The following is a 57,671-nucleotide window of genomic DNA, read 5'->3' on the forward strand; positions in this document are numbered from 1 at the left end:
ACCCCTTTTCGCATGCCCGAAAACAAGCGGCCATCAGGGTGGGGCGTCTCCCCGAGAGGTTCCTCGGGTCACCTCGGGCCCGTCGCCTCGCTGTCGACGGGGACGATCCAGGTAGACTCGGCGGTCGCAGGTGCGGTGCGCAGATGACATGCCGCAGCGCCCAGCGCGGCATCGCCCCGCGATGCACGAAGACTTCCGCACTGCCCGCGTCGGCCCTCAACCACGGGCCACCGACCTCCAGGAGAGCCATGGCGTCCACGCTGCCGGCCGTCCCCGACATGGACGATGATCTCGCCGCGTCCGTAGCCGATCACCTGGTGCTGGTGGAGAGCAAGCTGCGCGACTCCGTCGCCACGAGCGACGACATGGTCCGCTGGACCGGCCGCCACCTGATGGACGCCGGCGGCAAGCGAGTGCGTCCCATGCTCGTGCTGCTCGCCGCGTCCCTCGGCGACATCGATCGCGAGGGCGTCATGGAGGCCGCCGTGCTCGTCGAGCTCACGCACCTCGCGAGCCTTTACCACGATGACGTCATGGATTCCGCGCCCACCCGACGGGGGACGCGCAGCGCCCACTCCGTATGGGGCAACAACGTGGCGATCCTGACGGGCGACTTCCTCTTCGCGCGTGCCAGCGGCCTGAGCGCGGAGATCGGCGCCGAAGCGGTCCGCCTCCATTCCGAGACCTTCGAGCGCCTCTGCCTGGGGCAGCTGCACGAGACGGTCGGTCCCAAGGAGGACGACGATCCGTTCGAGCATTACATCTCGGTGCTCGCGGACAAGACGGCGTCCCTGCTCGCCCTCGCCGGGCAGCTCGGTGCCTCGCTCGGCGGCGCTCCTGCAGGGGCGGACGACATCATGCGTCGCTACGGCGAGAAGATCGGCGTCGCCTTCCAGCTCGCCGACGATGTCCTAGATCTCGGCAGCGATGCCGACACGAGCGGCAAGACCCCGGGCATCGACCTGCGTGAGCAGGTCCCGACGATGCCGACGCTCCTCGTCCGTCGCCGGGCGCAGGAGTCGCCGGATGAGCGCACTCTCGACATCGTGCGACGGCTCGACGGGGACCTGTCCTCGGACGAGGACCTCGCGACCCTGGTCGCACTGCTGCGGGAGGACGACGCGCTCGAGGAGACCCGCGCACTTGCGCAGAGGACGGCGGATGAGGCCGTCGAGATTCTCGGAGAGCTCCCCGACGGGCCGGTCCGCGACTCCTTGACCACGTTCACCCGTTCCCTCGTCGAGCGTGGCCGCTGAGCGTGGCCGCTGACCGCCGGCGCGGACTGCTGCCGGTGACGGAACGCCTCGGCTGACCGCTCCCGCGGGGCACGGCCGTCGTCCGCTGCAGCGGCGATCGTCCCGGCATGGGCGTCTTTGCCGGGTTGTGATCGCTGGCCTATGGTGGAGGGCGGTGCCGGACCAGTAGGCTGTGCGGGCTACGCGCAGCGCACGCTGTCGATGCGGTCTCCCTCGGGGGAGGGGCCGAGCATCCGGCGTCCGTGATATCCAGCGCGATGCATCAGTCGATCGGTCGGCGTCTCCTGCGCCGGCCGCCTGAGGGGAGCGTGGAGTGACGGATCGCGGGTACGCGCGCCGGACGACGCCGATGTCGTCGGCAACGTCGTCGGCGGCCTCGTCGACCTCGGCGCGGGTGCGACGGCGGCGGATGACGGTCGTCTCGGCAGCGATCCTGTCGGTCGCCTCCCTCGTGATCACCGGATTCGCCCTGCATCATCCGGGGCTGACCTCCTCGCGCGTCACCGTGTCCGACGGCGGCGTCTGGGTGACGAGTGCGCAGGACGGTCTGATGGGTCGCATCAACGTGGATGCCCAGGAGATCGACGGCAAGGTCGACATGATCGGGACGGATCTGGACATCCTCCAGTCCGGCTACGACGTCATCGAGGTCGGCCCGCACGGCTTCACGCCGATCAACACGACGAGCGAGAAGCGCAACGGGCTGGTCGAGCTCGATCCCGGGTATGAGCTCGCGCTCGGCGGGGACCGCGTCGCGATCGCCTATCCGGACGGGCGCGTCTGGGTGCTCTCGCCCGCGGAGGCGGCCGCCTTCTCGCCCGATGCCGCCGAGCCCGTCCATCAGGGCGAGGGGAAGGCGCCGTCGATCACCGTCAGCGATGCCGGGACGCTCTTCGTGCTGGAGGGGTCCACACTCACCTCCTATGCGCGGGAGGATTCCACCCGCGATACGCGCCTCTCCTCGACGGTCGAGCTGGAGGGGGTGTCGACCGATGCCGAGCAGCTGCAGCTGACGACGGTGGGGGAGGCGCCCGTCGTCCTCGACGAGGAGCATCGGACGCTCCTGCTCGGGGACGACGGCACGGCCGTCGCGCTGTCGGACTTCGGCGTCTCGGATGCGTCGGCGCTCGCTCTGCAGCAGCCGGGCGGGACCTCGGGCTCGGTCCTCCTCGCCACCTCCGATGCCCTTCTCGAGGTGCCGCTCGACGGCGGCGATCCCGTGAGCCATGCGGTCGGGGGGAGCGGTAACCCGGTGGCTCCGGCGCAGGTCGACGGCTGCCTCTACGGCGCATGGAACGACTCGGACCTGTACCTGCGCTCGTGCGCGGGCCAGGAGGATGCGGCGTCGACGGTCCCGGACGTCGACTCGGACGCGGACCTCGTGCTGCGGGTGAATGAGGGTCTCGTGGTCCTGAACGATCAGCAGCTGGGACGGTCGTGGCTGATCTCCGACGAGATGCAGATCGTCGAGAACTGGGCCGTCACCAATCCGCTGAAGTCCGAGACCGCCTCCGAGGACCGCGAGACCCTCAGCACGACCATCGAGAACGCCCAGGTCGATCGCACGCAGGAGAACCGTCCCCCGATCGCCCAGGACGATGTGTTCGGCGTGCGCCCCGGGGAGAGCGTGGTCCTGCCGATCACGCGCAACGACACGGACCTCGACGGCGACATCATCACGGCCTCGCTCCAGGGGGAGCAGCCCGCGATCGGGACCGTGACCGCGATCGAGGACGGCACCCAGCTGCAGATCGATGTCGTCGACGACGCGAGCGGGACCGCCGACTTCACCTATCTCGCGGACGACGGGCGAGGAGGGCAGGACACGGCGACGGTCACGCTGGAGGTCAAGGCCGACGACGAGAACAGCGGCCCGGTCCCCGCGGATTCGACCGCCCTCAAGCTCACCGTCCGCTCGGGCCGGTCGACCTCGATCAACGTGCTGCCCTACTGGCAGGATCCCGAGGGCGATGCCTTCTACCTCGCCAACGCCACCGTCCCGCCCGAGGACCTGGTGACCTTCCGAGCCGACGGCACCGTGACCTACAACGATGCGGGTCTCGAGACCGGGACGAAGCAGATCCAGCTCACCTTCCGCGACGAGCGCGGGACGCAGAGCGAGGGCGTCCTCGAGGTGGACGTCGTGGACGACACCGACATCCCGCCGATCACCTCGGCCGATCATGTGCGCGCGGTCGTCGGCCGCAGCGCGACGATCAAGCCGCTCGCGAACGATCTGAACCCCAACGGCGGCGACCTCGAGCTCACGCATGTCACCGCCGACGAGGACCTCGAGACCGAGGTGTCCCTCGAGACCGGGACGATCACGGTGTCGGGGGCGGCCGAGGGGATCCACTATCTCGAGTACACGGCCGCGGCGACCGGATCGGGATCCACATCCCCGGGGATCATCCGCGTCGACGTCGAGGAGCCGGATGCGCAGGACCTCGCCCCGGTCGCCGTGGACGACATGGGGGCGGTCGTCGTCGGCGACACGGCGCTCGTCGACCCGCTCGAGAACGACGTCGACCCCGCCGGCGGGATCCTCGTCCTCAACGGCATCGACGTGCCTGAGGGCAGCGGGCTGGAGGCGACCGTCGTCGAGCATCATCTCGTGCGCCTGACGGCCTCGCCGGATGCGGTCGTCGGCTCGGAGCCCGTGGAGATCGGCTACGAGGTCGCCGGGACCTCGGGGTCCGCCCGCGGGACCCTGCGGGTGATGATCGTGAGCACGGACACCCAGCTCGCGAACCCCGATGCCGTGCCCGATACGGCGACGGTCCGCGCGGGCGACATGACCACCATCGACGTGCTCGCCAACGACGACTCGCCCTCGGGGGCGGAGCTCTCGCTCGGCCAGCTCACGGACACCGGCGCCCTCGATGCGCTCGGTCATCTCGAGACCCATGCCGACCGGATCCGCTTCACCGCGGACCCGGACGCCTCCGGGGAGGCGTCGCTCACGTACCAGGTCGTCGACGACACCGGCCGCGTCGGATCGGCGCGCCTGACGATCACCGTCGTCCCCGTCGAGACCGCGAACACGTCGCCGCGCCCGGAGAACCTCACGGCGCGGACGGTCTCCGGCAGCGCCGTGCGGATCCCGGTGACCACCGACGGGATCGATCCCGAGGGCGATTCGGTCATCCTCACGGGGATCACGAGCCCCACCCCTCAGCTCGGCGAGGTCACCGCGATCGACGGGCAGTGGATCGAGTACACGCCGTTCCCCGGGGTGACCGGCACGGACCGCTTCTCGTACCAGGTCATGGATCGGCAGGGCGCGATCGGGACCGCCGAGGTGCTGGTGGGCATCGCCGAGCCGTCGGACACCAACCAGTACCCCGATGCGGTCGACGACGTGGTCGATGCGCGGCCAGGCCGCGAGGTCCAGGTGCAGGCGCTCGCGAACGACACCGATCCCGAGGGCGCGGTGCTGTCGATCGATCGCACCGCGGTCGAGGCGATCACCGCGGCCGACGGGACCGTCGTCGAGGTGCTCGACCCGGAGGAGTCCGCACCGGGCGTGGTCACCGTCGTGACGCCGGAGGCCGAGGGCACGTACACGGTCGTCTACGGGGCGAGCGACGGGCAGCTCACCGACACCGCATCCATCACCCTGCGCGTCTCCGAGGACGCCCCGCAGCGCAGCCCCGTCGCCTACGACGACTTCGTCTCGGCCGCCGACGTCCTGGACACCGAGAACGAGACGATCCCCGTCGAGGTCCTCGCCAACGACATCGACCCGGACGGCAGCACCTCCGATCTCACGGTCACGCTGCCGGATGCCGTCGAGGGCGCCGAGGTGGTCGACGGCACCCGCATCGTCGTCACGCCGCAGGACGATCTCCAGCGGATCCGCTATCGCATCGAGGACCTCGACGGCCTCGACTCCTACGGGTACATCTGGGTCCCGGGCCTCGCGAAGCAGGCCCCGACCTGGGTGGGCGGCACGCTGGAGGTCGGCAGCGGCGAGGAGCTCGCGATCGACCTCTCCGACACCGGGCTCGTGCGCGTGCGGCCCGGCGGTCAGCCGGCCGTCGTGACCGATCCGTCGGCGGCCTCCGCCGTGCACTCCGACGGCTCGGCCCTCGTGGCCGACGAGCGCACCCTCGTCTACCGCTCCGCCGAGGGCTTCTCCGGCGACGACGCGATCACCGTCGAGGTGACCGACGGGGAGTCCGGCGACGAGACCGCCGCGACCGCCGTCCTGACGATCCCCGTGCAGGTCATCGCCACGGAGCAGGAGGAGGAGAACCGGCCGCCGACGATCCAGGGCGCGCCGCTGCAGGTCGAGCAGGGCGGCGGTGCGGCGAGCATCGACCTCGCCGTCGGCACCGCCGACCCCGAGGGCGACGAGCTCGTGTACGCGATGGGGGAGTACGTGCAGGATCCGCAGGTCGCGATCGCCCTCGAGGGCTCCGTCCTGACGGCGACCGCCTCCGCCGAGGCCTCCAAGGGCACCGTCGTCGAGGTCCCGGTGACCGTCGCCGACGGCACCAACGACCCCGTCCCCGCGAGCATCCAGGTGTCGGTCACGAAGTCGACGCGGCCGCTGATCAGCGCGACCCTGGACACCGGCGACATCGACGCGGGCCAGAGCGGCCTGATCGACGTCCTCGCCAACGACTCGAACCCCTTCGAGGGCGGCGAGCGGACGATCACCTCCGCCTCGGTGACGAGCGAGGGCGCCGGGAGCGCCGAGGTCGTCGACGGCCAGGTGCGCATCACCGTCGACGATGACTTCCACGGCGTCCTGCACGCCCAGTACACGGTCCTCGACGACACCGGCGACATCGATCGCAAGGCGGTGGGCGAGATCGAGGTGGGTGTCCGCGGCGCCCCCGAGGCGCCCTCGGTCCCGCGCATCGTCGAGGCCGGCGACGGCTTCGTGACGATCGCGATCACGGCGGGCGCCGACAACGGCGCGCCGATCACCGAGTACCGCGTGACCTCGCCCGACCATCCCGAGGTCGCGGCCGTGTGCACCGCGACCTCCTGCACGATCGACGGGCTCACGAACGACGTCGAGTACACCTTCCAGGCGGTGGCGGTCAACGACGTCGGCACGTCCGACGCCTCGGGCGCCTCGGCCTCCGCCCGGCCCGACGTGCGCCCGGGGACGCCCGCCGCCCCGACGGTCGAGCGCGGCGACGGGCAGCTCACGGTGCGCTGGAGCGCGCCGGAGAACCGGGGCTCCGCCCTGCAGAAGTACGTCCTGCAGAAGCAGGACGCGGCGACCGGGGAGATCGAGAGCGTCGAGCTGGACGCGTCGTCCACGGTGCACGTCTGGTCCGGACTGACCAACGGCACCAGCTACCGCTTCAGCGTGCGCGCCTACAACCGCGCGGATGCGCCGTCGGACGCCTCCTCCTGGTCCGCCGCCGAGCATCCCGCGGGCGCCCCGAAGACGCCCTCGGGCGTCATCACCGCGACCCGGATCGACGACGTGATGGGCGGCGGCGTCAAGGTGTCCCTCCCCGCGATGGGCGCGGACGAGGCCAACGGCGAGAGCATCCGCTCGTACATCGTGACGGCGTCCGACGGCAGCACGCGGACGATCACAGCCGTCCCGGGCACGAACACGACGACCTTCCGGTCGCTGGACCCCGACACGGCGTACACCTTCACCTATGCGGCCGTGAACTCGGTCGGCACGGGACCGTCGTCGGCCGCCTCGAAGGCCGTGACGCCGTACTCCGTGCCCTCCGCGCCGGGCACCGTGACGGCGACGCTGCCCGACACCGGAAGCGGTGACGGCCCCGACGGCCGGGTCGACCTCAGCTGGAGCGCGGCCGTGGACAACGGCACGCGCATCGACGGATACGTCATCAGCTGGTCCGGGGGATCCACGACGGTCGACGCCGGCACGACCTCCACCCGGATCTCGAACCTGACCAACGGGAAGGCCTACACCTTCACCGTGGCGGCGACGAACCGCTTCGGCGAGGTCAGCGGCGGCACCAGCTCCTCCTCGGTGACGCCGTACACGCGGCCCGGGTCGGCGCAGATCTCGAGCTCCGCCGGCACCTGCACGAACTCGTCGACCTGCACGGTCACCTTCACGATCACGGCGACCGGCGACGACGGGGGCGGCGGGAGCCGGACCCTGCACTATGCGGTCGACGGCGGGGAGACCACCTCGGTCTCCAGCACCTCGCAGACGATCACGATCACCTCGACGTCGGGCGCCTCCCACAGCGTGGAGGCCTGGGTCGAGAACGGGAAGGGCCTGACGAGCGAGCACGTCACGAAGACGCAGGCCGCGCAGACCTACACGGCGCCGACGCCGCAGGGGACCGTCGTGTTCAAGGGCAAGTCGACCAACCAGGCGTGCACCAACACCGACTTCTGCCGTCTCATCGACGTGCGGTACAGCAGCCTCGAGCCGGGGAAGACGTACCAGGTCTACATGACAACGCGCGCGACCGACAGCCCCTACGGCGAGCAGCAGGACGCGGAGTGGCCGATCAACGGCACCGAGTTCACGGCCTCCTCATCGGGGACCTGGAGCAGCGTGGACGCCGGCTACAACTGGCACTACGGCTTCAAGTACAACGCGTTCACGCTGTACCTCTACGATCCCGCCACCGGGACGAAGACCGATCTGGGCACCTACTCCCTGCCCCAGTGACACCCTGATGCCAGCACCGCCCAGACCAGCACCGCCCAGACCAGCACCGTCCGGCTCCGACCGGATCGACCACGAAGGACACCGCACTCCATGAGCATGACCCCCGAGCAGGCGCGCTGGTTCGCCGAGACCTTCGACAAGCTCGCGCAGAGCATCGGCCAGGCCGTGCTCGGCAAGAACGACGTCGTCCGGCTCGTCCTGACGGCCATGCTCGCGCCCGGCCACGTCCTGCTCGAGGACGCTCCGGGCACCGGCAAGACCTCGCTCGCGCGGGCGATCGCCGCGACCGTGCAGGGGCGCAGCAGCCGCATCCAGTTCACCCCCGACCTGCTGCCCACGGACGTCACCGGCGTGCAGATCTACGACCAGCAGAGCGGGTCCTTCAGCTTCCACGAGGGGCCGATCTTCGCGAACATCGTGCTCGCCGACGAGATCAACCGCGCCTCGCCGAAGACGCAGTCGGCCCTGCTCGAGGTGATGGAGGAGGGACGGGTCAGCGTCGACGGGGAGACCCGCCAGGTCGGCACCCCGTTCATGGTGATCGCCACCCAGAACCCCATCGAGCAGGCCGGCACCTACCGTCTGCCGGAGGCGCAGCTCGACCGCTTCCTGCTGAAGACCTCGCTGGGCTACCCCGATCATGCCTCGACCGTGCAGATCCTCCAGGGCTCGTCGATCCGGGACCGGGCCGCGGCGCTGCCCCCGCGCATCTCGCTGAACGCCGTGGACGACATGGCGCAGCTGGCGTCGACCGTGCACGTCGACCCCGCGGTGCTCGAGTACGTCTCCCGGCTCATGGAGGAGACCCGCCTGGCGCCCGAGGTGCGGGTCGGCGTCTCGATCCGCGGCGCCCTCGCGCTCATGCGCGCCGTGAAGGTCCGGGCGGCCGCGGAGGGCCGCCACTACGTCATCCCCGACGACGTCAAGGCGCTCGTGGAGCCCGTCTGGCTGCACCGCTTCGTGCTCGATCCCGAGGCCGAGTTCTCCGGGACGAACGCCGGCTCCGTGCTGTCGCGGATCCTCAGCGAGGTGGCGCCTCCGCAGGCGCGTCAGCAGGGCGCATGAGCGCCCGCCTCTCCGGCCCGGCGCCCGCCCCGGCATCCGTCCGCGATCCGGGCCCGGCCTCCCGCGCCGCCGGCGGCTCGACCCCCGTCGCCGGCGGCTCGCTGGCCGACGCCGTCCCCCAGGACACGGCCGACGTCCGGGCCGCTCGGGCGCGTGCGGCCGCCGAGGAGGCGGTCCCGCTGCGCAGCCGCCTCGGCGGCGGCGCCCGGATGCTGTGGACGCGGCGGATCCGCCCCGTGCTGTCGGTGGTGTCGCCCGTCGGCTGGACGATCATGGGAGCGGCCGCCCTCAGCTGGACCGTCGGCCTCCTCCTGCACGTCACCGAGCTGACGGTGCTCGCGGCGACCCTGACGGTGCCGCTCGTCGTCGCCGCCCTGTTCGTGCTGGGACGGGCGAACTACCGCATCGACCTGGACCTCCGCGAGCATCGCGTGGTCGTCGGCACCCGGGCCGTCGGCCGGATCGAGGTCGCGAACCCGACCCGTCGGCCGATCCTGCCCTCGCGCATCGAGCTCGCCGTCGGCTCCGCGACCGCGCAGTTCCTGGTGCCGCGGCTCGCGGCGGAGGGGACCCACGAGGAGCTGTTCGCGGTGCCGACGCGTCGACGCGCGGTGCTCGTCGTGGGGCCCGTCCGCTCGGTGCGCGACGACCCGCTGTCGCTCATGCGACGCCAGGTGACCTGGGCGAAGGCGCAGGAGGTGTACGTCCACCCGCGCACGGTCCGGCTCGACGAGGCGGCCACGGGCTTCCTGCGCGATCTCGAGGGGACCCCGTCGTCGGACCTCTCGAGCTCCGACATCGCGTTCCATGCGCTGCGCGAGTACGTGCCCGGGGACGACCGGCGCCACGTGCACTGGAAGTCCGTCGCCCGCACCGGGCGGCTCATGGTCCGCCAGTTCGAGGAGACGCGCCGCTCGCACGTCGTCGTCGCCCTCGACACCGTCTCCGGGCGCTTCGCCGACGACGACGAGTTCGAGCTCGCGGTCTCCGCGGCCGCCTCGATCGCCGGCCAGACCTTCCGCGAGGAGAAGGAGCTGACCGCGCTCACCTTCGACGAGCGCCAGCGCACCGGCACCTTCCGGACCCTCATGGACGACTACACCGTCGTCGCGCCGACGAAGCCGCGGCGCTCCCTGCACGAGCTGGGTCATGCCGTCACGGACCTCGCCCCGGGGGCGTCCTCCGTCATGCTCGTCGTCGGCGCCCATGCCACGGTCCGCGAGCTCACGGCGGCGGCGAGCCAGCTGCCGCTGGGCGTCATGGCCGTCGCGATCCGCTGCGCACGCGGCGCCGAGGTGCGGCGCTCGGCGATCGGCGGCCTGCACGTGGTCACGATCGGCGAGCTCGACCAGCTCGCCCGGGCGCTGCGCGGGGTCGGACGATGAGCGCGCCCGCCCGCCCGTCGGCCGATGCGGGCGCGAGCACCTCGCGCCGCGCCGTCGACCTGACCGTCCTGGGCATCCTCCTGCTCCTCGCGGCGCTCGGCTTCCAGCCCGTCTACGGGGGCGTCCAGCATCTCGTCACGGGGACGATGGCGCTGCTGCTCGGATTCCTCATCGCCCTGATCGGTGCGCGCTGGTCCTGGGGACCGCTGCGGATGGCGCTGCTGACGATCGGCGTCCATCTCGTCCTCGGCACGGTGTTCGCCGCGCCCTCCCATGCGCTCTGGGGCGTGGTGCCGACGCCCGCGGCGCTCTGGGAGGTCATCCGGGAGCCGGTGAGCACCTGGAAGTCGGTGCTGACGGTCGCGCCTCCGGTCGGCACCGCCCAGGGCATGCTCGGCGTGGAGTGGATCAGCATGCTGCTGCTGTCCCTCGGCGCGGCCACCGTCGTGCTGCGCACGCGGCAGTTCCTCGTCGCCTGGCTGTTCCCGCTCGCGCTGCTGGGCGTGACGATCGTGTTCGGAACCACCGAGGCGTTCTGGCCCGTGCTGCGAGCCGTGCCCTTCGCGGTCCTGTCGCTGGCCTGGCTGACGTGGCGCTTCGAGAGCGACCGGCTCGCGGGCTCGCGCTCGAGCATCATCGCCGACACCGTGCGGGCGGGCTCGTGGAGCAACCCGGTGCTGCGCCGACGGGTCGTCGGCGGCACGCTCGTCCTGGTCCTCGCCGCGGGGACCGCGGTCTCCGCCCAGGCGCTGCTGGATCCGCCCGAGGGCGCCGGCCGCTACGCGCTGCGGGACACGATCACCCCGCCCTTCGACGCCGACCGCTTCGTCTCGCCCCTCGCCGACTATCGCGGATATCGCAAGAACACCCGGGACACCGAGCTGTTCCGGGTCACCGGTCTGCCGGCGGGGGAGCTGATCACCCTCGCGACCCTGGACACCTACGACGGGCACGTGTACGAGGTCGCGAGCTCCTCCGACAAGAGCTCGCCCTCGGGCGCATTCCTCCGCACCGCCACCGGCGTGGACCTGCTCGCGGCGAGCGACTCCTCGCGCACCGCGACCATCGAGGTCGAGGGCTATGCCGACGTCTGGCTGCCGACGATCGGGAAGGCCACCGACCGGATCGACCTGGCCTCCGCCGACCCCGACCGCACCGGCGCGCTCGCCGAGAACCTGTACCTCAACCGCACCTCGGGCACGGCGATCGCGGCGACGGGCCTGGCCTCGGGCGACAGCATCGACCTCACCTACGAGCCCTACATCGCGCCCACCGACGACGAGCAGCGCGATGCGGTCTTCGCCGAGGACGACCTCCCCGAGGGGGCGGAGATGGGGTCCGGGCTGGAGGCGCTCGCCGCCCGGTGGGCCGGCGACTCCGAGTCCGACTACGAGCGGATGCAGAGTCTGCTGCGCGGCATCACCACCGACGGCACCTTCTCCCACGGCATCGACGACGACGAGGCTCCGTCCCTGTCGGGGCACGGTGCGCGCCGCCTGCTCGCCATGCTCGAGGAGACGGGGTACGACGAGGAGGACAGCGACGCGATCCAGCAGGGCATGATCGGCGACGAGGAGCAGTACGCGGCGCTGACCGCGGTCATGGCCCGGTCGCTGGGGATCCCGGCGCGCGTCGTCATGGGCTTCGAGGTGCCCGCCCTCGAGGGCGGGACCGCGGTGATCACCGGGGACGACGTCACGGCATGGGTCGAGGTCGAGTTCGAGGGGATCGGCTGGGTCCGCTTCGACGTGGTCCCGCAGGACGACGACACCCCGGTGGAGCAGACGCCGAAGGACGTCGACCTGCCGATGCCGCAGGTCGCCCAGCCGCCGCCTCCGCCGGCGGAGCCGCCGACGCAGCCGCCGGGCGCGCTCAGCGAGGACGTCCCCGACGTCCCCGACGACCCGGTCGTCGGCGACGTCTGGGTGCGCTGGGCGCTGGTCGCCGCCGCGCCCATCCTGCTCATCGCGCTCCTGCTGGGCGCGATCGTCGCGGCGAAGGCGATCCGGCGTCGGCGTCGGCGCCTGCGCGGCAGCCCGCTCGAGCGCATCGACGGCGGATGGCAGGAGATCCTCGACCTGCTGGCGGATCTCGGCCGCCGCGCGGACCCGGTGCTCACCCGTCGGGAGACGGCCGCGCAGCTCGACGCCTCGGTGCCTGGGGCGGGGGCGATGGCCCTGGCGGTCGGCACCGACCGCGCGGTGTTCGGACCCGAGGATGCGCCCGAGGAGGTCGTGCAGGAGCATTGGAAGGGCGTCGCCGCGACCCGCTCGGCGATGGTCGCCGCGGAGCCGCTGCGGCGGCGGCTGCGGGGACTGTTCTCGCTGCGTTCGCTGCGGCGGCGCGCCGCGGACCGCGCGCAGCAGGGCCGACGGGAGCGGGCCCGCTCCCGCGGCCGGGCGCAGGAGGTGCGGCGGGCGGCGGCGCTCGGGCGCCGCCGTCGAGGACGCGGCGGGCGACGCCGGTGACGCTGGTGACGCTGATGACGAGCACGACGAGCACGACGCGAACGAGGGGACCACGGGGATGACCACGAGATACTGCAGCACGTGCGGCGCGCTGCTCCCGCAGGCCGCAGCGATCTGCGGGGAGTGCGGAGCCCGCTACCAGGCCTCGCCCTATGAGCGGCGCGCGACCGACGCGCCCGGTGCCTGGTCAGGGCCTCCGCGTCCGCGGGAGAGGCAGGAGGAAGCGCCCGACGCGGAGCAGGACCGGACGGGCATCGAACGCATCAGCCGCGAATCCCTCGAGCCCGCCGCCCCGGGGACGACCACTCTGCGGGCCCCGGGACAGTACGATCGGATGATGGTCACCCAGCCCGGTCCCCACCCGTCGGCCGACCCCGCCGGCCCCGCCGCCCCCGTGCAGGAGCCGGCTCCGCATGCTCCCGCCTCCGAGCCGGAGCCGACCCGCCTGGATCCGCCGCTGGACGACTGCGTCGCGGCATCGCCGCTGAAGCGCCTGCTCGCGGCGATCGTCGACGGCGTCGTCCTCGGCATCCTCGAGCTTCCTCTGACCATCGCGGTCGTCCTCCTCATCCTGAACGGCGAGGCCACCACGACGGTGCTGGTCCTGGTCGGGATCGGCGTGGCGCTCCCGCTGGCCTTCGTGATCCTCACGGTCTGCCTCCAGGGCCTGAAGGGCTTCACCCTCGGCAAGCTCGCGCTCGGTCTGCGCACGACCCGCCAGGGCGAGGGCGGCCCGATCGGCGTGCTGCGCGCCCTTGGCCGCGCCGTCCTGCTGGGGATCTGCACGCCCCTGTTCGGTCTGTCGATCTTCCTCGATCCCACGAAGCGGCTGCGCGGCCTCCACGACCGCGCCGTCGGCTCCGTCGTCGCCGACATCCGCGCCGGCCGCGATCCGATGGGGCCGCGTCCCGACGGCTTCGAGCGCGAGAGCGCCGATCACTACCTGGGGGCGCCATCGGTCGCCGTGGGAGCCCCCGAGAACCTGATGGCCTCGCCGGGTGCGGTGTGGTCCGCACCGGAGGCGCCCAGCGCGCCCTCGGCCGCCGACGGGACGGACGTGCCCGCCGCGGCACCCGCCCCCGGTGCGGCCGAGGCGCTGGGCTGGGGCGCGTCCGCGCCGTCGGCGCCCGCATCCCAGCCCGTGCCGTCGGAAGCCCCGGCTCCGATCCAGTCGACGCCCTGGTCGGCGGCACCTGCACCTGCACCTGCACCTGCGCCCATGCCCTCGCCCGCACCGTCCTCCGATCAGGCTCCGGGCCCGGTGAGCGCGTCCGCGCAGGATCCCGCGGTCTCCTGGGCACCGCCACCGCCGTCGCCCGCCGCCGCACCCGTTGCGCCGCCGGCCCCGGTCCCGCCGGCTCCGCCCGTGCAGCAGGCACCGGCCGCTCCTCCTGCGCCGCCCGTCCAGCAGGCTCCGTCCGCGCCGCCGAGCGCGCCGGTGCAATCGGCCCCGGCCCCGGCCGTCGGTGCGGCGCCCGCGGCCCCGCAGGGGGCTGCCCCGACCCCGCAGCCGTCGTGGATCGCTGATGAGATCGACGAGTCCACGCGACTGAGCGTCCCGGAGGAGGAGCCCGAGGATCTCGAGCAGACCCGTGTGTCCTCCCTCCCGCCGCGCCGCGTGCGCTCGCTGCGGATCACCGCCGACGACGGCACCACGCGCGTCCTCGACAGCGCGGCCATCATCGGACGCAACCCCTCCGGGGAGGACGGCGAGACGCTGATCGTGCTGCGGGACGGGACCCGTTCCGTGTCCAAGACGCATCTGCGCATCGACGGGACCGGCGAGGACCTGGTGGTCACCGATCTGGGCTCCACCAACGGCTCGGCGATCGTGCACGCCGACGGCAGCCGCGAGGAGCTCGAGGCGAACGCCCCGACGACGGTCCCGGGAGCGCCGGCGACGGCGACGATCGCGATCGGCGACCGCCTCCTGACCCTGGAGAGGGAGCAGTGATCGACCGCTCCCTGTCAGACCCCGACGCCCAGGGCAGCATCCGCACGACGTGGACGGCGCTCACGCATGTGGGTCATGTGCGCGCCACCAACGAGGACTCCCTCCTCGCGGATCCTCCGATCTTCATGGTCGCCGACGGCATGGGCGGGCACAACGCGGGAGAGGTCGCGAGCGCCGTCGCCGTCGAGGAGTTCGAGAAGCTCACCGTCCAGCGCAACGTGACCGTCGACCAGCTCGGCGACCGTCTGCACGCGGCGGCCGAGCGGATCGCCGCGCTCGGCGGCGGGGAGCCCCTCGGCGCCGGCACCACCGTCGCCCTGGTCGCGACCACCGTGCTGGACGGCATCGGGTACTGGGTCGTGCTGAACCTCGGGGACTCGCGGGTCTACCGCCTCTCCGGGGAGATCTTCGAGCAGGTCAGCGTCGATCATTCCGTGGTCCAGGAGCTCATGGACCGCGGTGACCTCACCGCGGAGGAGGCGAAGGTCCACCCCTACCGCCATATGGTCACGCGCGCCCTCGGCGCCGGACCCGAGTCGGACCCCGACTACTGGCTGATCCCCGCCGAGGCGGGGGACCGGATGCTGGTCTGCTCCGACGGCCTCACGGGGGAGGTCGAGGACGCCGTCATCGAGCGCCTCCTGCGCCGGAGCGACGGTCTGGGCACCATCGCGCAGGGCCTCGTGCAGCTCGCCCTCGACGGCGGGGGCCGGGACAACGTGAGCGTCGTGATCGTGGAGGCCGTGGAGATCCTCGGCCTCTCGAACCCCGCGGAGACCACGGTCCAGTCGCCGCCGTCCCCCGCGGACCTGGTCGAGATCGACGAGGACACCCTCCCGCGCGCGATCCCCGAGGACGGCTCACGATGAGCGAGGGCACGACGCTTCTCGGCACCGGCATCTGGGTCCAGAACGGTCCGGCGACGCTGGTGGCGAGGGAAAGGGGCTGGATCGTCCTGGTGCCCGGCAGCCGCAAGGAGGTCATCGAGGCCGCCTGGGAGGTGCTGGGAACCGGGGGGAGCGCCGACGGCCCGAGCGCGGAGACGCTCCTCGAGGACATCGCGCGCCGCGCCGGGATCGAGAGCCCGACGGCGATCAGCGCTCTGCTGTTCGCGCTGCTCGACGAGGGCACCACTCGCATCGGCGTCCGCGGCAGCACGCCGCTGGCCGTGCACACCGCGGATGGCGTCGAGCTCGTCGTCGGCTCCGACGAGGAACCGCTCGCGGTGCGGGAGCTGTCGGGGGTGCGGCGCATCGCCTTCGGCGATCTCCCGGCGGAGGACCCGCTCGGAGCGCTCCGCGTCGGCACCGGGATCGTCCGCGCCCGCGGCTTCGTGCATTCCCTCGTCGATCCGACCTCGCTGCCGGAGGCGGAGCGGTCCGCGCTCGCCGAGCAGATCGCCGAGCAGGGCCGGTCGATCATCACGCCGGATGCCCGTGCCCGCCGCGACGCGCGACCTGCGCCGACGAAGAACGTCGTGGCGCCCGCTGCGACGGGTGCGTCCGCAGCGCCGGCTGCCCCCGCTGCGCCGACGGCGGCGCCGGCCACCGCCCCGCCGCCGCGGCGCTCTCCGGCCGTCGCGACGCGCCGCTCGGGGGAGATGCCGGGGTCGTCTCCGCGCCGCACTCCCGCACCGGCCGCGTCCTCGGCTCCGAGCGTCTTCGACGGTCTCTTCGGCGGGCCCGCTCCGGAGGCCCGGCCCGCACCGGCGCCTCAGTCCGCTCCGGCGGCTGCACCGGCTCCAGCGGTCGCATCACCCGTCCCCGAGCCAGCTCCCGCCCCCGCTCCTGCGCCCGCCGCTGCGCCCGAACCGGTCGTCGCGCCCAGCGTCCCGGAGCCGGCGGGCCCGTCAGCACCGCCAGTGCCCGCGGCCGGTCAGGCGCCGGCTGCTGCGCCGTCCCGCGGTCGTCGGCGACTGGTGAGCACATCGCTGTTCGACAGCCCGCGGACGCCGACCCCGCAGGCACCGACCCCGCAGGCACCGACTCCGCAGGCACCGGCGCCTGCACCGGCGGCGGCCGCTGAGCCGTCGAGGACGCCGCACCCGCTGGCGCGCACCGGCCCGCCGACCTCCTCGGCGGACACTCTGATCGAACCGCTCGAGAGCTTCTTCCCGGAGACGATCATCGAGCCGATCGAGCAGGTCGAGCAGGTCGAACCGTCCGCACCGATCCCGCCGGTCGCCCCCGCAGCAGCAGCTGCGACCGGTCGGCGGCGGGCAGCGACCGATTCCTCGCCGGCCGCGCCCCGTCCGGACCGGGAGCCGGGGTCTGCTCCCGTGATCGAGGTGTCGGGCGAGCGCGGTGCCTATGACGATCTCTTCGGCAGCACGATCTACCGCAGCGTCGAGGATGCCGCGGTGCGCAAGAGCGGTGAGGAGGAGCACGTTGAGGAGGGCGCGATCGCGCCGGAGAGCGCTGCCGGGTCCGGGCCCGGGGTCGGCGGAGGCGCGGCGGTCGCGGACGACGACCCCGCGGGGGTTGCGATCACCTACGGCCGCGCGGAGGCGGCGCCTTCGAACCTGCCCGTCGCCCGACCGGCGGAGGCGACCTCCTCGGCGATCGGCGGGGACTTCATCGACTGGGTGCCCGGTGTGGGGCGGGCGGCTCCGGAGGTCGCGCGTGCGGAGGCTCGGCGTGCCGCCGCTCCGGCCCAGGCCCAGGCCCCGGCCCCCGTGCAGGCCGCGGCTGTTCCGTCGCCTGCTCCCGCTCCCGCTCCGTCGGCGCAGCCCGGTCCGCACAGCGGTGCGGTCATGCTCCCGGGGCTGCTGTGCCCGTCGGGGCACGCGGAGTCCCCGGAGCGGACGGTCTGCCGGGTCTGCCGCGGCCCGCTCCAGGGGCCGCCGCGTGCGGTGGCGCGTCCGCCGCTGGGGCGGATCGCGATCCTGTCCGGCGGCGGGTTCGTCCTGGACCGCACGGCGATCGTCGGGCGTCGACCGCGCGCATCGCGGGTCAGCGGTCATGACGTCCCCCAGCTGATCACGGTGCCCAGCCCGCAGCAGGACATCTCCCGCTCCCACGTGGAGCTGCATCTCGAGGGATGGCATGTGGTCGCGAGCGATCTCGGCACCACCAACGGGACCACGCTGCTGCGCCAGGGCGCTGAGCCGGTGCGGCTGCGTCCGCGCGAGGGCATGGTCCTCGTCGAGGGCGATCGTCTGGACCTGGGCGACGGCACGATCCTGCAGTACCGGGAGGCGCCATGAGCTCCCGGCCGCCGTCGGCGCCGCCGCGCCTGCCCGGCTACGAGTACGAGACGCTGCTGGGATCCGGCGGGTTCGCCGATGTGTTCCTCTACCGCCAGTTCCGTCCGCAGCGGCGGGTGGCGATCAAGGTGCTGCTCTCGGACGTCCTCGACGACAGCGTCCGCCGCCAGTTCGACGCCGAGGCCAACGTCATGGCGACGATGTCGACGCATCCGTCGATCGTCTCGATCCATGCCGCGGAGATCTCCGCGGACCATCGGCCGTACATCGTCATGGAGTACTGCTCGCGCCCGAACTACGGGGTCCGCTTCCGCCGTGAGCGGATCACGGTGGCGGAGGCGCTCCGGGTGGGCGTGCAGATCGCCGGCGCCGTCGAGACCGCGCATCGCGCGGGCATCCTCCACCGGGACATCAAACCAGCGAACATCCTGGTCACGGACTACAGCCGGCCTGCGCTGACGGACTTCGGCATCTCGATCGCCGCGGGCGCCGGGGATGACATCGACGATTCGCAGGGCATGTCGATCCCGTGGTCGCCGCCGGAGTTCTTCGCCGATCCGCCGCGCGCGGACGTGCGCAGCGACGTCTTCTCGCTCGCGGCGACGGTCTACTCGCTGCTCGCCTCCCGCACGCCCTTCGAGCGGCCGGGCCAGCGCAACAGCGCCGCCGATCTGATCCACCGCATCGAGACGGAGCCGCTGCGACCGCTGGAGCGGCCGGACGTCCCCGCGGAGCTGAACCGGGTCCTGTCGATCGCGATGGCGAAGGACCCGGGCGGACGGTACGACACGGCGCTGTCCTTCGGCCGCGGGCTCCAGCAGATCGAGATGGCGCTGTCGCTGCCGGTCACGCAGATGGATGTGCTCGACGACCGGGGAGGGGCCCTCGATCGCGAGGAGGACGACGCGCTCGAGCTCCACACGCGCATCCGCAAGGTCGCGACGGTGGACCCCGAGGGCCCGGGGACGTCGGACGGGGACCGGGCTGCCGCGGCCCCCGTCGGACAGGCCGACGCACCGGCGGCTCCGGCGCACGCGGCCGACGGGCGGCGCCCCGGGGTGGATCGCTTCGCCGGCATCGCGCCGGCGCTCGGGGAGGACCCGTATCGCCGCGGCGATCCGGCCCCGGGGAACGGGCCGACGGGCGCCCCGGCGAGCGGACCGGGATCGGCTCCGGGCGCGGCCTACGGGCCGCCCGTGGAGGAGAGCACGATGCTGCGGCCGGTCGCGACCGCGACCGGCGGCCCCGCGGACGCGGACGCGGTCCCCGCCGACCGGGAGCGTCGCAGCGGCACGCCCGCCTGGCCGTTCATCGCGCTCGCCGCGCTCGTGGTGATCGCCCTCGGCGCGGGGGCGACCGCGGCCGTCGGGCACTTCTTCGGCGAGCCCGAGGAGATCATCGCGACCACGGACCCCAATGCGGTGGTCACCGACCGGCCCGAGGCGCTGGAGGTCACCGATGCGGCGATCGCGATCACCGTCAGCGAGGCCGACGGCGGAGGCTTCGCCTACGCGAGGATCAGCTGGGAGCTGCCGGAGGAGGCAGGATCGGGGGCGACCTATCGGGTGCGCTGGACGGACCTGCCCGACGGCTATCAGGAGTACGAGCAGTTCGAGATGGTGCGCGGGCGCAAGAGCGTCACGCTCAAGGTGCCTCCGGGGGTCGATCCGCTCTGCGCCGAGGTGCAGACGGTGTTCGAGGATCCGAGCGCGGCCAGCGGCTGGGTGCCGGTGTGCCTGGAGGACGAGGAGAAGGTGGACTGAGGATGGCATCGACGATTTCGGTCGCGTTCTGCGGGGAGTGGTACCGCGTCGAGGAGGGGGAGGACCTCACCATCGGCCGCGACGCCGATCTCAGCGTGGACGAGGACAATCCCTTCCTGCACCGGCGGTTCCTGCAGATCGTGCAGGTGGAGTCGATGTGGTGGCTGGTGAACATCGGATCGCGGCTGTCGGCGACGATCACCGACGGCACCGGATCGATGCAGGCATGGCTCGCGCCCGGGGCCCGCATCCCGCTGGTGTTCGACGAGACCAAGGTGGTGTTCACCGCCGGTCCGACGACCTATGACCTCTCGGTGCACGCCGACTCGCCGCAGTTCGAGCGGACCGTCGGCCCGGACGATCCGGCGGGCGAGACCACCGTCGGTTCGGTGCAGATGACGATCAGCCAGAAGCTCCTGATCCTCTCGCTCGCCGAGCCGATGCTGGTGCGCGAGGGCAGCGGGATGAGCTCGGTGCCGACCTCCGCCCAGGCGGCGGCCCGGCTCGGCTGGCCGCTGACGAAGTTCAACCGGAAGCTCGACAACGTCTGCGACAAGCTCGACCGGCTGGGCGTGCGCGGACTGCGCGGGGGGCCGGGGAAGCTCGCGAGCAACCGGCGCGCGCGGCTCGTCGAGCACGCGGTCCTCTCGCGACTCGTGACCGCGCAGGACCTGCCGATGCTGGACCGCAGCTTCGACGACGACGTCGAGTAGCACCGGCCAGACCAGCCGGACCAGCACGACCAGCACGACCAGCAGGACAGGGGAGGGCGGGCGGTGATCGCCCGCCCGGGGGATACAGGGGAGGACCACGCGGATGCGGATCAGGCTCACGCTGCGCCGGCCGGAGGACCGGCTGACGGATCTCGAGGTGACGGCCGACGCCACGGCGACGGTCGCGGATGTCGCCAATGCGCTCTATCTCGCCGATCCGATGCGCGACGAGGTCGTCCCGCCGGAGGGCCTGACCCTGCAGGTGCAGGATCCCGGGGCCGGCCGGGGCGCGGCGGGCGTGCGCTCGCTGGACCGCGAGGTCGACCTCATCCAGGCGGGGCTGCGGTCCGGAGGCGTCGTCTCCCTCGCGAGGTCGTCGAGCGAGTACCGCACGCGGGCGGAGTCCCGCGGCGCCGCGGTCGCGCTGCTGCGCGTGCTCTCGGGTCCCGAGGCGGGGCGCGAGTATCCCCTGCCCAGCGGCTCCAGCACCATCGGACGGGAGGGCGACCTGGACATCCGGATCGCCGATCCGATGCTCTCCAAGCGCCATGCCCGCATCAACGTCGGCGAGACCGTGGAGATCGTCGACCTGCGCTCGTCCAACGGCGTCGTGATCGGCGGGGAACCGGTCGAGCGCGCCGTGATCGGACCGGCCGACACCGTCCTGATCGGGCAGACCGCCTTCGCGATCGTGCTGCTGCACCGCCTGGGCGGCACGGCGCCGACCTCCCCGGTGGTCGAGTTCAACCGCTCCCCGCGGGTGGTCCCGCGCTTCCCCCACCGGCCCCTGAAGGCGCCGACGCCGCCCAAGGAGCCCAGTCCGCAGTTCTTCCCGATCTTCATGCTGTTCGCCCCGCTGCTCATGGGCGGCCTCATGTTCTCGATCACCCACAGCCCGTTCTCGCTCATGTTCGTGCTGATGATGCCGCTGATGGCGACCGCCGGGTACCTCAACCGCAAGCTCCAGCAGAAGCGGATCCTGGAACGCCAGATCCAGCAGTTCGAGGAGGGGCTCGCGGCGCTCAAGCGCCGGGTCACCGCAGCCCAGGACCTCGAGCGCGCGGTCCGGCTGGTGGAGACGCCGTCGGCCGCGGACACCGTCGACGCGGCCTTCCGGCTCGGCCGCCTGCTGTGGACCCACCGCCCCGAGCACACCGCCTTCGGCACGCTCCGCCTCGGGCTCGGCGTCTCCGAGTCCCGGGTGGGCATCGAGATGCCGGGGGAGAACGACGCCATCCCCCTCTACTACGACATGCTCGACGACATGCATCAGGAGTACCGCCTGATCGCGGGCGTGCCCATCGTCGCCGATCTGCGCGAGGCGGGGAGCGTCGGCGTCGCAGGCACCGGCGGGGAGGCCGACGGCGTGGCCCGCGGCCTGGTCATGCAGCTCCTGGCCCTCCACTCGCCCGCCGAGATGACGATCGCGGCTATCACCTCCCGCTCCAGCCGGCTGATGTGGGAGTGGCTGAAGTGGCTGCCGCACACCTCGAGCCCGCACTCCCCGCTGCCCGGGGATCACCTCGCCGACACCCCCGGACGCGGCACCGCGCTGATCTCGCGGATCGAGGAGCTCATCGACCAGCGCAGCGCCGGCGCCCCCGCGCAGCTGCGCACCCGGCTGACCGTCGACCTGTCCGAGGAGCCGCCGCTGCCGCCGGACCCGGTCGTGCCGAGCCTGCTGGTGATCATCGAGGACGACGCGCCCGTGGACCGCGCGCGCCTCGTGCGGATCGCCGAGCGCGGCCCCGACGTCGGCGTCCACGTCCTGTGGTCCGCCTCCGACGTCGCCTCGCTGCCCGCCGCCTGCCGCACCTACGTCTCGGTCGACGAGTCCGTCGAGGGCGCGAGCGCAGGCCACGTGCGCCTGGGGGAGCGCTTCTACCCGGTCGCCGTCGAGACCGTCTCCGTCGAGGTCGCCTCCGGCGTCGCCCGGCACCTCTCGCCCGTGGTCGACGCCGGCGTCCCCATCGACGACGACTCCGACCTGCCGCGCTCGATCTCGTATCTCAAGCTCGGCGGCATGGCGCTCGCCGAGGACCCCGGCCACATCGTCGAGCGGTGGAAGGAGAACGGGTCGCTCACCCCGCGCGACGGCACGCCACCGCAGCGCCGCAAGCACGATGCGAACCTGCGGGCGCTGATCGGCCACAACGGCCAGGACGCCTTCCACCTGGACCTGCGCACCAACGGCCCCCACGCCCTCGTCGGCGGCACCACCGGCGCCGGCAAGTCGGAGTTCCTCCAGGCCTGGGTGATGGGGATGGCCACCGCCCACAGCCCCGACCGGGTGACCTTCCTGTTCGTGGACTACAAGGGCGGCGCCGCCTTCGCGGACTGCGTCGACCTGCCCCACACCGTCGGCCTGGTCACCGACCTCTCGCAGCACCTGGTGCGGCGCGCCCTGACCTCGCTGCGGGCGGAGCTGCACCATCGCGAGCATCTCCTGAACCGCAAGAAGGCCAAAGACCTCATCTCCCTCGAGCGGACGGGCGATCCCGAGGCACCGCCGAGCCTGATCATCATCGTCGACGAGTTCGCGGCGCTCGCGAAGGAGATCCCCGAGTTCGTCGACGGCGTCGTCGACGTCGCCGCCCGCGGACGCTCGCTCGGCCTGCACCTCATCCTCGCGACCCAGCGCCCCGCAGGCGTGATCAAGGACAACCTGCGCGCCAACACGAACCTGCGGATCGCGCTGCGGATGGCCGACGAGGCCGACTCCAAGGACATCCTGGGGGACACCATGGCCGCCCACTTCGATCCCGGCATCCCCGGTCGCGGCGCGGCGAAGACCGGCCCCGGTCGGATCACCGCCTTCCAGTCCGGCTACGCCGGGGGATGGACGACCGACGAGCCCGAGCGCGCCCGCATCGACATCGTCGAGAAGGACTTCGGCACCGGCGAGCAGTGGGACGTGCCCGCCCCTCCGGCCAAGGAGGTCGCCGATCCGGGCCCCTCGGACATCTCCCGGATGGTCGCGACGATCGTCGCCGCCGCCGACGGGGCCGGCGTCCCGGCCCCCCGCAAGCCGTGGCTGTCGGAGCTCGCCGACGCCTACGACCTCTCGCGCCTGCCCACCCGGCGCACCGACGAGGAGCTGCTCCTGGGCGTCATGGACGTCCCGGAGAAGCAGGACCAGCCGACGATCTCCTACTATCCGGACCGCGACGGCAACATGGCGATCTACGGGACGGGCGGCTCGGGGAAGTCCACCACCCTGCGGACGATCGCGATCTCCGCGGCCTCCACGGTGCGCGGCGGCCCCGTCCAGGTGTACGGGCTGGACTTCGGCGCCTCGGGCCTGAGCATGCTCGAGGAGCTCCCGCACGTCGGCTCCATCATCTCCGGCGACGACGAGGAGCGGGTGATCCGCCTGCTCCGCACCCTCCGGCAGACGATCGACGAGCGGGCCCGCGAGTTCGCCCGGGTCCGGGCGGGCTCGGTCGCCGAGTACCGCGAGCTGGCCGACGCCCCCGACACCCCGCGCATCCTGCTGCTGGTCGACGGCATGGCCGCCTTCCGCGAGGCCTACGACTACTCGGGGCTCAGCAGGTGGTTCACCGCCTTCGTGCAGATCGCGACCGACGGACGCCAGGTCGGCGTGCACGTGATCGTCACCGGCGACCGACCCAATGCGATCCCCACCTCGCTGGGCTCCTCGATCCAGCGCCGCCTCGTCCATCGCATGGCCAGCGACGAGGACTACGCGGCCTTCGGGGAGCCCCGGGACGTCCTCGACGTCTCCTCGCCCCCCGGCCGCGCGATCCTCGACGGCCACGAGGTGCAGATCGCCGTCCACGGCGGCGACTCCAACGTCGCGATCCAGTCGCGGGAGGTCTCCGAGCTCTCCCGGGCGATGCGCCGCGCCGGCGTCGCCAAGGCCCCGGCGATCCAGCGTCTGCCCGAGCGCGTCGAGCTCACGGCGCTGCGGCCGGTCGCGGACGGTCGTCCGGTCCTCGGCGTCGCCGACGAGACGCTCGAGGAGATCACCGTCGAACCCCGCGGAGCCTTCATGGTCACCGGCCCGATGGGCTCCGGGCGCACCACGGCGATGCTGACGATCGCCACCGGGCTCAAAGCCGTGCCCGAGCCGATGCGCCTGGTGCGCTTCTCCGCCCGGCGCACCCCGCTGTCGGGCCTCGGGGTGTGGGACGTCGAGGCCTCGGATCCCGATTCCGTGCAGGAGCTCGCTGCGCAGCTGCGCGCGACGATCGAGTCCGGGACGGTGGGGGAGGGGCGCCTCGCCCTGTTCGTCGACGGCGTCTCCGACTTCACCGGCACCGGGGTCGAGGCCGATCTCGACAAGCTGATCCGTGCGGCCACCCGCGCGGGCCAGTTCGTCGTCGGCGAGAACGAGTCGGGGACCTGGTCGCAGGCCTACGTGCTCGCGCAGCCCTTCAAGTCCGGCCGCCGGGGACTGCTGCTGCAGCCGAGCGACTCCGACGGCGACACGCTGCTGGGCACGAGCCTCGGCCGCATCCGACGGGCGGACTTCCCCGCGGGCCGCGGATTCCTGGTCACCGGCGGACGCGCCATGAAGCTCCAGGTCGCCCAGGTCACCACCGGCTGACGGCGGCGCATCGCGGCGCGGGCGCGGTCATCCACATGGGTACTCCTCCCCATCGCCCGCCCGGCCTCCAGCCCCTACAGTGAGCACGTCCTCGGCATCCTGGATGCCGAGCAGGTCCGAGGAGAGAGGGGAACCCATGAACATGGCGAAGGGCATGGACGTCGCGGAGGTCCGCCGGATGGCGGAGCAGTTGCGCGACGCCGCCGAGGAGATCACGCGCATCGAGCAGGAGCTCACCTCCGGGCTCGAGGAGGTCGACTGGACCGGTCCCGACGCCGATCGGTTCCGCGGGCAGTGGTCGGGCGAGATGGTCCCGGCCATCCAGCAGGTCTCCGCCGCGGTCGACGACCTCGGCGGCACCGCGGACCGCAATGCGGCCGACCAGGAGTCCATCTCCTCCTGAGGTCCGCTGCGGAGGCCGGAGGCGCCGAGGCCCGGACGGGGGATCCGTCCGGGCCTCGGCGCCTCCCTGATATCTTGAGCGGCGTCACAGCCGGGACGGACGGAGCGAACACATGGCCAGGAGCATCTCCTATCCGAGCGCGGACTTCCCCGGTCCGCCGCGCGTGGCTCTGGAGATCCCCGAGGAGTGGGAGCCGCTGACGGTGCCGGGAGTGCAGCTGGCGGTCGCGCAGCCGCGCGAGGAGGGGCGCTTCCGCGCCAACGTCGTCGTGACCGTCCAGCGCTACGGTCCGGACTTCACGCTCGAGTCCGCGCGCGCGGGGCTGGACCAGCGCAAGGCGGCGCTGCCGGAGCTCGAGGAGATCGGCACCGGCGAGGTCGAGGTCGAGGGACGCACCTGGATCGCGAGCGAGTACGGCTACACCCAGCCCGGTCGTCCCACCGTCGTGCAGGCCGCCCGCTATGCGGTGCTCGCCCGTGGCGAGATCGCGACCGACGTCGTCGAGATCGTCGGCAGCTGCGGCGCCGAGGACGCGGACGCGGAGATCGAGATCATCCGCGCCGTCCAGGGGTCCGTGCGCATCGACCTGAACTGATCCTGCACGAGTTGTCCACATCGGCCTCCGCCGTGGTTTCCCTGTCTGACCTGGAACGAAACGCCGTCCAGGGGATGGGGAGGAGCATGGGGAGTTGTCCCCATCGCCAGCATCGGGGACTTTCCCTAGGCTGATCCCATCACCTGGTGAACGGGCATCGCGAGGGGCGCCGGGAGGCGCCGGGGGCGGGATCCGCGGGTGGCACCGGAGCAGACAACGACATGGAGGAAGCACCATGAAGAAGGGTATGAACCCTGTGGCCGTCGAGCAGATGGCCACGTCGATCGATGACGCGGTCGAGACGATCCAGGAGCTGTTCACGACGCTGCAGGGGCAGGTCACCGATCTGGACTGGACCGGCGACGACCGCGACCGCTTCGTCTCCGACTTCAGCGACACGGTGGGCGGCGCCGCCCAGCGTCTCGCGCAGCAGGGCGGCGACCTCGCCGAGCGCGGCCGCACCAACGCCACCGCGCAGCGCAACGCCTCGGCCTGAGCGCCGACGCCTCCACCGTCCACCAGCAGCACCGCAGAAGATCACGAGGGGAACAACCATGTCTTTCAAGGGAATGAATTCGGATGAGGGGCGCGAGGTCGCGACGGCCCTCTCCGAGGGATCGCGCACCATCCTCGACACCATCGACGGCGTCACCGGGACCGTGAACGGGGTCGAGTGGATCGGCCCCGATTACGACACCTTCCAGGAGGACTGGAACGCCTTCGTCACCGGCGCCGTCCAGGCCCTGGTCGACGCGCTGGACACGAAGTCCACGGATCTCACCGCCAACGCCGACGAGCAGGACCGTACGTCCAACCTCGGCTGAGACCACGCCCGTCGGCGGCGCGCCGCCGCGCAGCGGACAGGCCGGCGCCCCGCGGGCACGACGCAGGAAGCCCCGATCCCTGAGGGATCGGGGCTTCCTGCGTTCTGCGCCCGGGCCGGCCCGGGCCGGCCGGCCGCGCGGCCTCAGCGGTAGTTGATGAACTGCAGCGCGACGTCGAGGTCCTTGCCCTTGAGGAGGGCGATGACCCCCTGGAGGTCGTCGCGGCTCTTGGAGGAGACCCGCAGCTCGTCGCCCTGGATCTGCGCCTTGACGCCCTTGGGGCCCTCATCGCGGATGATCTTGGAGATCTTCTTGGCCTCGTCCGTCGCGATGCCCTCCTTGAGGGCGGCGGCCAGGCGCACCTCCTTGCCCGACTGCTTGGGCTCGCCGACCTCGATCGCCTTGAGGGAGATCCCGCGGCGCAGCAGCTTGCTCTGCAGGACGTCGAGGACGGCGAGCACGCGCTCCTCGGCGTTCGCGGTCATGACGATCTCGTCCCCGCTCAGGGACAGGGAGGCGCCGGTGTTGCGGAAGTCGTAGCGCTGCCCGACCTCCTTGACGGCCTGGTTGACGGCGTTGTCGACCTCCTGACGGTCGAGCTTGCTGACGATGTCGAACGACGAATCTGCCATGGGGGTTCCTTCCTCGCGGTGTCCACTGACCTAAGCATGATGCCCCGGCCAGCACAAAAATGCCCTGTGACCTGGCCTTTCGGTCTCTGTGGCCATGGTCACGCGCCGAACGGGCCGATCTGGTTCGCGCCGCGCTCCGGAAGCACGTATGCTGTTCCAGGTCCGCTTCGGACGGCAGAAGACCGCAGGTCAGATGCCATCCAGAGCGTTCATCCCGGCAGATTACCCGAGCGGCCAAAGGGAGCTGACTGTAAATCAGCTGGCTTACGCCTACGGGGGTTCGAATCCCTCATCTGCCACCGCCGAGGGTCCTTGTGATCCGAAGCACCGGGAGCCACGCAGGATTTGCCCGCTGGGCAGGGAATGTGTAAGGTTTACCGGGTGCCCTGATAGCTCAGTCGGCAGAGCATCTCCATGGTAAGGAGAAGGTCAAGGGTTCGATTCCCTTTCAGGGCTCTGATGGATGCCGGCCCGGCCTCGCAAGAGGTCGGGCCGTTGCATCGATCGCGCCGGGGTAGCTCAGACGGTTAGAGCGCACGACTCATAATCGTGAGGTCGCGGGTTCGATCCCCGCCCTCGGTACCACGCCGGCAAGTCCGGAGTGCAGATCATATCCCCAGGTTCGGGGACCCTTCTGGTGTGCGGGTGAGCATGCCACTCGGAATGAAAGAGGCGGCGAGCCATGGCGAGCAAGAGCTCTGACGTGCGTCCCAAGATCACCATGGCCTGCACCGAGTGCAAGGCCCGCAACTACATCACGAAGAAGAACCGTCGCAACACCCCGGATCGGCTGGAGCTCTCGAAGTTCTGCCCGACCTGCGGCAAGCAGACGGCGCACCGCGAGACCCGCTGATCGGGCCGAGCGAACATACGGAAGGCCACTCGGGGTGAACCCGGGTGGCCTTTCGTGCATCCTGGAGCAGGGCGGTCGACCATCCGCCCGGCCGACCGGCGGGCGATCCGCCCGTCCGACCGAACGATCGCCCGGCCGCGCGTCGGGCACAAGGGAGAAGACATGACCTCCACCCCGGATCCCTCCTTCGCCGGCCGCACGTATCCCGCCGGGGCGACCCACATCGTCTCCGCGGCGAAGATCGTCGAGTTCGCGCGCGCGACGGGGGCCTCCTCCCCGCTTCACCAGGACGCCGAGGCGGCCCGTGAGGCCGGTCATGCAGATGTCGTGGCGCCGCCCACGTTCCTCGTCTCCCTCGCGCAGGAGACCGAGGCCCAGTACATCGAGGACCCGGCCGCGGGCATCGACTTCACCCGCGTGGTCCACGGCGAGGAGTCCTTCTCGCTGCAGCGACCCGTCGTCGCCGGCGACCGGCTCGTGCCGACGCTCACCGTCGAGTCGGTCCGTGCGGCCGGCGGGCATGCGATGGTCACCACACGCGTGGACATGACCGACCCCGACGGGGAGCCCGTCGCGAGCGTCCGCAGCATGCTCGTCGTTCGCGGCGAGTGACCTGCATCGCGTCCGAGGCATGCCGCCCGGCCCGCGCAGCGCACTCCGCCCCCTCCCGACCCGTCCCGCACCAGGAGCATCCATGAGCACCGTCACACCCCTCTCCCTTCCGCTCGAGGCCGGCCAGGAGCTGGCGCGGCGCGAGCACCGGATCACGCGCGACACCCTCGTGCGGTACGCGGGAGCGTCCGGGGACTTCAACCCCATCCACTACAACGACGCCGTCGCCGCCGAGGCCGGCCTCCCCGGCGTCATCGCCCACGGCATGCTCACCATGGGCATCGCAGTGACCGGCCTGCTCGACGAGCTGGGCGACCCCACCCTCGTGCGCGAGTACTCCACGCGCTTCACGAACCCGATCCCCGTGCCCGCCACGGGCGAGGCGATCCTCGAGGCCGTCGCCGTCGTCGGCGCCGTCGACGAGGCGGCCGGAACCGCGCGCGTGGACATCACCGCCACCGTGGACGGCACCAAGGTGCTCGGCCGGGCGCGCGCCGTGATCGCCCTGCCGACCGCCGCGGCGCAGGCGTGAGCGCCCCGATGGGAGGGCTCGCGCTGCCCGGCGGACCGCGGCTGGCGGACCTCACCACCCTGCGCATCGGCGGGCCGATCCGGCATCTCGTCGAAGCACGCACCGAGCAGGAGGTCATCGACGCCGTCTCCGCCGCGGACGCGGCGGGGGAGCAGCTGCTGGTGCTCGGCGGCGGATCCAACCTGATCGCCTCCGACGAGCCCTTCGACGGCACCGTCGTCCTGCTGAGCGACCCCGGGGAGGCGCCGCGCCTCGACGCGACCTGCGAGGTCGGCCCGTCGGGTGAGCCCGACGGCATCCCCGTCGATCCCGCGGACCTCACTCCGCTGGACCCCACCTGCGGGGGAGCGATCGTCGAGCACTTCGCCGGCGTGAGCTGGGACCGCGCGGTCCAGTACGCGATCGCGCGCGAGATGATCGGCGTGGAGGCGCTCTCCGGCATCCCCGGGACCGTCGGCGCGACGCCCATCCAGAACGTCGGCGCCTACGGCCAGGAGGTCGCCTCGACGATCTCCCGGGTCCGCACCTGGGACCGCGAGAAGGGCGCCGTGCGCACCTTCTTCGCGGCGGACTGCGACTTCTCCTACCGCGACAGCGTCTTCAAGCGCACCCGCTTCGACGGCCCCGTGCCGTCGGCGACCGGACGCTACGTCGTGCTCTCCGTGACCTTCCAGCACACCATCGGACGGCTCTCCGCGCCGATCCGCTATGCCCAGCTCGCCGAGGTCCTCGGGGTCGAGGTCGGTGCGCGCGCCCCGATGACGGAGGTCCGCGAGGCGGTGCTGCGGATCCGCGGCTCGAAGGGCATGGTCCTCGATCCCGCCGATCACGACACCTGGTCCGCGGGCTCGTTCTTCACGAACCCGATCGTCCCCGCGGCGGAGGCCGAGCGTCTGCCCGAGGACGCCCCCCGCTATCCCGCGGGCGAGGGCCTCGTGAAGACCAGCGCGGCCTGGCTCATCAGCCATGCCGGCGTCGAGCGCGGCCACGCGCTGGGACCGACGGCGTCGGTCTCCACCAAGCACTCCCTCGCGCTCACGAACCGCGGGGGAGCCACGAGCGAGGAGATCGTCGACCTCGCCCGCGACGTCCGCGATCGCGTCCGCGATGCGTTCGGCGTCACACTCGTCCCGGAACCCGTCCGACTCGGCGTCGATCTCTGATCGCCGCCTAGGATGGGGCGGCGGCCACGACCCCGCTCCACCCCGACTCCGCAGGAGGCCCTGTGAACGTCCTCGACCAGTCCATCGCTGATCTCGATCCCGATATCGCCGGCGTGCTCGACCGCGAGCTCGCGCGCCAGCAGCGCACGCTCGAGATGATCGCCAGCGAGAACTTCGTCCCCCGTGCGGTCCTGCAGGCGCAGGGCTCCGTGCTGACGAACAAGTACGCGGAGGGTTACCCCGGCCGCCGCTACTACGGAGGCTGCGAAGAGGTCGACGTCGCCGAGGAGATCGCGATCGCCCGCGCCAAGGAGCTCTTCGGCGCCGAGCACGTGAACGTCCAGCCGCACTCCGGCGCCACGGCCAACGCCGCGGTCATGCACGCGCTCGCCCGCCCCGGCGACACCCTCATGGGTCTCTCGCTCGCGCACGGCGGCCACCTCACGCACGGCATGAAGATCAACTTCTCCGGGCGCCTCTACGACATCGTCGCCTACGAGACCGAGCCCGAGACCGGCCTCATCGACATGGACAAGGTGCGCGCCCTCGCGCTCGAGTCCCAGCCGAAGGTCATCGTCGCCGGCTGGTCGGCGTACACCCGCCACCTCGACTTCGCGGCCTTCCGGGAGATCGCCGACGAGGTCGGCGCGGCCCTGTGGGTCGACATGGCGCACTTCGCGGGCCTCGTCGCCGCGGGCCTGCACCCGAGCCCCGTCCCCTACGCGGACGTCGTCTCCACCACCATCCACAAGACCATCGGCGGTCCCCGCTCCGGCATGATCCTGTGCAAGGAGAAGTGGGCGAAGAAGATCGATTCCGCGGTCTTCCCCGGTCAGCAGGGCGGCCCGCTCATGCATGTGATCGCGGCCAAGGCCGTGGCGCTCAAGGTCGCCGCGACGGACGACTTCAAGGACCGTCAGGCCCGCACTCTCGAGGGTGCGAAGATCATCGCCGAGCGCCTCCAGGCCGAGGACACGAAGGCGGCCGGCGTGAAGGTCATCTCCGGCGGCACCGAGGTGCACCTGGTGCTCGTCGACCTCGTCGACAGCCAGCTCGACGGCCAGCAGGCCGAGGACCTCCTCCACGAGGTCGGCATCACCGTGAACCGCAACGCGGTCCCCAACGACCCGCGTCCCCCGCGGGTCACCTCGGGCCTGCGCATCGGCACCCCGGCCCTCGCCACCCGCGGCTTCGGCAAGGACGAGTTCACCGAGGTCGCCGAGGTCATCGCCCTGACCCTGACCGGCGGCGCCGACGTCGAGTCCCTCCGGGCCCGCACCGCGGCCCTCGCGGAGAAGAAGCCGCTCTACGCGGATCTCGTGCAGTACTGATCGACCCCAGCGGGGCCCGGCGGACGCCGGGCCCCGCTCCGTCTCCCCACGCCCCCAGCACCCCCGGAAGGAGCGCCATGTCCGCTCAGATCCTCGACGGCAAGGCCACCGCGAAGACCATCAAGGCGGAGCTCGCCGAGCGCGTGTCCGCGCTCGTCGCCGCAGGACACCCGCAGCCCGGCCTCGCGACCGTCCTCGTGGGCGAGGACCCCGGCAGCGCCGCCTACGTGCGCGGCAAGCACCGCGACAGCGCCCTCATCGGCCTGAACTCGATCCAGCAGCACCTCCCGGCGGAGACCACCCAGGAGGAGCTCGAGGCGGTCATCGACGAGCTCAACGCGGACCCGGCATGCACCGGCTACATCGTGCAGCTCCCGCTCCCCGCGCACATCGACACCGATGCGATCCTCGAGCGCATCGATCCGGCGAAGGACGCCGACGGCCTGCACCCCACGAACCTGGGTCGGCTGGTCCTCAACGCGAACCGTCCGATCCTCACCCCGCTGCCCTGCACCCCGCGGGCCGTCGTCGAGCTGCTGCTGCGCCATGACGTCGACCTCAAGGGCAAGGACGTCGTGGTCGTCGGCCGCGGCATCACCGTGGGCCGCTCGATCGGCGCGCTGCTGACCCGCCGCGAGATCAACGCGACCGTCACGCTCACGCACACCGGCACCGTCGACCTGCCCTCCCATCTGCGCCGGGCCGATGTGATCGTCGCCGCCGCGGGCGTCGCCCATCTGGTGCGGCCGGAGGACGTGAAGCCCGGCGCCGTCGTCCTCGACGTGGGCGTCTCGCGGGTCGAGGACCCCGAGGGCGGGAAGGCGAAGCTCGTCGGCGACGTCGACCCGGCGGTCGCCGAGATCGCGTCCTGGATCTCCCCGAACCCCGGCGGCGTCGGCCCCATGACGCGCGCGCTGCTCGTGCAGAACGTCGTCGAGATGGCCGAGCACGCGGCCGGCATCGGCACGGCGGTCTGACCGCACGCGACGCCCGCCGCGCTGACGCGGGAACCGGCCGACGGGGCCGCCCGGGGGACACCCCGGGCGGCCCCGCGCCGCTGCGGGACCCCGCCGTCGGGGGCGCCTGGAATACTGGCGACCATGACTCTCACCCTCGCCACCGTCAACGTCAACGGCCTGCGCGCCGCCGCCCGCAAGGGGATGGCCGACTGGCTCGCGTCCACCTCCGCCGACGTGATCACCCTGCAGGAGGTGCGGGCGCCCGACGAGCTCCTCGCCGACCTGGTCGGGGAGGGCTGGACGATCGTCGGTGAGGCCTCCGAGCTCAAGGGACGGGCCGGCGTCGCGATCGCCGCCCGGACCTCGCTCGCGGCGATCGACCTCGAGGGCTCCCGCCGCGGCCTGCCGGGCCTGCCCGAGCCCGTCGAGCCCTCGCACACCGGGCGCTGGCTCGAAGCGGATCTCGAGGACCCGCTCGGCGACGGGAGGACGCTCACGGTCATCTCCTGCTACATGCACTCCGGCAACGTCGACAAGCCGCAGACGATGATCGACAAGTACGCCTTCCTCGACGCCGCCATGGAGCGTCTCGCGGCGCTGCGGGCCGACGGACGGCACGTGGTCCTCACCGGTGATCTCAACATCGCCCACGGCAACAACGACATCAAGAACTGGAAGGGCAACCTGAAGTCCGCCGGCTTCCTCCCCGAGGAGCGCGCCTACCTGGATCGCCTGCTCGTCGAGGGCGACTGGGTCGACGTCCAGCGGCGTCTGGCCGGGGACGTGCCCGGTCCGTACACCTGGTGGTCGCAGCGCGGGAAGGCCTTCGACAACGACTCGGGCTGGCGCATCGACTACCAGCTGACCACGCCGGAGCTGGGGGAGCGGGCCGTGTCCGCGCAGGTCGACCGCGCGCCGAGCTATGACACCCGCTGGTCCGACCACGCACCGCTGGTGGTCGCCTACTCCTGACGGGCATCGGCCGACGAGCGTCGTCGGTCGACGAGCCGTCGTCGGCCGCGGATCCCGCCGCCACGCGCATCGCCCGCCCGAGTGCACTCGGGCGGGCGATGCGCGTCTGCGGGGTCTGCGGCGTTCCCGCGGGAACGCCGCAGACCCCGGGATCAGGGCTCGGTCAGATGCGGCCGCGGATGACGGCCTGCTTGACCTCGGCGATGGCCTTGGTGACCTGGATGCCGCGGGGGCAGGCCTCGGTGCAGTTGAAGGTCGTGCGGCAGCGCCACACGCCCTCCTTGGAGTTCAGGATCTCCAGGCGCTGCTCGCCGGCGTCGTCGCGCGAGTCGAAGATGAAGCGATGCGCGTTGACGATCGCCGCCGGGCCGAAGTACTGGCCGTCGGTCCAGAACACCGGGCACGAGGACGTGCAGGCGGCGCAGAGGATGCACTTGGTGGTGTCGTCGAAGCGCGCACGCTCCTCGGCGGACTGCAGGCGCTCGCGGCTCGGCTCCTGGCCGTGGGCCACGAGGAAGGGCATGACCTCGCGGTAGGAGTCGAAGAACGGCTCCATGTCGACGATCAGGTCCTTCTCGACCGGCAGGCCCTTGATGGGCTCGACGGTGATCGGCTTGGAGATGTCCAGATCCTTCAGGAGGGTCTTGCAGGCGAGGCGGTTGCGGCCGTTGATCCGCATCGCATCGGACCCGCAGACGCCGTGCGCGCAGGAGCGGCGGAAGCTCAGCGAGCCGTCCTGATGCCACTTGACCTCGTGGAGGGCGTCGAGCACACGGTCCGTGCCGTGCATCGTGACGACGAACTCCTCCCAGTGCGCGCCCTGCTCCGACTCGGGATCGAAGCGGTTGATGCGCAGGGTGACCTGGAAGCTGGGGATCTCGCCCGCGGCGGGCTGGGACGACGGGGCCTTCTCGGCGACGGCGGTCATCAGAACGTACGCTCCTTCGGCTCGTAGCGCGTGATCACGACGGGCTTGGTGCCCAGACGGATCGAGGTGCCCTCGGCACCCTCCTCACCCTCGCGGGTGCGGTAGTACATCGTGTGGTGCAGGAAGTTGACGTCGTCGCGCTTGTCGTAGTCCTCGCGGAAGTGGCCGCCGCGGGACTCCTTGCGGTAGAGGGCGCCCAGGGCGACGGTCTCCGCGAGGTCCAGCAGGAACCCGAGCTCGACGGCCTCGAGCAGATCGAGGTTGTAGCGACGGCCCTTGTCCTGCACGGCGACGGTCTCGTAGCGCTTCTTGAGCTCCACGATGTCGGCGAGCGCCTTCCGGCAGGTCTCGTCGGTGCGGAACACCTGGACGTTGGCGTCCATGGTCTCCTGCAGGTCGCGGCGGATGTCGGCGATGCGGTCCTCGGTGGCGGGGCGGTCGCGGAGCCGCTCGAGCAGCTCGACGGTGGGCGTCTCGACGCCGGCGTCGATCTCGGCGAGGTCGACCTCGGCGGCATGCTCGGCGGCGGCGATGCCGGCGCGGCGTCCGAAGACGTTGATGTCGAGCAGCGAGTTCGTGCCCAGGCGGTTGCCGCCGTGGACGGACACGCAGGCGGTCTCGCCGGCCGCGTACAGGCCGGGGATCGTGTCGGTGGAGTTGCGGAAGACCTCGCCGATGATGTTCGTCGGGATCCCGCCCATCGCGTAGTGCGCGGTGGGGTAGACCGGGACGGGCTCGGTGTACGGCTCCACGCCCAGGTAGGTGCGGGCGAACTCGGTGATGTCCGGGAGCTTCGCGTCGATGTGCGCGGGCTCCAGGTGCGTCAGGTCGAGGTACACGTAGTCCTTGTTCGGGCCGCAGCCGCGGCCCTCGCGCACCTCGTTGGCCATGGCGCGGGCGACGACGTCACGCGGGGCGAGGTCCTTCAGCGTCGGCGCATAGCGCTCCATGAAGCGCTCCATGTTGACGTTGCGCAGGATCGCGCCCTCGCCGCGGGCCGCCTCCGAGAGCAGGATGCCGAGGCCGGCGAGGCCCGTCGGATGGAACTGGAAGAACTCCATGTCCTCGAGCGGGATCCCGCGGCGCAGCGCCATGGCGGGGCCGTCGCCCGTGAGGGTGTGGGCGTTCGAGGTGGTCTTGAAGATCTTGCCGAAGCCGCCGGAGGCGAACACGACGGACTTCGCCCGGAACACGTGGATCTCGCCGGTGGCCAGCTCGTAGGTGACCACGCCGGCGGCGCGGACGCCCTCGTCGGTGCGGGGATCGCCGGTCATGAGGACGTCGAGCACGTAGTACTCGTTGAAGAACTCCACCTGCTGCTTCACGCAGTTCTGGTAGAGCGTCTGGAGGATCATGTGGCCGGTGCGGTCCGCGGCGTAGCAGGCGCGGCGCACGGGCGCCTCGCCGTGCTCGCGGGTGTGCCCGCCGAAGCGGCGCTGGTCGATGCGCCCCTCGGGCGTGCGGTTGAAGGGCAGCCCCATCTTCTCCAGGTCGAGCACCGCGTCGATGGCCTCCTTGGCCATGACCTCGGCGGCGTCCTGGTCCACCAGGTAGTCGCCGCCCTTGACGGTGTCATAGGTGTGCCACTCCCAGTTGTCCTCCTCGACGTTGGCGAGGGCGGCGCACATGCCGCCCTGGGCCGCGCCGGTGTGGGAGCGGGTGGGGTAGAGCTTCGTGACGACGGCGGTGCGGGCGCGCTTCGAGGACTCGAGGGCGGCGCGCATCCCGGCGCCGCCGGCGCCGACGATCACCACGTCGTAGGTATGGGTCTGCATGTGAGGTCGTTGCTCCGTTTCGGGGTGGCCGGGAGGAGAGGGTCTGCGGGCGCGCCGCGGGCCGGTGGGCCCGCGGGCTCAGCCCTTGCAGATGGACGGCAGGAGGCTCGGATCAGCGCCGGGCGGGCACGGGGAGAAGGTGAAGATCACGAGGGTGCCGAGGACGATCGTGACGATCACCGCGAGGTACAGGAGGGCCTTGAGCCCGAGCCGCAGCCGCGGTCCGCGCGCATAGTCGTTGATGATCGTGCGCACGCCGTTGGCGCCGTGGATGAGGCCGAGCCACAGCATCAGCAGGTCCCAGACCTGCCAGAAGGGGCTGGCCCACTTGCCGGCGACGAAGGCGAAGTCGATGCCCTGGACGCCCTCGCCGAGCCACAGGTTCACGAACAGGTGGCCGAACACGAGGATCACGAGCAGGACGCCGGAGGCGCGCATGAACATCCACGAGAGCATCTCGACGTTGGGGCCGCGCAGGCCGGTCCGGCGATAGCGGGTCGTGGGGTCCGGGATGGCAGGGGAGGGGGTGGTCTTCGCGGTCATGATCAGGCTCCGAACATGTGCATGAGCTGGCGGGGGACGAAGCCGATCATGAGCAGGGCCCAGACGACGACGACTCCCCAGAAGAGGCCGCGCTGATGCGCGGTGCCCTTCGACCAGAAGTCCACGAGGATGATGCGCAGGCCGTTGAGCGCGTGGAAGCAGATGGCGGCGACCAGTCCGATCTCGCCGAGACCGAAGACCACCGTCTTGTAGTGGCCGATGACCTCGTTGTACGCCTCGGGGGACACGCGCACGAGCGCGGTGTCCAGGACGTGGACGAGCAGGAACAGGAAGATGAGCATTCCTGAGATGCGATGGGCCACCCAGGACCACATGCCCTCGCGGCCGCGATAGAGCGTCCCGGATTGGGCGGATGCCACGGAGTTCCTCCAGAAGCGACGGGATGGCGCCGGTGGGCAGGTGAGCAGACGCCGACGTGCTGGGGAACAGCACCGGAACCCGGCGCGGACCGTCCGGCGTCGCAGGTGGGGCACCCACGAGGAGGATCGGTTCACGACGCGGCGACATCATCATCGCCCCCGACGGGGACCCCGTCAGCGTAGCACCATGACGTGCACGTTCTGTGCACCGTCGGCGGGGGAGTCAGCCGAGGAGACCGCCGAGTAGGCGGCGGGGAGGCGGCCGGGGGGAACGTCGGAGGGGACTGCTGATGAACCGCCTGCGGATGGCCCGTCGCAGCGTCCCGTGCGTTGGATAGTGTGAGGACCATGACCCGCGCCCCCTTCGTCCCCGTCATCCCCGCCGGAGGCTCGGGCACTCGCCTGTGGCCCCTCTCCCGGCGTGAGCGCCCGAAGTTCCTGCTGGACCTCCTCGGCACCGGCTCCTCGCTGCTCGAGGGCACCGTCGAGCGCGTCGGCCCCCTCGCCGGGGCCCTCCCGATCGTCGTCACCGGGACCGCGCACGCCGACGCCGTGCGCGAGCAGGCGGGGGACCGTGCCCGCGTCGTCGTCGAGCCGTCCCCGCGCAACTCGATGCCCGCCATCGCGCTCGCCGCCGCGATCGTCGAGAGCGAGCACCCCGATGCGGTGATCGGCTCCTTCGCCGCCGACCATCTGATCGCCGACGCCGAGGGCTTCCGCGCCGCCGTGGATCGTGCCCGCGAGGCCGCCGAGCAGGGCTATCTGGTGACCATCGGCGTCGAGCCGACGCATCCGGCGACGGGCTTCGGCTACATCGAGCGCTCCGAGACGACGGCGCCGGCGGATCCAGCGGACGGCACCGCGTCCGATGCTCCGTCCGACGGGGCCCTGCCCGGCGGGGCCCTGCCCGTCGCGCGCTTCGTCGAGAAGCCCGCGCGCGAGCAGGCCGAGGAGTTCCTCGCGACCGGCCGGTTCCTGTGGAACGCCGGCATGTTCGTCGTGCGCGCCCGCACGCTGCTGGACGACCTCGCCGAGCAGATCCCCTCGCTCGCCGCGGGCGTCCGGGAGATCGCCTCCGCGCTGGCGGCCGACGCGGGCTCCGGCACCGAGGTCCTCGAGCGGGTCTGGCCGACGCTCACCGCGATCGCGATCGACCATGCGCTCGCCGAGCCGCTCGCCGCGCGCGGCCGGGTCGCCGTGGTGCCCGCGTCCTTCGACTGGGATGACGTGGGCGACTTCGCGGCGCTCGCCCGGCAGCTGCGCAGCGCGGCGGCGGGGGACCTCGTCGGGCCGGCGACGTCGGCCGCGGGCGGCGCCTCGGACGTCCGGGTGCTGGGAAGCGCCGAGGTCGATGCTGTCGACGCCCGGGCCACGGTGTACGGTTCCGGGGATCGCCGCATCGCCCTCGTGGGCGTCGAGGGGATCAGCGTGGTGGACACGCCCGAGGTCCTCCTGGTGCTCGCCGACGACGCCGCACAGGACCTCTCGTCCCTCGTGGCCTCCCTCGACGGACGGGGACTGGGCCGCCTGCGCTGACCCTCGGCCCCGGGCGCCGCGGACAGCACGGCATCGCGCCCGGCCGATCGGACGCAGGACGGAAGTGGACAGGTGGAGCAGGCCCAGCAGACGATGTCGGGAGGGGCGACGGCGCGGACGCTCGCCGATGCCCGTGACCCGGAGCAGGTCGCCGCGGCCGCGATGCTCGGCCCCGACGGCCTCATCGTGCGGACGATCCGGGAGCAGGCCCTGCCGCTGCGGGAGGTGCGCCGCCACCTCCACCGCCATCCCGAGCTCTCGCACGAGGAGTTCGCGACCACCGACTTCATCGTCGCGCAGCTCGAGGCCCTGGGCCTCGCCCCGCAGCGCATGCCGCGCACGGGCCTGATCTGCGACATCCCGGGCAGCGATCCGAGCCTGAAGCCCGTCGCGCTGCGGGCGGACATGGACGCGCTGGGCATCCCCGAGCTCTCCTCCGTCGCCTTTCGCTCGACGGTCGAGGGCGTCTCCCACTCCTGCGGGCACGACGTGCACATGAGCACGGTCGTGGGCGCGGCCATGGCCCTCGTGCGGGTGGCCGACGCCGGCGCCCTGCGGCGGGGAGTGCGTCTGGTCTTCCAGCCCTCCGAGGAGAAGCACCCCTGCGGAGCGCTCGAGATGATCGCCGAGGGCGTGGTCGACGACGTCGACTCGATCTTCGCCCTGCACTGCGACCCGGGGGTGGACGTCGGCCACGTCGGCCTCAAGGTCGGCCCCATCACCTCGGCGACCGATCCGGTGAAGATCCAGGTGCGCGGCGCGGGCGGGCACACCTCGCGGCCGCATCTCACGCAGGACCTCGTCTACGCGCTCGGGTCGATCGCCACGCAGCTGCCGGCCGCGCTGACCCGTCGCATGGACCCGCGCTCGGGCGTGAACCTGACCTGGGGCAGCATCCACGCCGGCTCCGCCTTCAACGCGATCCCCAGCTCGGGCACGCTCGAGGGGACGCTGCGCTGCCTCGACCACGACGCCTGGGACCAGGCCGAGGAGCTGCTCGAGGAGGTCCTCGCCGACCTCGTGCGCCCGTGGGGCGTCGAGGCCAGGGTCAGCCACGACCGCGGAGTGCCGCCGGTGTCCAACGCGGCGGTCTCCGTCGGCGTCCTCGATGCGGCCGCCTCGAGCGTGCTGGGGCGCGAGAACGTCGACCCCACCGCCCAGTCCCTCGGCGGCGAGGACTTCGCCTGGTACCTCGAGAAGGTCCCCGGTGCGCTCGCGCGACTGGGCACCCGCACGCCGGGCGGGCGCACCTACGACCTGCACATGGGCAACCTCATGATCGACGAGCGCGCGATCGGGCACGGGGCCGCGGTCCTCGCCTCGGCCTGCCTGCAGCGCGATCTCGTCGTCTGAACGATCTGAACGGCCCGAGCGCTCCGGGTGCTCCGATCCCGCCGTGCGGGACCGTCGATTCTTCCGAGTTCATAACGGTTCATGAACATGCCCTCCCGTGAGGCGGGGAGGATGTGAACGGACGGATACAGTCCGATGGACCGCGACTCGTCGACCCCCGCGATCCGGGGGCGCGCGGCCCCATCGATCCGGAGGAACCCATGAAGAGCATCACGCGTGCCGCCGCCCTCGCCGGCGTCGGCGTCCTCGCCCTGGCCGCCTGCGGCACCGCCCCCGAGGAGTCCACCTCCGCGGGCAGCGACGCCGGCGGCACCAGCTCGGACTTCAAGGCCTGCATGGTCTCGGACTCCGGCGGCTTCGACGACAAGTCCTTCAACCAGTCGGGCCACGAGGGCCTCGAGGCGGCGGCCTCGACCCTCGGCATCGAGACGGCGACCGCGCAGTCCACCGACAACTCGCAGTTCATCACGAACATCGACAACCTGGTCTCCCAGGACTGCAACCTGATCTTCACCGTCGGCTTCCTGCTCGCGCCGGCGACCGGCTCGCAGGCCGCGGCCAACCCCGACGTCGAGTTTGCGATCATCGACTCGACCGCGCAGGACGAGGACGGCAACGCGATCGAGGTCGACAACGTCAAGCCGCTGTCCTTCGACACCGCCCAGGCCGCGTTCCTCGCCGGCTACCTCGCGGCCGGCACCACCGAGACCGGCACGGTCGCCACCTACGGCGGTCTGCAGATCCCGACCGTCACCATCTTCATGGACGGCTTCGCCGACGGCGTCGACGCCTACAACGAGGCCCACGGCACCGACGTCGCGCTGCTGGGCTGGGACAAGGAGAACCAGCAGGGCTCCTTCACCGGCGACTTCGAGGACCAGGCCAAGGGCAAGGCCCTCTCGGACACCTTCTACTCGCAGGGCGCCGACATCGTCATGCCGGTCGCCGGCCCCGTCGGCTCCGGCACCCTCGCCTCCGCCAAGGAGGCCGACGGCCGCTACGTCATCTGGGTCGACTCCGACGGCTACGAGTCCGTCGACGACGCCGAGGCCACCCCGCTGATCCTCACCTCGGTCATGAAGGGCATCGGTCCGGCCGTCGAGGACGTCACCACGGCCGCCCATTCGGGCGACTTCGACAACGAGCCCTACATCGGCACGCTGGAGAACGGCGGCGTGGATCTCGCGCCGTACCATGACCTCGAGTCGAAGGTCTCGGACGAGCTCCAGGCCGAGCTCGACCAGCTCCGCGCGGACATCATCTCCGGGGATCTGGTCGTCGAGTCCGACGCCTCGCCGCAGAACCTCTGAGAACCCCAGAGGGCCTCTGAGATCCTCAGGGGACCTCTGAGATCCGCTCCCGGAATCCTCCGGATCCGGCCGTCGGGGTCGGGCGGCACCCAGCGCGGTGCCGCCCGACCCCGCGCCCGGTCCGGGCGGTTCCGCGGCATCCCGCTCCCTGACCCGACGTAGAGAAGAGCACGCGTGAAGCTCGAGCTCCGAGGGATCACGAAGGTGTTCGGCACCTTCGTGGCCAACGACGCGATCGACCTGGTGGTCGAGCCCGGCGAGATCCACAGCCTCCTGGGCGAGAACGGCGCCGGGAAGTCCACCCTGATGAATGTCCTGTACGGGCTGTACCGGCCCGACGGCGGAGAGATCCTGCTGGACGACCGTCCGGTCCGCTTCGGCGGCCCCGGCGACGCCATGCGCGCCGGCATCGGCATGGTCCACCAGCACTTCATGCTGGTGCCCCCGTTCACCGTCGCCGAGAACGTGATGCTCGGCCACGAGCACACCTCCTTCGGCCTCCTCGATCTCGCGACCGCCCGGCGGACGGTGCGGGAGATCTCCGAGCGCTTCGGCTTCGAGCTGGACCCCGACGCCGTCGTCGAGGACCTCCCGGTCGGCGCCCAGCAGCGCGTGGAGATCATCAAGGCGCTGTCGCGCCGCGCCGAGATCCTCGTGCTCGACGAGCCGACGGCCGTGCTGACCCCGCACGAGACCGACGAGCTCATGGCGATCATGCGCCAGCTGCGCGACGAGGGCACCTCGATCGTGTTCATCACCCACAAGCTGCGCGAGGTCAAGGCCGTCGCGGACCGCATCACGGTGATCCGCCGCGGGAAGGTCGTCGGCACGGCCGACCCGTCGGCCGACCAGACCGAGCTCGCCTCGCTGATGGTCGGGCGCGCCGTCGCCCTCGAGCTCGAGAAGGAGCCCGCCGCCCCCGGCGACGTCGCCCTGCGGATCTCCGGGCTGAGCGTCGCCGACGAGGCGGGCACCATCCTGCTCGACGACGTCGACCTCGAGGTCCGCCGCGGCGAGGTCCTCGGCATCGCCGGGGTCCAGGGCAACGGGCAGACGGAGCTCACCGAGGCCCTGCTGGGGCTCCAGCACGGTCTCAAGGGGTCCATCCTGCTCGACGGCGAGGAGCTCGTCGGCCGCAGCACCCGCCAGATCCTCGACGCGGGCGTCGGCTTCGTCCCCGAGGACCGCACCCACGACGCCCTCATCCCCGACTTCACCGTCGCCGAGAACCTCGTGCTCGACCAGCATCATCGTCGGCCCTTCGGCTCGCGCCTCTCGCTGCGCCCGGGGGCGATCCGCCAGCGGGCGCTCGAGGACGTCGCCGAGTACGACGTGCGCACCGGCTCGATCGACGACCACGTCTCGACGCTCTCCGGCGGCAACCAGCAGAAGGTCGTCATGGCGCGCGCGCTCGGCCGCGAGCTCTCGCTGCTGATCGCCTCGCAGCCCACCCGCGGCGTCGACGTCGGCTCCATCGAGTTCCTGCACCGGCGGATCATCGCCGAGCGGGACAAGGGCACCCCAGTCGTCATCGTCTCCACCGAGCTCGACGAGGTCGTGCAGCTCTCCGACCGCATCGCGGTGATGTACCGGGGCGCGATCCTCGGCATCGTCCCGGCCGACGAGGACCGCGACGTGCTGGGCCTGATGATGGCCGGGTACACGGTCGAGGCGGCGCGCGAGGCCGTCGCCGCCGGCGCCCGCACCACCGACTCCCAGCTCGCCGACGAAGGAGAGATCGCATGAGCGAGACGACCGACGGGGCGGCGCGCGCCGTCGCCCCCGGCACCGCCGTCCAGCCCGGCGACCCCGGCACCGAGGGCGTCGCGAAGCGCTCTGCCGACACCCGCTCGCTCGCCGAGCGCATCGCCCGCGGCAACGTCCTGGTCGTCGTGATGGCGTTCGTGTTCGCGTTCATCATCGGATCGATCCTGATCCTCGTCTCCGACCAGGGCGTCCGCACGGCCGCCGGCTACTTCTTCGCCCGGCCGTCGGACACCTTCTCCGCCTCCTACCACGCGATCGTCGACGCCTACACGGCGATGTTCCGCGGCGCCGTCTTCGACTACAGTGCGGCCTCGACGGTCGCCGACGGGGTCCGCGAGCGCGGAGGCAGCGGCCTCTACGTGCTCGGGCCCGCCTTCGCGCGCGGCATCAAGCCGCTGCTGGAGACCCTCACGGTCGCGACCCCGCTGATCATCGCCTCGGTCGGCATGGCGGTCTCCTTCCGCTCCGGCCTGTTCAACATCGGCGGCGCGGGCCAGCTGATCGTCGGCGCCACCGTCGCCGGCTACCTCGGCTTCACCCTCGACCTGCCCTACGGCCTGCACCTGCTCGTGTGCCTGGTCGGCGCGATCCTCGCCGGCGGCGTCTACGGCGGCATCGCCGGCTTCCTCAAGGCCCGCTTCGGCGCCAACGAGGTGATCTCCACGATCATGCTCAACTGGATCGCCACCTACGGCCTCGCGTTCGCGCTGACGACCTCCGCCTTCACCGGCGCGAACCAGGCGCAGCCGACGTCCCCGGCGGTCTCCGCCACCGCCCGCCTGCCCCTGCTGGCGGGCTCCGGCTACCGCCTGCACGCGGGCCTGATCCTCGCGCTCGCCTCCGTGGTGTTCCTGTGGTGGCTCATGAACCGTTCGACGCTGGGCTTCCGCTTCCGCGCCGTCGGCTCGAACCCGCGCGCCGCGGAGGTCGCCGGCATCGACCTCGGACGCAGCACCATCGGCGTCATGTTCGTCGCCGGCGCGCTCGTCGGCCTCGCCGGCGCCGCCCATGTGCTCGGCACCGAGCATCGCCTGACCGGCTCGATCGCCGGCTCCATCGGCTTCGACGCCATCACCGTCGCCCTCCTCGGGCGCTCCGGGCCGGTCGGCATCCTGCTCGCCGGCATCCTCTTCGCGGGGCTGTCCACGGGCGGTCGCTTCATGGAGACCTCGCAGGGCGTGCCGATCGACCTCGTCCAGGTGATCCAGGCGCTCGTGGTGCTGTTCATCGCGGCCCCGCCGCTCGTGCGCACCCTCATCGGCCTGCGACGGGTCGACACCCCCGGTGCCGTTCGCCCCCGTCGCGCCAAGGCTGCCGCCCCGACGACCGCGTCGACCGCGTCGACCCCGACGGCGACGGCCGATCCGCAGGATCCGTCCGATGACGACTCCGACGACGGGCCCGACGACGACCTCGACGGCGGCCCCCGCGCCGGCGGAGACCACGGCGCCGACGACGCCGAGAAGGGAGCGGGAGCATGAGCGCCGCGATCCAGGAGAGCCCCGTCGCCCCGGCCCCCGCGGGCGGCGCCCCGCGCACCCTCGAGCAGGCCCCCGGCTGGTGGAAGCTGCCGACCGGACTCAGCGTGCTCGCGCTGCTGGCGCTCGTCGTCTTCGGCCTGCTCGCCGAGTCCGGTCCGAGCACCACCTTCCGCATCGCCAAGGACGGGGACCTCAACCCCGGCGGGATCATGCCCGGGGACATCACGCTGGGCTCCGCAGGGACCTCGCTCGTCCTCGCCGTGCTGTGCCTGCTCATCGCCGTCGCGCTGTGGATCGTCGGCGCCTGCACGCTGCCGCTGGGGAAGCGCTGGCGCACCGCGCTGATCGCCGTCTTCGGCCTGCTGTGGATCCTCTCGTTCCTGTCCTGGGCGTTCAACGGCGCCGTCGTCGACATCGGCTCCCTGCTGCAGACGATGATGGTCCTCGCGGTCCCGCTCACCTTCGGCGCCCTCTCCGGCGTCCTCTCGGAGCGCGCCGGCGTCATCAACATCGCGATCGAGGGCCAGCTGCTGTTCGGCGCCTTCGGGGCGGTCCTCGTCGGCTCGATGGTCGGCAGCGCCTGGGCGGGGCTCGTCGCCGCGCCCGTCCTCGCCCTGCTCGTCGGGGCGCTGCTGGCGCTCTTCGCGATCACCTATCGCGTGCAGCAGATCATCGTCGGCGTCGTGCTGAACGTCTTCGTCATCGGCCTGACCAGCTTCTTCTTCGGCTCCGTGATGAAGCAGAACGCGGCGATGTTCAACCGTCCGCTGCGCCTGCCGACGATCCGCATCCCCGTCCTCGCGGATCTTCCCGTGATCGGCCAGGTGCTGTTCGAGCAGACCGTGCTGGTCTACCTCATGTGGATCATCGTGGTGGTCCTGACCGTCGCGCTCTTCCGCACCCGCTGGGGCCTGCGGGTCCGCGCCGTCGGCGAGCATCCGCGCGCGGCCGACACCGTCGGCATCGACGTCAACCGCACCCGCTGGTCCAACGTCCTGCTGGGCTCCGCGGTCGCCGGCCTCGGCGGCGCGACCCTGACGATCGGCACCGGCGTCGCCTTCGGCGAGGAGATGAGCGCCGGCAAGGGGTACATCGCCCTCGCCGCGATGATCCTCGGCCGCTACCACCCGGTCGGGGCGCTGCTGGCGGCGCTGCTGTTCGCCTTCGCCGACGCGCTCCAGCTGCGGATGGGCACGCTCCCCGCCGGCTCCGGCGCGGACGTCCCCAGCCAGTTCCTGCTGATGCTCCCGTACATCGTGACCCTGTTTGCGGTGGCCGGCGTCGTGGGCCGCGTGCGCGTCCCCGCCGCCGACGGCGTCCCCTACGTCAAGCAGTGAGCGAGGACCCCAGGTTGCTCGAGACCGCAGGCCTGTCCGGGACCGCCGACGGATTCGACGAGCTGCTCGCGATCGCCCGCGATATCGCCGAGCGCGCGTACACGCCCTACTCCCGGTACCGGGTGGGCGCGGCCGCGCTCGCCGACGACGGTCGCATCGTGCGCGGCTGCAACGTCGAGAACGCCGGGTACGGGGTCACGCTGTGCGCCGAATGCGGACTGATCAGCGACCTCATCGCCGGGGGCGGCGGACGTCTGCGCCGCTTCGTGTGCGTGGGCGGGGACGAGTCCCTCGGCCGCGAGGAGCGCGAGGTCTGCATGCCCTGCGGCCGCTGCCGCCAGCTGCTCTCCGAGCACGCCGCCGACGATCTCGTCGTCCTCACCCCCGGGGGGCCGCGCACCATGGCCGAGGTCCTCCCGCAGGCCTTCGGCCCCGCCGACCTCGGCCGCTGACACCCGCCCGTCGATTCCGCCCGTCGATCCCGCCCGTCGATCCCGTTCGCCCGTCGGCGGTCCCGTCCTCGGACCGCCCGAGCTCAGGAGGCTCCCCGATGACCGCCACGACCACCCCGGCACCCGCCCCCGCCGTCGAGCCCTTCGATGCCGTCGACGTCATCCGCACCAAGCGCGACGGCGCCCCGCTGAGCGACGACCACATCGACTGGGTCGTCGACGCGTACACCCGCGGCGTCGTCGCGGAGGAGCAGATGTCCGCGCTCGCGATGGCGATCTTCCTCAACGGCATGGAGCGCCGCGAGATCGCCCGCTGGACCGCCGCGATGATCGCCAGCGGCGAGCGGATGGACTTCGCCGCGCTCTCGAAGCCGACCACCGACAAGCACTCCACCGGCGGTGTCGGCGACAAGATCACCCTGCCGCTCGCGCCCCTGGTCGCGAGCTTCGGCGTGGCCGTGCCCCAGCTGTCGGGCCGCGGGCTCGGGCACACCGGCGGCACCCTCGACAAGCTCGAGGCGATCCCCGGCTGGCGGGCCGCCCTCAGCAACGACGAGATGATGCGCCAGCTCGAGGACGTCGGCGCGGTGATCTGCGCGGCCGGCTCCGGCCTCGCCCCGGCCGACACGAAGCTCTACGCCCTGCGCGACGTCACCGGCACCGTCGAGGCGATCCCGCTGATCGCCTCCTCGATCATGTCGAAGAAGATCGCCGAGGGCACCGCCGCGCTCACCCTCGACGTGAAGACCGGCGCCGGTGCGTTCATGACCGACGAGGCCGACGCCCGGGAGCTCGCCCGCACCATGGTCGATCTCGGCACCGACGCCGGTGTCCGCACGGTCGCCCTGCTGACGGACATGTCCGCGCCGCTGGGGCGCACCGTGGGCAATGCGCTCGAGGTCCGCGAGAGCGTCGAGGTGCTCGCCGGCGGAGGCCCCGCCGACGTCGTCGAGCTGACGATCGCCCTCGCGCGCGAGATGCTCGCCGCGGCCGGACGCCCCGACGCCGATGTGGAGGCCGCGCTCGCCGACGGCCGTGCCATGGACGCCTGGAACCGGATGATCGCGGCGCAGGGCGGCGACCCCGCGGCGCCGCTCCCGGTCGCGACGCACAGCGAGCAGCTGGTGGCGACCGAGGACGGCGTCGTCACCGGTCTCGACGCGATGAAGGTCGGCGTCGCCGGCTGGCGGCTCGGGGCGGGGCGCTCCCGTCCCGGCGAGGCCGTGCAGGCCGGGGCCGGCGTCGAGCTGCACCGCGTCGTCGGGGAGACGGTGCGTGCGGGAGACGTCCTCGCGACCCTCCACACCGACACCCCGGAGCGCTTCCCCCGCTCCCTCGCCGCCATCGAGGGCGCCTGGACCCTCGACGCCGACGTCTCCGCGCCCGCCGCTCCCCGCCGGATCGTGCTGGACCGCATCGCCTGAGTGCGCGCCGCGCGGCGCACGATGCGTGCCGCGCGGCGCCGTGCTGCGGGCCCGGCCTCAGAGCTCGCGCAGCGCCGGCATGATGTGCTCGACCATGAGCGGGGCCAGGCGCCGCCCGCCGCCCGGGGCGGCGAGCGGGATCCAGCAGTGGTCGGCGAGCTCGGCCTGCACCGCGAGGGGGTCGGGCAGCGCTCGCCGGGTGCGGAACACCGTCGAGCGGACGATAATGCCGGGCTCGTTCGCGGCGACCGCTTCGAAGTCGCCGACGGGGGAGAGGTCCGCCGGCTCCAGACGCACACCGATCTCCTCCTCGACCTCGCGGATCGCCGCCTCGAGCGGGCTCTCCCCGGGCTCCAGCTTCCCGCCGACCTGCATATAGGAGCCGGTGCCGCGCTTGCGGACCGCGAGCAGCTCGGTCCCGTCGGCCCCCTCGCGCAGGAAGCACACGGCCGTGATCCGCAGGACCTGGACGGCGGCGCCGACGGAACGGATCCGGGCGTCGGCGATCGCATGCGAGGACAGGGCCTGGAGCTCGCGCACGCCGGAGCGCAGCCCGGTGGTGCGCATCCCCGCCCGGCACCAGCGCGCGGCGTCGGCCCGCTGATCCCCGGCGAGCCCGAGCCCCCGACGCACGAGCGTCAGCGGAGGCTTGCGCCCTTCGCGCAGATCCCGGGCGAGGCGCAGGGAGAAGACCAGCGGCACAGGGCGCTCGAGGACGATCGCGTCGGCGAGGAGCCCGGCCGCGCGCAGGGGCGCGATGAGCTCCGCGGCGAAGATCCCCTCGGCGATGATCAGCGGCGCCTCCCCGGCCTCGAGCACCGTCGTGCCCGTCCGACGCGAGAGCGGGATGGAGTAGACGGGGATCTCGGCGACCCCCTCATGGGCGATCGCGGTGAGAGCCTCGAGGGCCGCCCCGATGTTCCATGATCCCGGATCGTCCCAGTCGACGATCCCGAAGCGGCGCGGGAGGCCGGGGTCGTCCTGGTCGCGGTAGAACTCGTCGAGCGCGACCGTCGGCAGCCCGGAGCGTCGGCAGAGCTCGCCCTTCCCGCTCCCGGAGGGTCCCGCCAGCAGCACGATGCGTCGCGGCGGAGCCGTGGGGGCGGGGGCTGCGGCGGTCGCGGGGGCTGCGGGGGCTGCGGAGTGCCGGGGCGAGGGGGAGGACGGAGCGCGGTTCACGGACGTCGAGTCTAGAGCGGGCCGAGGGCGCGGGAGCGGGAAGAGCGCCCGCGCGTGCGCAGGGACTCATGCGGCCTGCGGCTGATCCTCGACTCGTTCCGCGCTCGGCCCTGCGCTCGGCCCTGCGCTCGGCCCTGTGCTCGGCTCCGCGAGCCGAACCGTCTGCAGGAGTGCATCCGCGCAGTCGGCGAGGCGGAACCCGGGCCCGGGCAGCGGGAGCCTCGGAACTGAGCCGAGGCTGTGATCCGGGATATCGATGCTTTCATCGATCGTCAGCTGCTCCGGCATGGAGCCGGCTCGTCGGGCGACCGTCTCCGGTGTCGCGGGGGTGAGGCGTACGGCCTCGAGCATCGCGGGCCAGCGCACCCGCACGCTCTGCCCCTCCTCGTCGACGACGTCGAACCGGGGCAGCAGCGGCCGGGCCGCCGAACCGGCTCCCGGACGGTCGATCCGGCGCAGGTGTAGCCCGCCCTCGTGGACGATGACGTGGTGGCGCCGGCACAGCAGCGCGAGACCCTCGATGTCCGTCGGGCCGCCCTGCGACCACGGCACCGTATGGTGCGCGTCCAGGCGGCGGGTCTGATGGCAGCCGGGGAAGACGCAGGCGCGGTCCCGCAGGCGCAGGGCCCGGCGCTGGGCGCGGGAGGCGAGCCGACGAGCGCGCCCCAGGTGCAGGACCTCGCCGTCGTCGGAACGGATGACCAGCGCAACTCTGCCTGTGCAGGCCAGACGCTCGGCGGTCCGGGGTTCGATGCTCCCGCCGCCGACGACGCCTGCGAGGGGCAGGGACGTCGCCGACAGGGAGGACGTTCCCGCGGGAACGTCGGACGGAGGCGTTCCCGCGGGAACGTCCCGGCGCTCGAGCGCGCCGCGGTCGACCTGGACGAGGACCAGTTGGCGGTCCTCGCCGGTGCGGTCGTCGGGCTCCGCCGCGAGATAGCCGCGGGCGACGTCGGCGAGCGCATCGGCCCGGCGCTGCGCGGGGGAGAGCTCGAGGGTGAGGAGGGCGTCCTGCTCGTCGGTGCTCTCGGCCGACGGCACCGGGGCCTGACCGGAGTCGGCCTCGGTGCCCTCGCGCGCGAGAGCGAGCTCGAGCGCGGCGATCACCTCCGCGCCGACCTCCGTCGGCAGGAGCGCGCGGACCTCGACCATGCCGTCCTCCCGGACCGACCAGGAGGCGCGGCGAGCAGTGTCCTGATCCTCGTGGGTGCCGTCGGCCGCACGAACGGCGGAGACGGTGCGCGCGAGCTGCGCGGCAGTCATCTCCTGCGCCATCTCCACCAGGACGTCCTCATCGACCTCGTCGGCGAGGCGGGTCATCTCCCGCACCTTCGAGTAGGACAGGCGCCCGGCGGCGAACTCCTCGAGAGTGCGTGGCATGCCCGGCAGGACGCGCGCGACGCGGACATGCTCGCGCGCGGTCCCCGGGGACATCGAACAGGTCCATGCCAGCCAGTGGGCGGTCGATTTCATGCCGACGAAGCGCTCGGAGGCGCGACGCTCGTCGAACTCGGCGACCGCCAGGAGCAGGGCGCAGGTCGCCTCGGCGATCTGCGATGCCTGGGCGCGGATGCGCTCGCCGAGATGCTCGGCCTCCTCCTGATCCGCCGGCTCCGCGGCCGGGCTGGCGGCCGGTCCGGCGCCCGATGCGTCGGCCTTCTCCGCCTGGGGACGGTCGCCGGTCCGTCCCCTGCCCGCTCGCTGCTGCGTCATCCCGTCCCCGCTCCCGCCGTGCTGCCGCTCCATGCCCAGTCGATCAGGCGGGAAGGGGAGACGGAAGGCCGGACGCCCGGCTGGGGACGGAGGCGGGATGGGGAGGAGTGCTTCCGCGACGGCGCGGATGAAGCCCGCGGTGTCGTGCTCGGTCAGCCGATCTGCAGCACGACCTTCGAGCTGCTGCGGTCGGTCGCGGCCGTCTCGAAGGCGGCCTCGGCCTCGGCGAGCGGCAGGACGTGGCTGATCACGGCGTCGGCGGTGTCAGTGCGGGCCAGCAGCTCGACGGCGTCGCGGATCTCGGAGACGAAGCGGTAGGTGCCGCGGTAGTCGATCTCCTTCGAGACCAGCGGTCCGAGGACCACGGAGACCGGCGCCACGGGCAGGTTGCCGACCTGCACCACGGTCGCGGCGCGGGCGACGGCGGCCAGGATCGCTGTGAGGGAGGCGGGCGCGCCGGAGGCCTCGAAGGCGACGAGGACGTCGTCGCCGATGCCCTCGGTGGAGCCGACCGCTGCGTCGGCGCCGACGGCGAGGGCTCGTTCGCGCGCGGGCTCGGCGAGGTCGATCGCGGTGATGCGCGCCGCCCCCGCGTCCTTCGCGGCGAGGATCACCAGCAGGCCGACGGGGCCGCAGCCGCTGACCAGGATGTGCTTGCCGCGCACGTCGCCGGCTCGTCGGACCGCGTGCATCGCCACGCCGAGGGGCTCGGCGAGCACGGCGCGACGGGTCGGGAGGCCCTCCGGCAGCGGGACGATCTGGGATGCGCCGACGACGATCTCCTCGGCGAAGCCGCCGTCGGTGTGCGGGGTGCGGGCGGCGGATCCGAGGTAGGTCAGATCGGGATGGAGGTTGTCGCGGCCGACGAGCCGCTCGGGCAGGGGGCCGTGGGTCGCGGCGGGATGCACGGTGACCCGCTGGCCGACGCGCAGGTCCGCCGCGGCGTCCGCGCCGACCGCGCTGATCGTCCCGGAGACCTCGTGCCCCAGCACGAACGGCGCGGACATGACGGCGGTGCCGGAGACGCCGCTGCGCCAGTAGGCGAGGTCGGAGCCGCAGACGCCGCCGAACTCGACACGGACGCGGACCTCCCCCGGGCCCGGCTCGGGGACCGCCCGATCGGTGATGCGGAGGTCGTGGACGGCATGGATCTCGAGGGCGCGCATGGATGGGGTCCTTTCAGGCGGAGTCAGGCGGGGTCAGGCAGGGTCAGGCGGAGTCAGTCGGGGTCAGGCGGAACGGGTCGGGCGAGTCGCATGCATCGCGTCGACGGCGTGCATGTGCTCCTCCATGGCATGGGCCGCGGTCTCGGCATCGCCGGCGAGGATGGCGTCGACGATCCGGACGTGATCCTCGTGCTCGGCGCCGACGAGTCCGTGCTCGTCGCGGGCCGCGCGGATCACCTGCATGGCGCGGAAGAGCGGCAGCTGGACGGCATCGAGGACGCCCAGCAGGGCACGGTTCCCGCTGAGCTGCGCGATCCGCTGGTGGAGCTCGAGGTCGAGCTGCGGGTATGCCGCGGAGTCGCCGAGCACCTCGCCCATGCGTGCGATGAGCGCGCGCAGCGCGGCGATCTCACCGGACTCACCGGACTCACCGGACTCGTCCGCCCCGTCGGATCCGACGGACGCTGCGGACCCGACGGCCCGGGCGGCCAGCGCCGCCGCCTGGGCCTCGAGGGGCGCGCGCAGGTCCATGAGCGCCCGGAAGGAGTCCGAGGTCGAGTCCCGCAGGGCACGGGAGAGGAAGAGGCGCACGACGGACGGGTCGAGGGCCCGGACCGTCGCGCTGCGGCCGTTGGAGATCTCGATGATCCCGAGCGCGTGCAGGGCGCTGAGCGCCTCGCGGATCACGGCCTTGGAGACGGCGAAGCGCTCGGCGAGGGCGGCGGTCGAGGGCAGGGGGTCCCCCGCGGTGAGGCCGTCATCGTCGATCAGGTCCAGGACGGCCTGCCGGACGCGGTCCGTGAGGGTCTCGCGCGGGAGGGCGGTGGCGCCGGCCGCGCCCGGCGGCGGGCCGGGCGCGGTCAGGAAACGATGGGCGGGATCATCGGGGCCGGTCACCCCGCCCATGCTGTCAGAAGGCATTGGCGAGCCCGTAGACGCCGACGAAGATGATCGCGATGGCCGAGATCCAGAGCAGCACGGTGGTGGGGCGGCCGTCGCGGATCCGCGGGTCGACCTGCGTGTGCGAGAGGTAGAGGGTCGCGATCGCCGCGCCGATGAGATACACGGCGTTGAGGATGCCGGCGATGATCACGAGCAGCAGCGGCGAGGACACCGCGGTGCCCAGCAGGCCCCAGCAGATCGGCAGGACGATCATGATCACGCGCTGCCAGCGGTCGCGCACGGCCTGGTCGCGCCAGTCGTAGGCGCCGAAGATCGCGAGGGTGTGCCCGACCTGCCGGCCGAGGCTGGGGACGTTGGCGAGGATCGTCTTGAACAGCGCCAGGCCTGCGCCGGCGAGGAACACCATGCCGCCCCAGGAGCCGACGGCGGAGTCGAAGATCGAGGAGATCGTCGTCATGACCGCGGTGCCCTCGGGGACGATGCCCTGCGGGTGCAGCACGGCGGCGCCGAGCATGTAGAACGCGGCGGTCGAGCAGGTGTAGATGATCCAGGAGACCCAGGCGTCGACCTTCATCACGGAGATCCAGCCGCGGGCACGGGCGACCCAGGACTCGCTGCCGTCGTTGACGCCGGTCCAGGCGGCGTAGCCCTTCTCGACGACCCAGTAGGTGTAGGCGGTGGTCTCGCCGGCGCCGACGCCGGTCATCCCGAACATGGCGAGGGCGACGCCCGCGGAGCCGAGGGCGATGCGGAAGCGCATCCCGTCCATCACATCGCCGATGCCCCAGGCGAACTCGGTGCTGTTGACGAGGAAGAGCATCGCGATCGCGAAGAGCGTCACGAGCAGGACCAGCACGGTCGAGATGTTCTCGACGATCGCGTAGCGGTTGGCGATGTGGATGCCGATCGCCACGACGACGAGGATCGCGGCCCAGGTGCCGATGGAGAGCATCGAGTAGGGGTCGTCGCCGATCGGCAGCAGGGAGCTGAAGGCGAAGGCGGAGGCGCTGATGACACCGGCCTGGCCGATGAAGAACTGCAGGAACATCAGCAGCACGAGCCAGGAGATCCAGCCGCGCCTGCCGATGCGCGGCGGGACGTCGTCGTAGCCGTCGAGGGCGACGCGGCCGGTGGAGATCGACCAGCGGGCGAGCTCCACCTGGACCCACACCTTGAGGAAGGTGGAGACCAGCACGAGCCACAGCAGCATGAAGCCGACCTTGGCGCCGAGGGTGGTCGCGGTCAGCAGCTCGCCGGAGCCGACGACGGCCGCGGAGGTGATCATGCCGGGGCCGAGGAAGCGGAGCTTGCCGCGGAGGTCGCGGGGAGGCTCGGCGGTCTGGGAGCCGTCGACCAGGTAGGGGTCGAGGCGGGAGGAGATGCGGTGCGCGGGGTGAGCGGCGCTCGCTGCGCTGGAGGGGGACGTCATCGTCGTCGATGCTCCTGGGACGGGGGAGGGGGAGATGCCCTGAGCGCGGCCGGGAGGACGCGCGGCGGCGGGCGTGGAGCACAACCTATCAGATAGGTGGAGAGGTTGGAGTCCGCGTGAGGAGCGACGAGGGGCCGAGGGGCACGGGACCCACCAGGGCAACGCACCGGTTCCCCTGGCCGACCCCCGCCTGACGTGGGAGAATCCCGGCATGACGAACCTCGACAGCGCTCAGCTCGCCCAGCTGATCGACCACACCCTCCTCAAGCCCGAGGCGACCCGCGCCGATGTCGACGCGATCGCCCGCGAGGCCGAGGAGCTCGGCACCTGGTCGATCTGCGTCTCGCCCTCGATGCTCCCGGTGGAGACCTCGGTGAAGGTCGCGACCGTCTGCGGCTTCCCCTCCGGCCAGCATGCGAGCTCGATCAAGGCCGCCGAGGCCGCCGACTCCGCCTCCAAGGGGGCTGACGAGATCGACATGGTCATCAACGTCGGTCTCGCCCGCGAGGGCCGCTACGACGCCGTCGAGTCCGACATCCGCGCCGTCCGGTCGGCCGCGCCCGCCCCCGTGCTGCTCAAGGTGATCATCGAGTCCGCCGCGCTCGACGACGAGCAGATCGTCGCTGTGTGCCAGGCCGCAGAGCGAGCCGGAGCCGACTTCGTGAAGACCTCCACGGGCTTCCACCCCGCCGGCGGCGCCAGCGAGCACGCCGTCGCGCTCATGCGCCGGACCGTCGGGGACCGTCTCGGCGTCAAGGCCTCCGGCGGCATCCGCACGCGAGAGGCCGCCGAGGCCATGATCGCCGCGGGCGCCTCGCGCCTCGGTCTGTCGAGCTCCCGCGCGATCCTCGAGGGCGGCACCGGCGCCGGCTACTGAGCCGAGCTGTGGGCACGGTCCGGTCTCGGAGACGAGCCCGGGTCCCCGCGGGCGGGGAGCATCCGCTAGCGTTGTCGGATGTACGACGGGGCCCGGGGGGTCGGGCCCCGGACGCTCCGTTCTCCGAGGGGGAGAGACGACATGATGACGCACCGCCCTGCCTTCCGCAGCCCAGCCCGCCGCCTCCTGCACCTCGTGCTCGCCGCGCTCGCGGCGACGACGATGCTGCTGACGATCGGCGCCGCCGGCCCCGCAGGGGCCTGTGCCTGCGGCGGCTACGTCGACCCGGTCGACCAGCGCGCCGACGCCGTCGTCACCGAGGAGACGGTCGTGCTGTCCCTCCGCGACGGCATCGAGACCATGGTCATGGGCATCGAGCTCGACGGCAGCCGCACCGGGTCCGCGCTCCTGCTGCCCACGCCCTCGGTTCCCGAGGTCAGCGCGGGCGCCTCGGGCACGCTGCGGGAGATCGCGCAGGCCACCGCTCCGCGCGAGGTGATCGTCCACGACTACTGGGGCGACAGCCCCTTCGCCGCCGGCAGCGGCGACGGCGCCGCCCCGGGAGCACCGCAGCCGACGGAGGGGGCCGCTGCCCCCGTCACCGTCCACGAGGAGGCGCGCGTCGGGGACTTCGAGATCGCCGTCCTCGAGGGAGGGGCCGACGGCGTCCGCGACTGGCTCGCCGAGAACGGCTACGCACTCCCCGAGGAGGTCGGGGCGCTCCTGGACCCGTATGCGGAGGAGGGCTGGACCTTCACCGCCGTCCGCTACGCCGAGGACGCCGTCCTCACGGGCGAGGTGGAACCGCTGCGGTTCGACTTCGCGACCGACGAGCTCATCTACCCGATGCGGCTCTCGCAGGCCGCGACGAGCCGGCAGAGCATCCACCTCTTCGTCCTCGACGAGGAGCCCGTGCGGCGCAGCGATCTCGACGGGCTGTCGCTCGAGGGGCTGGAGTCGGTGCAGACCGTCGAACGGCCCTGGATCGGCGAGCCCGATCTGCACGACTGGGCCTGGTCCGACGCGACGCTGCGCGAGCTCGTCGGCCTGGACCGCCTCGGCTCCGCCGACTACACGGGCGACGACGCGCTGAGCCGCAGTGAGCTCCACCGGGTCGTCACCGAGTTCGCGATCAGCGGCGACCCCGAGACCTTCACGACCGACTTCACGTTCGTCCAGGATCCCGACGCCGAGGACGTCATCCCCACCTACGAGACCGTCGAGGTGGTCGAGATCGCCGGGATCCCCGTCGGCTGGCTCCTGGTGGGGCTGGGCATCGTGACCGCGGTCGCCGTCCTCGTCGCCGGCATCGCCGTCGCCCTCGCGGTGCGCGCCACGAGACGGGCGCGCACCGCAGTGCCGAGCGCCTGAGCCGAGCGCCGGCCGGGCCGATGGGCCCGGCCGGCGGGTCAGGCCTGCGGGTCAGGCCTGCGGGTCAGGCCTGCGGGTCAGGCCTGGCCGAGGGCCGTGCGCAGGTCGCCCTTCAGCCGCTCGAGGCGTGCGGCGGCCTCCGCGCGGAGGCGTCCGAGCGCGGCGTCGTCGGCGTCCCCGGGGACGGGCTGGACGACCTCGAGGTAGCACTTGAGCTTCGGCTCGGTGCCCGAGGGGCGCACCACCGCCCGGGTGTCGTCCTCCGCGAGGAGCAGCAGGCCGTCCGTCGGCGGCAGACCCGTGGTCTCCACCGAGCCCTCGGCGAGATCCTGGACCGTCGCGACCGGCGACCCTGCGAGGGAGGCCGGGGGAGCGGAGCGCAACCGTGCCATCATCTCGCCGAGCAGGGAGAGGTCCTGCACGCGCAGCGACAGCTGCGCGGTGGCGTAGAGGCCGTGGCGGCGCGCGAGATCGTCGAGCCGCCGGACGAGCGAGCTGCCGGCGGCCTTCGCATCCGCCGCCATCTCGGCGACCATCAGAGCGGTCGACAGGCCGTCCTTGTCGCGCACGACCTCGGGCAGGGTGCAGTAGCCGATCGCCTCCTCGTAGCCGAAGACGATGCCCGGGGCCCGGGTGATCCACTTGAAGCCCGTGAGCGTGGTCGCGGGGTCGCCGCTTCCGGCGCGGACCACCGCGTCGAGCCAGCGGCTGGAGACCACTGAGCGGGCGAACACGCCCCGGTAGCCGTGACGGCGCTGCAGGTGCTCGCCCAGGAGCACCCCGAGCTCATCGCCCGTGAGCATGCGCCAGTCCCCGAGATGCGGATCCAGCACGGCGGCGGCGCAGCGGTCGGCGTCG

At 72.3% G+C, this 57,671-nt stretch carries 43 protein-coding genes and 3 tRNA genes (1 of these 46 running past the window's edge); 35 read left to right on the forward strand and 11 right to left on the reverse strand.

Translation table 11 applies throughout. The features are described 5' to 3' along the window. Positions 1–248: 248 nt before the first annotated feature. From ACXET9_RS11695 to ACXET9_RS11765, 15 genes are all read left to right on the forward strand, one after another. Entirely contained in the window at positions 249–1,256 is a 1,008-nt protein-coding gene (locus ACXET9_RS11695; RefSeq protein ID WP_457886776.1) for a polyprenyl synthetase family protein, read from the forward strand. A gap of 409 nt (positions 1,257–1,665) precedes the next feature. Next, complete coding sequence (locus tag ACXET9_RS11700; protein ID WP_457886777.1) at positions 1,666–7,890, forward strand: Ig-like domain-containing protein; 6,225 nt, start codon at positions 1,666–1,668, stop codon at positions 7,888–7,890. Positions 7,891–7,980: 90 nt separating this feature from the next. Next, positions 7,981–8,955 (forward strand): AAA family ATPase, encoded by a 975-nt coding sequence (locus ACXET9_RS11705; protein WP_457886778.1) that lies wholly within the window; start codon positions 7,981–7,983, stop codon positions 8,953–8,955. Next, on the forward strand, positions 8,952–10,340 hold the full coding sequence (locus tag ACXET9_RS11710; RefSeq protein ID WP_457886779.1) for a DUF58 domain-containing protein: 1,389 nt from the start codon (positions 8,952–8,954) through the stop codon (positions 10,338–10,340). Before ACXET9_RS11705 ends, ACXET9_RS11710 begins: the two co-directional genes overlap by 4 nt. Continuing rightward, positions 10,337–12,808, forward strand: coding sequence for a transglutaminase-like domain-containing protein (locus tag ACXET9_RS11715; protein WP_457886780.1), 2,472 nt, complete (start codon positions 10,337–10,339; stop codon positions 12,806–12,808). The genes ACXET9_RS11710 and ACXET9_RS11715 overlap by 4 nt, the downstream gene beginning before the upstream one ends. Positions 12,809–13,145: 337 nt before the next feature. Next, a complete protein-coding gene (locus ACXET9_RS11720; RefSeq protein ID WP_457886781.1) occupies positions 13,146–14,762 on the forward strand; it encodes an RDD family protein in 1,617 nt (538 codons plus the stop codon). Further along, the gene (locus tag ACXET9_RS11725) at positions 14,759–15,631 is read left to right on the forward strand and encodes a PP2C family protein-serine/threonine phosphatase (RefSeq protein WP_457886782.1); all 873 of its coding nucleotides are present in this window, start codon (positions 14,759–14,761) and stop codon (positions 15,629–15,631) included. Before ACXET9_RS11720 ends, ACXET9_RS11725 begins: the two co-directional genes overlap by 4 nt. Beyond that, entirely contained in the window at positions 15,628–17,967 is a 2,340-nt protein-coding gene (locus ACXET9_RS11730; protein WP_457886783.1) for an FHA domain-containing protein, read from the forward strand. The genes ACXET9_RS11725 and ACXET9_RS11730 overlap by 4 nt, the downstream gene beginning before the upstream one ends. Further along, positions 17,964–19,730 carry a protein kinase domain-containing protein gene (locus ACXET9_RS11735; protein WP_457886784.1) on the forward strand — a complete coding sequence of 589 codons (1,767 nt, stop codon included), beginning with the start codon at positions 17,964–17,966 and terminating at the stop codon, positions 19,728–19,730. Before ACXET9_RS11730 ends, ACXET9_RS11735 begins: the two co-directional genes overlap by 4 nt. A 2-nt stretch (positions 19,731–19,732) precedes the next feature. Next, on the forward strand, positions 19,733–20,443 hold the full coding sequence (locus tag ACXET9_RS11740; RefSeq protein ID WP_457886785.1) for a hypothetical protein: 711 nt from the start codon (positions 19,733–19,735) through the stop codon (positions 20,441–20,443). Between the two features lie 103 nt (positions 20,444–20,546). Then, entirely contained in the window at positions 20,547–25,013 is a 4,467-nt protein-coding gene (locus tag ACXET9_RS11745; RefSeq protein ID WP_457886786.1) for an FtsK/SpoIIIE domain-containing protein, read from the forward strand. Positions 25,014–25,149: 136 nt separating this feature from the next. Beyond that, positions 25,150–25,416 (forward strand): hypothetical protein, encoded by a 267-nt coding sequence (locus ACXET9_RS11750; RefSeq protein WP_457886787.1) that lies wholly within the window; start codon positions 25,150–25,152, stop codon positions 25,414–25,416. Between the two features lie 112 nt (positions 25,417–25,528). Then, positions 25,529–26,011, forward strand: a complete 483-nt coding sequence (locus ACXET9_RS11755) for a hypothetical protein (RefSeq protein ID WP_457886788.1) — start codon at positions 25,529–25,531, stop codon at positions 26,009–26,011. Positions 26,012–26,246: 235 nt separating this feature from the next. Next, positions 26,247–26,507 (forward strand): hypothetical protein, encoded by a 261-nt coding sequence (locus ACXET9_RS11760; protein WP_457886789.1) that lies wholly within the window; start codon positions 26,247–26,249, stop codon positions 26,505–26,507. Positions 26,508–26,580: 73 nt separating this feature from the next. Next, the gene (locus tag ACXET9_RS11765; RefSeq protein ID WP_457886790.1) at positions 26,581–26,835 is read left to right on the forward strand and encodes a WXG100 family type VII secretion target; all 255 of its coding nucleotides are present in this window, start codon (positions 26,581–26,583) and stop codon (positions 26,833–26,835) included. A gap of 143 nt (positions 26,836–26,978) precedes the next feature. Here the strand turns inward: ACXET9_RS11765 and ACXET9_RS11770 are convergent, their stop codons facing one another. Beyond that, positions 26,979–27,467 (reverse strand): YajQ family cyclic di-GMP-binding protein, encoded by a 489-nt coding sequence (locus tag ACXET9_RS11770; protein ID WP_457886791.1) that lies wholly within the window; start codon positions 27,465–27,467, stop codon positions 26,979–26,981. A gap of 216 nt (positions 27,468–27,683) precedes the next feature. Between ACXET9_RS11770 and ACXET9_RS11775 the strand changes: the two genes are divergently transcribed. From ACXET9_RS11775 to ACXET9_RS11820, 10 genes are all read left to right on the forward strand, one after another. Continuing rightward, a tRNA-Tyr gene (locus ACXET9_RS11775) sits at positions 27,684–27,766 on the forward strand. An 84-nt stretch (positions 27,767–27,850) separates the two neighbouring features. Next, a tRNA-Thr gene (locus tag ACXET9_RS11780) sits at positions 27,851–27,923 on the forward strand. Between the two features lie 52 nt (positions 27,924–27,975). After that, a tRNA-Met gene (locus ACXET9_RS11785) sits at positions 27,976–28,052 on the forward strand. A 97-nt stretch (positions 28,053–28,149) separates the two neighbouring features. Beyond that, positions 28,150–28,320 (forward strand): 50S ribosomal protein L33, encoded by a 171-nt coding sequence (gene rpmG / locus ACXET9_RS11790; RefSeq protein WP_017823818.1) that lies wholly within the window; start codon positions 28,150–28,152, stop codon positions 28,318–28,320. A gap of 162 nt (positions 28,321–28,482) precedes the next feature. Next, positions 28,483–28,932: an FAS1-like dehydratase domain-containing protein gene (locus ACXET9_RS11795; RefSeq protein WP_457886793.1), complete on the forward strand. Its 450-nt coding sequence runs from the start codon at positions 28,483–28,485 to the stop codon at positions 28,930–28,932. Positions 28,933–29,014: 82 nt separating this feature from the next. After that, positions 29,015–29,464 carry a MaoC/PaaZ C-terminal domain-containing protein gene (locus ACXET9_RS11800; protein ID WP_457886794.1) on the forward strand — a complete coding sequence of 150 codons (450 nt, stop codon included), beginning with the start codon at positions 29,015–29,017 and terminating at the stop codon, positions 29,462–29,464. Positions 29,465–29,472: 8 nt separating this feature from the next. After that, positions 29,473–30,627, forward strand: coding sequence for a UDP-N-acetylmuramate dehydrogenase (locus tag ACXET9_RS11805; RefSeq protein WP_457886931.1), 1,155 nt, complete (start codon positions 29,473–29,475; stop codon positions 30,625–30,627). Positions 30,628–30,689: 62 nt separating this feature from the next. Further along, positions 30,690–31,958, forward strand: a complete 1,269-nt coding sequence (gene glyA / locus ACXET9_RS11810) for a serine hydroxymethyltransferase (RefSeq protein ID WP_457886796.1) — start codon at positions 30,690–30,692, stop codon at positions 31,956–31,958. A 77-nt stretch (positions 31,959–32,035) separates the two neighbouring features. Next, positions 32,036–32,935, forward strand: a complete 900-nt coding sequence (locus ACXET9_RS11815; protein WP_457886798.1) for a bifunctional methylenetetrahydrofolate dehydrogenase/methenyltetrahydrofolate cyclohydrolase — start codon at positions 32,036–32,038, stop codon at positions 32,933–32,935. Between the two features lie 123 nt (positions 32,936–33,058). Continuing rightward, positions 33,059–33,889 carry an exodeoxyribonuclease III gene (locus ACXET9_RS11820; RefSeq protein ID WP_457886799.1) on the forward strand — a complete coding sequence of 277 codons (831 nt, stop codon included), beginning with the start codon at positions 33,059–33,061 and terminating at the stop codon, positions 33,887–33,889. A gap of 163 nt (positions 33,890–34,052) precedes the next feature. On the opposite strand, the gene ACXET9_RS11825 is transcribed toward ACXET9_RS11820, so the two are convergent. From ACXET9_RS11825 to sdhC, 4 genes are all read right to left on the reverse strand, one after another. Beyond that, positions 34,053–34,817, reverse strand: a complete 765-nt coding sequence (locus ACXET9_RS11825) for a succinate dehydrogenase iron-sulfur subunit (protein ID WP_457886800.1) — start codon at positions 34,815–34,817, stop codon at positions 34,053–34,055. Further along, positions 34,817–36,592, reverse strand: a complete 1,776-nt coding sequence (gene sdhA / locus ACXET9_RS11830; RefSeq protein ID WP_457886801.1) for a succinate dehydrogenase flavoprotein subunit — start codon at positions 36,590–36,592, stop codon at positions 34,817–34,819. Before sdhA ends, ACXET9_RS11825 begins: the two co-directional genes overlap by 1 nt. Before the next feature lie 78 nt (positions 36,593–36,670). After that, the gene (locus ACXET9_RS11835) at positions 36,671–37,135 is read right to left on the reverse strand and encodes a succinate dehydrogenase hydrophobic membrane anchor subunit (RefSeq protein ID WP_457886803.1); all 465 of its coding nucleotides are present in this window, start codon (positions 37,133–37,135) and stop codon (positions 36,671–36,673) included. A gap of 2 nt (positions 37,136–37,137) precedes the next feature. Next, on the reverse strand, positions 37,138–37,515 hold the full coding sequence (gene sdhC, locus ACXET9_RS11840) for a succinate dehydrogenase, cytochrome b556 subunit (RefSeq protein WP_457886805.1): 378 nt from the start codon (positions 37,513–37,515) through the stop codon (positions 37,138–37,140). 348 nt (positions 37,516–37,863) lie between these two features. On the opposite strand from sdhC, the gene ACXET9_RS11845 reads away from it, so the two are divergent. From ACXET9_RS11845 to ACXET9_RS11880, 8 genes are all read left to right on the forward strand, one after another. Further along, complete coding sequence (locus ACXET9_RS11845) at positions 37,864–39,051, forward strand: mannose-1-phosphate guanylyltransferase (RefSeq protein ID WP_457886806.1); 1,188 nt, start codon at positions 37,864–37,866, stop codon at positions 39,049–39,051. 72 nt (positions 39,052–39,123) lie between these two features. Then, positions 39,124–40,404, forward strand: a complete 1,281-nt coding sequence (locus tag ACXET9_RS11850) for a M20 family metallopeptidase (RefSeq protein WP_457886807.1) — start codon at positions 39,124–39,126, stop codon at positions 40,402–40,404. A 200-nt stretch (positions 40,405–40,604) separates the two neighbouring features. After that, positions 40,605–41,714, forward strand: coding sequence for a BMP family lipoprotein (locus ACXET9_RS11855; RefSeq protein ID WP_457886808.1), 1,110 nt, complete (start codon positions 40,605–40,607; stop codon positions 41,712–41,714). Positions 41,715–41,888: 174 nt separating this feature from the next. Beyond that, entirely contained in the window at positions 41,889–43,460 is a 1,572-nt protein-coding gene (locus ACXET9_RS11860) for an ABC transporter ATP-binding protein (protein WP_457886809.1), read from the forward strand. Beyond that, entirely contained in the window at positions 43,457–44,962 is a 1,506-nt protein-coding gene (locus ACXET9_RS11865) for an ABC transporter permease (RefSeq protein ID WP_457886811.1), read from the forward strand. The genes ACXET9_RS11860 and ACXET9_RS11865 overlap by 4 nt, the downstream gene beginning before the upstream one ends. Further along, on the forward strand, positions 44,959–46,299 hold the full coding sequence (locus tag ACXET9_RS11870; RefSeq protein ID WP_457886812.1) for an ABC transporter permease: 1,341 nt from the start codon (positions 44,959–44,961) through the stop codon (positions 46,297–46,299). The genes ACXET9_RS11865 and ACXET9_RS11870 overlap by 4 nt, the downstream gene beginning before the upstream one ends. 14 nt (positions 46,300–46,313) lie before the next feature. After that, positions 46,314–46,751 carry a cytidine deaminase gene (locus ACXET9_RS11875; RefSeq protein WP_457886813.1) on the forward strand — a complete coding sequence of 146 codons (438 nt, stop codon included), beginning with the start codon at positions 46,314–46,316 and terminating at the stop codon, positions 46,749–46,751. A 98-nt stretch (positions 46,752–46,849) separates the two neighbouring features. After that, positions 46,850–48,175: a thymidine phosphorylase gene (locus ACXET9_RS11880; RefSeq protein WP_457886815.1), complete on the forward strand. Its 1,326-nt coding sequence runs from the start codon at positions 46,850–46,852 to the stop codon at positions 48,173–48,175. Between the two features lie 57 nt (positions 48,176–48,232). Here the strand turns inward: ACXET9_RS11880 and ACXET9_RS11885 are convergent, their stop codons facing one another. From ACXET9_RS11885 to ACXET9_RS11905, 5 genes are all read right to left on the reverse strand, one after another. Beyond that, a complete protein-coding gene (locus tag ACXET9_RS11885; RefSeq protein ID WP_457886817.1) occupies positions 48,233–49,354 on the reverse strand; it encodes an NUDIX domain-containing protein in 1,122 nt (373 codons plus the stop codon). A gap of 66 nt (positions 49,355–49,420) precedes the next feature. Continuing rightward, positions 49,421–51,067: a DUF222 domain-containing protein gene (locus ACXET9_RS11890; protein ID WP_457886818.1), complete on the reverse strand. Its 1,647-nt coding sequence runs from the start codon at positions 51,065–51,067 to the stop codon at positions 49,421–49,423. A gap of 152 nt (positions 51,068–51,219) precedes the next feature. Continuing rightward, positions 51,220–52,233, reverse strand: coding sequence for an alcohol dehydrogenase catalytic domain-containing protein (locus ACXET9_RS11895; RefSeq protein ID WP_457886819.1), 1,014 nt, complete (start codon positions 52,231–52,233; stop codon positions 51,220–51,222). A 63-nt stretch (positions 52,234–52,296) separates the two neighbouring features. After that, positions 52,297–53,130, reverse strand: coding sequence for a FadR/GntR family transcriptional regulator (locus tag ACXET9_RS11900; protein ID WP_457886821.1), 834 nt, complete (start codon positions 53,128–53,130; stop codon positions 52,297–52,299). Positions 53,131–53,143: 13 nt separating this feature from the next. Further along, a complete protein-coding gene (locus ACXET9_RS11905; protein WP_457886822.1) occupies positions 53,144–54,565 on the reverse strand; it encodes an Nramp family divalent metal transporter in 1,422 nt (473 codons plus the stop codon). Positions 54,566–54,776: 211 nt separating this feature from the next. On the opposite strand from ACXET9_RS11905, the gene deoC reads away from it, so the two are divergent. Further along, complete coding sequence (deoC, locus tag ACXET9_RS11910; RefSeq protein ID WP_457886823.1) at positions 54,777–55,442, forward strand: deoxyribose-phosphate aldolase; 666 nt, start codon at positions 54,777–54,779, stop codon at positions 55,440–55,442. A 141-nt stretch (positions 55,443–55,583) separates the two neighbouring features. Further along, positions 55,584–56,813, forward strand: coding sequence for a DUF2330 domain-containing protein (locus tag ACXET9_RS11915; RefSeq protein WP_457886825.1), 1,230 nt, complete (start codon positions 55,584–55,586; stop codon positions 56,811–56,813). 77 nt (positions 56,814–56,890) lie between these two features. On the opposite strand, the gene ACXET9_RS11920 is transcribed toward ACXET9_RS11915, so the two are convergent. Then, a protein-coding gene (locus tag ACXET9_RS11920; protein ID WP_457886827.1) for a phospho-sugar mutase crosses the window boundary here: on the reverse strand, positions 56,891–57,671 show its 3' portion. 962 nt of this gene lie beyond the right edge of the window; 781 of the gene's 1,743 nt are visible here — the last part of the coding sequence; its start codon lies off the right edge, out of view; its stop codon occupies positions 56,891–56,893.

It is taken from the genome of Brachybacterium netajii (SeqCode), assembly GCF_054114245.1.

Excerpts from the sequence above, each read along its gene's own strand:
- ACXET9_RS11815 (WP_457886798.1), top strand. The coding sequence starts at position 32,036 with ATGTCCGCTCAGATCCTCGACGGCAAGGCCACCGCGAAGACCATCAAG.
- ACXET9_RS11750 (WP_457886787.1), top strand. The coding sequence starts at position 25,150 with ATGAACATGGCGAAGGGCATGGACGTCGCGGAGGTCCGCCGGATGGCG.
- ACXET9_RS11765 (WP_457886790.1), top strand. The coding sequence starts at position 26,581 with ATGAATTCGGATGAGGGGCGCGAGGTCGCGACGGCCCTCTCCGAGGGA.
- ACXET9_RS11760 (WP_457886789.1), top strand. The coding sequence starts at position 26,247 with ATGAAGAAGGGTATGAACCCTGTGGCCGTCGAGCAGATGGCCACGTCG.
- ACXET9_RS11770 (WP_457886791.1), bottom strand. The coding sequence starts at position 27,467 with ATGGCAGATTCGTCGTTCGACATCGTCAGCAAGCTCGACCGTCAGGAG.
- ACXET9_RS11730 (WP_457886783.1), top strand. The coding sequence starts at position 15,628 with ATGAGCGAGGGCACGACGCTTCTCGGCACCGGCATCTGGGTCCAGAAC.
- ACXET9_RS11720 (WP_457886781.1), top strand. The coding sequence starts at position 13,146 with ATGGTCACCCAGCCCGGTCCCCACCCGTCGGCCGACCCCGCCGGCCCC.
- deoC (WP_457886823.1), top strand. The coding sequence starts at position 54,777 with ATGACGAACCTCGACAGCGCTCAGCTCGCCCAGCTGATCGACCACACC.
- ACXET9_RS11805 (WP_457886931.1), top strand. The coding sequence starts at position 29,473 with ATGGGAGGGCTCGCGCTGCCCGGCGGACCGCGGCTGGCGGACCTCACC.
- ACXET9_RS11835 (WP_457886803.1), bottom strand. The coding sequence starts at position 37,135 with ATGACCGCGAAGACCACCCCCTCCCCTGCCATCCCGGACCCCACGACC.
- rpmG (WP_017823818.1), top strand. The coding sequence starts at position 28,150 with ATGGCGAGCAAGAGCTCTGACGTGCGTCCCAAGATCACCATGGCCTGC.
- ACXET9_RS11870 (WP_457886812.1), top strand. The coding sequence starts at position 44,959 with ATGAGCGCCGCGATCCAGGAGAGCCCCGTCGCCCCGGCCCCCGCGGGC.
- ACXET9_RS11905 (WP_457886822.1), bottom strand. The coding sequence starts at position 54,565 with ATGACGTCCCCCTCCAGCGCAGCGAGCGCCGCTCACCCCGCGCACCGC.
- ACXET9_RS11915 (WP_457886825.1), top strand. The coding sequence starts at position 55,584 with ATGATGACGCACCGCCCTGCCTTCCGCAGCCCAGCCCGCCGCCTCCTG.
- ACXET9_RS11735 (WP_457886784.1), top strand. The coding sequence starts at position 17,964 with ATGAGCTCCCGGCCGCCGTCGGCGCCGCCGCGCCTGCCCGGCTACGAG.
- ACXET9_RS11855 (WP_457886808.1), top strand. The coding sequence starts at position 40,605 with ATGAAGAGCATCACGCGTGCCGCCGCCCTCGCCGGCGTCGGCGTCCTC.
- ACXET9_RS11740 (WP_457886785.1), top strand. The coding sequence starts at position 19,733 with ATGGCATCGACGATTTCGGTCGCGTTCTGCGGGGAGTGGTACCGCGTC.
- ACXET9_RS11745 (WP_457886786.1), top strand. The coding sequence starts at position 20,547 with ATGCGGATCAGGCTCACGCTGCGCCGGCCGGAGGACCGGCTGACGGAT.
- ACXET9_RS11880 (WP_457886815.1), top strand. The coding sequence starts at position 46,850 with ATGACCGCCACGACCACCCCGGCACCCGCCCCCGCCGTCGAGCCCTTC.
- ACXET9_RS11695 (WP_457886776.1), top strand. The coding sequence starts at position 249 with ATGGCGTCCACGCTGCCGGCCGTCCCCGACATGGACGATGATCTCGCC.
- ACXET9_RS11700 (WP_457886777.1), top strand. The coding sequence starts at position 1,666 with ATGACGGTCGTCTCGGCAGCGATCCTGTCGGTCGCCTCCCTCGTGATC.
- ACXET9_RS11710 (WP_457886779.1), top strand. The coding sequence starts at position 8,952 with ATGAGCGCCCGCCTCTCCGGCCCGGCGCCCGCCCCGGCATCCGTCCGC.
- ACXET9_RS11895 (WP_457886819.1), bottom strand. The coding sequence starts at position 52,233 with ATGCGCGCCCTCGAGATCCATGCCGTCCACGACCTCCGCATCACCGAT.
- sdhA (WP_457886801.1), bottom strand. The coding sequence starts at position 36,592 with ATGCAGACCCATACCTACGACGTGGTGATCGTCGGCGCCGGCGGCGCC.
- ACXET9_RS11800 (WP_457886794.1), top strand. The coding sequence starts at position 29,015 with ATGAGCACCGTCACACCCCTCTCCCTTCCGCTCGAGGCCGGCCAGGAG.
- ACXET9_RS11845 (WP_457886806.1), top strand. The coding sequence starts at position 37,864 with ATGACCCGCGCCCCCTTCGTCCCCGTCATCCCCGCCGGAGGCTCGGGC.
- ACXET9_RS11755 (WP_457886788.1), top strand. The coding sequence starts at position 25,529 with ATGGCCAGGAGCATCTCCTATCCGAGCGCGGACTTCCCCGGTCCGCCG.
- ACXET9_RS11825 (WP_457886800.1), bottom strand. The coding sequence starts at position 34,817 with ATGACCGCCGTCGCCGAGAAGGCCCCGTCGTCCCAGCCCGCCGCGGGC.
- ACXET9_RS11795 (WP_457886793.1), top strand. The coding sequence starts at position 28,483 with ATGACCTCCACCCCGGATCCCTCCTTCGCCGGCCGCACGTATCCCGCC.
- ACXET9_RS11865 (WP_457886811.1), top strand. The coding sequence starts at position 43,457 with ATGAGCGAGACGACCGACGGGGCGGCGCGCGCCGTCGCCCCCGGCACC.
- ACXET9_RS11890 (WP_457886818.1), bottom strand. The coding sequence starts at position 51,067 with ATGACGCAGCAGCGAGCGGGCAGGGGACGGACCGGCGACCGTCCCCAG.
- ACXET9_RS11715 (WP_457886780.1), top strand. The coding sequence starts at position 10,337 with ATGAGCGCGCCCGCCCGCCCGTCGGCCGATGCGGGCGCGAGCACCTCG.
- ACXET9_RS11705 (WP_457886778.1), top strand. The coding sequence starts at position 7,981 with ATGAGCATGACCCCCGAGCAGGCGCGCTGGTTCGCCGAGACCTTCGAC.
- ACXET9_RS11820 (WP_457886799.1), top strand. The coding sequence starts at position 33,059 with ATGACTCTCACCCTCGCCACCGTCAACGTCAACGGCCTGCGCGCCGCC.